Here is a 57,671-nt window from a genome sequence, read left to right on the forward strand (position 1 = left end):
TGGTCGGCGCGGGGCTGGGCGTGGCGGTGCTGCCGGAGCTCGCGGTGGAGTCCGTACGGGCCAAGGGCGTGAGCGCTCTGGCCGTGGAGCCGGCGGTGGAGCGGGAGGTCGTGGCGCTGACGCTGCCCGACCTGGCGCGGGTACCGGCGGTGGCGGCGACCCTGGGGGAGCTGGTGCGGGCCGCCGCCCGCTGACCGGCCACGCGGGGGCCTGAGGGGGCGCGTCGGTGCGACACGCCCGGGGCGGAAGCGGGTCCGGAGGGGTTCTTGGTGGGGTCGGTGGGGTCGAGGGGCGGAGGGGCGGAGGGCGGAAACGTTCCTTCAGGCGCTTCCGTGTGCGCCCCTTCGTGCGCCCCTGGCGCCCCCGGGCACTCCCTCCGCGCGCCGTGCGGCCGGTGGCCGGTCCCGGCGCGGCGGTGTCGGTCCGCCGGGACGGCGGTCAGTCCGGCGCGACCGGGCCGATCCCGCTGGAGGCGGGCAGCAGGCGGTGGCGCGCGCGGCCCATCAGTTCTTCGCGCTCGTCCTCGGTGAGCCCGCCCCACACTCCGTAGGGCTCGCGGACGGCGAGGGCGTGCGCGGCGCATTCCGAACGGACCGGGCAGCGCATGCAGACCTCTTTAGCCGAGGTCTCGCGCGCGCTCCTGGCCGCGCCCCGCTCGCCCTCCGGGTGGAAGAAGAGGGAGCTGTCGACCCCGCGGCAGGCGGCCAGCAGCTGCCAGTCCCAGAGGTCGGCGTTCGGTCCGGGGAGGCGGGAGAAATCTGCCATGGGTAGTCCTCTTGGTGCCGGTACTGAGGCGGATACGGTCCATGTCTCCACACCTACTGTCGTAGTAGATGTAAATATGACTCATTCGGAATCTAGCCTCAGGCACATGCAAAACGGAAGGAAAGCCGCCAAATAGGGCATAGCTCCAGATGGAGGACGCGCGGCGGGTGCCTCCAGCGCCGTGATCGCTTCCTCACGTAGAGTGCCGAAGGTGTCCGTCCGACCCGTAACTCTTTCGAGTGACCATCGTTGAGAGAGCGAGTGCGGTTGAAACGAGAAGTTCCCGGACAGGTGTCCGAGGGCATCGACCGCACAGGTGACGATACGTACCAGCCTGGAGGCTCAAGGTGACGCGCATCAGCAGCTGCGGAGGGCGGTCATGACATCCGTCCTCGTCTGCGACGACTCCCCGCTTGCCCGAGAGGCGCTCCGTCGCGCGGTTGCCACCGTGCCCGGCGTCGAGCGTGTGACGACGGCTGCCAACGGCGAGGAAGTCCTCCGCCGCTGGGGTGCCGACCGGTCCGACCTGATTCTGATGGACGTGCGGATGCCCGGGCTCGGCGGTGTCGAGACCGTCCGCCGGCTCCTGTCCGCCGACCCGGGGGCCCGCATCATCATGCTGACCGTCGCCGAGGACCTGGACGGCGTGGCCCTCGCGGTCGCCGCCGGCGCCCGTGGCTACCTGCACAAGGACGCCTCGCGCGCCGAACTGCGGGCCACGGTCACCCAGGCGCTCGCCGACCCGACCTGGCGGCTGGCCCCGCGCCGGCTGCGCTCGGCGGAGATGGGCGCGGCGCCCACCCTCACCGCGCGCGAGATCCAGGTGCTGGAGGGCATGAGCCACGGCCGGTCCAACGCGGAGATCGGGCGCGAGCTCTTCCTCTCCGAGGACACGGTCAAGACCCACGCCCGCAGGCTCTTCAAGAAGCTGGGCGCCTCCGACCGGGCGCACGCCGTGGCGCTCGGCTTCCGCTGGGGTCTCGTCCGCTGACGGCGCCCGCGGCGCCCGGGTCTCCGGAGCGGTCCCGTCCGCCGTCGGCGGGCGGGGCGGCAGGCGCCCCGGGAGCGGCGCGGTGGGGAAGTCCCGTCCCGACCGGTGTCCCGTCGGGGGTTGGCGGGGCACAATCCGGGGGACGTGTCGCTTCGGGCGCGATGCCGCATCCTTGATGGTGTGCCGCATTCTTGGAGAGGTCGAGTCCTCGGGGACGACGATTCGGGCCGAGCGGAGGGGAGGGCGCAGACGATGGGTTCCGGCGCACCCGCTCATAACGCTTCGATGCACAACACGGGCCGCGATGCCACGAACGCTCCGGCGCCAGGGCACCATGGATTGATGCGCGACGACGAGGCCCTGGGGTCACCCCCGGCCGCAGGCCCCACCGGCGCCGCCAAAGGCGGCAACGCCGGGGCTGTCAGCGCGCTCGTACGCCGTGCGGTCGACGGTGACGAACAGGCCACGCACGACCTGCTGGCCTTCGTGCACCCCCTCGCCCTCCGTTACTGCCGCACCCGGCTGTCGCGGCTGCCGGGTGATGCCCGTCACTTCGTCGAGGACCTGGCGCAGGAGGTCTGCGTCGCCGTCCTGATGGCGCTGCCCCGCTACCGGGACACCGGGCGCCCCTTCGAGGCGTTCGTCTTCGCCATCGCCGCGCACAAGGTCGCCGACCTCCAGCGGGCCGCGATGCGGCATCCGGGGAGCACCGCCGTGCCGTCCGACGAGATGCCGGAGCGGCCGGACGACTCGCTCGGGCCGGAGGAGCGGGCGCTGCTCAGCAGTGACGCCGCCTGGGCCAAGAAGCTGCTGGCCAATCTGCCGGAGAACCAGCGCGAGCTGCTCGTCCTGCGGGTGGCCGTCGGGCTGACGGCCGAGGAGACCGGCCAGATGCTCGGTATGTCCCCCGGCGCGGTGCGGGTCGCCCAGCACCGTGCGCTGAGCCGGCTGCGGGCGCTCGCAGAGCAGTGAGCGGGAGATTCTCCCCGTAGGAAGCTACGAATCTTCTGCTTGACCTTGGTCGTGGAATGAGACGCCTCGGGATCCCGTTAGCATGGACATCCGCGCTGAGCAAGACCATTTGGGAAGGTGTCATGACCGCCGACGGAGTACCCGACAAATTCGCCGCGCTCGGACTGACCTATGACGACGTGCTGCTGCTGCCGGGCGCGTCGGACATGGCCCCCGACGAGATCGACACCTCCTCCCTCATCTCGCGCAACGTCCGCGTGAACGTTCCGCTGCTGTCCGCGGCCATGGACAAGGTCACCGAGTCCCGGATGGCCATCGCCATGGCCCGCCAGGGCGGCGTCGGCGTCCTGCACCGCAACCTCTCCATCGCCGACCAGGCCAACCAGGTGGACCTGGTCAAGCGCTCCGAGTCCGGCATGGTCACGGACCCGATCACGGTGCACCCCGACGCGACGCTCGGCGAGGCCGACCACCTCTGTGCGAAGTTCCGCATCTCCGGCGTCCCGGTCACCGACTCCGCCGGCAAGCTGCTGGGCATCGTCACCAACCGCGACATGGCCTTCGAGTCGGACCGCAGCCGCCAGGTGCGCGAGGTCATGACCCCGATGCCACTGGTCACCGGCAAGGTCGGCATCTCCGGCGTGGACGCCATGGAGCTGCTGCGCCGCCACAAGATCGAGAAGCTTCCGCTGGTCGACGACGCGGGCATCCTCAAGGGCCTCATCACCGTCAAGGACTTCGTCAAGGCCGAGAAGTACCCGAACGCCGCCAAGGACAAGGACGGCCGCCTGCTGGTCGGCGCCGCCGTCGGCGTCGCGGGCGACGCGTACGAGCGCGCCCAGGCCCTGATCGAGGCGGGCGCCGACTTCATCGTGGTCGACACCGCCCACGGCCACTCCCGCCTGGTCGGCGACATGGTCGCCAAGATCAAGTCCAACTCCGGCGTCGACGTCATCGGCGGCAACGTCGCCACCCGCGACGGCGCCCAGGCGCTGATCGACGCCGGCTGCGACGGCATCAAGGTCGGCGTCGGCCCCGGCTCCATCTGCACCACCCGCGTGGTCGCCGGCATCGGCGTCCCGCAGGTCACCGCGATCTACGAGGCCGCGCTGGCCGCGAAGGCCGCGGGCGTCCCCGTCATCGGTGACGGCGGCCTGCAGTACTCCGGCGACATCGCCAAGGCCCTGGTCGCGGGCGCCGACACGGTGATGCTCGGCTCGCTGCTCGCGGGCTGCGAGGAGTCCCCGGGCGAGCTGCTCTTCATCAACGGCAAGCAGTTCAAGTCCTACCGCGGCATGGGCTCGCTCGGCGCGATGCAGTCCCGTGGCGACCGCAAGTCCTTCTCCAAGGACCGCTACTTCCAGGAGGGCGTCGGCGGGGACGACAAGCTGATCCCCGAGGGCATCGAGGGCCAGGTCCCCTACCGCGGCCCGCTCTCCGCGGTGGTCCACCAGCTCGTCGGCGGTCTGCGCCAGTCGATGTTCTACGTCGGCGGCCGTACGGTGCCGGAGCTCCAGGAGCGCGGCCGGTTCGTCCGGATCACCTCGGCGGGTCTCAAGGAGAGCCACCCGCACGACATCCAGATGACGGTGGAAGCGCCGAACTACAGCCGCCAGGGCTGACACGACGACCGCCCGAGGGGGCGGGCCCGCGCCGGGCCCGCCCCCTCGGCATGTCCCGGCCGCGTCCGTACAGCGGTCATCGGAACGCGGGTCCCCGGGGTTCGGGGATACTGGACGGGCAGACCCAGAGGAAAGGCCACCACACGTGACTGAGATCGAGATCGGGCGCGGCAAGCGCGGCCGCCGGGCGTACGCCTTCGACGACATCGCCATCGTCCCCAGCCGGCGTACGCGGGATCCGAAGGAGGTCTCGATCGCCTGGCAGATCGACGCGTACCGCTTCGAGCTCCCCTTCCTGGCCGCCCCCATGGACTCCGTGGTCTCCCCGCAGACCGCGATCCGCATCGGCGAGCTCGGCGGCCTCGGCGTGCTCAACCTCGAGGGCCTGTGGACCCGCTACGAGGACCCGCAGCCGCTGCTCGACGAGATCGCGGAGCTGGACGAGGAGGCCGCCACCCGCCGCCTCCAGGAGATCTACGCCGCGCCGATCCAGGCCGACCTGATCCGGCAGCGGATCAAGGAGGTGCGCGACTCGGGCGTCGTCACCGCCGCCGCGCTCTCCCCGCAGCGCACCGCCGAGTTCTCCAAGGCCGTCGTGGACGCGGGCGTCGACATCTTCGTCATCCGCGGCACCACCGTGTCGGCCGAGCACGTCTCGGGCGCGGCCGAGCCGCTGAACCTCAAGCAGTTCATCTACGAGCTCGACGTCCCGGTCATCGTGGGCGGCTGCGCCACCTACACGGCGGCCCTGCACCTGATGCGCACCGGCGCGGCGGGCGTCCTCGTCGGCTTCGGCGGCGGCGCCGCGCACACCACGCGCAACGTCCTCGGCATCCAGGTCCCGATGGCCACCGCCGTCGCGGACGTGGCCGCGGCCCGCCGCGACTACATGGACGAGTCCGGCGGCCGGTACGTGCACGTCATCGCCGACGGCGGTGTGGGCTGGTCGGGCGACATCCCCAAGGCCGTGGCCTGCGGCGCCGACGCCGTGATGATGGGCTCCCCGCTGGCCCGCGCCACCGACGCGCCCGGCCGGGGCAACCACTGGGGCATGGAGGCCGTCCACGAGGACGTGCCGCGCGGCAAGAAGGTCAACCTGGGCACGGTCGGCACCACCGAGGAGATCCTCACCGGCCCGTCGCACACCCCGGACGGCTCGATGAACCTCTTCGGCGCCCTGCGCCGCTCGATGGCCACGACGGGCTACAGCGAGCTCAAGGAGTTCCAGCGCGTCGAGGTCACGGTCGCGGACGCCCAGCACAGCCGCTGACCGCTTCGCGTCCACACGCCGGAGGGCCGGCACCCCGAGCGGGGTGCCGGCCCTCCGGCGTGTGCGGGTCAGTCGTCGGTCTTCAGGACCGTCCCGACTGCGACGACGACGCTGATGCCGATGAACACCAGGGACATGAGGTCGAGGCTCTCCTTGACGATGTCGTTCAGGCCACCGACACCGATGGCCTCGATCACGTCGGACAAGCTGATCTTCTTGAGGTCAGCCAGGGCGAGCGCGAAGAGGAACATCTTGCCGAGGTAGACGGCGCCGATCGACACCAGCCCGGCGACCGCAGGCATCACCGCGTTCCGGCCGCCGATCTTCTTGGCGGCGAAACCGACGAGGGCGCCGATGAAGATGCTACCGAAGGGCCGCTCCCGGTCCAGGGCGTACATGATCCCGCCGTAGGCGGCCGCTGCGATCAGTCCCGCGACGACAGCCGCGACGATGCCCAGGCCGATGTTGCCCTTGCGGGCCGGTGCCGGGGCGGGCGCCTCGACGGAGGACGGGGGCGCGGGCGGCTGAACGTTGTGGCTCATGGAAATCCCCCCCAGGGATTTGACGCACGTCAGCCCGTGGGGGCATAAGTGCGGGATAAGTGATGCCGCAGGCTAACAGGGGACGCTGACATTCCACGGGGGGATTTCGGTCCGATGATCCAACCGGAACCGGCCCGTGACCTGGGGCGGGGGTGGTCAGAGGCGGTGGGCCGCGCCGACGGGGCTGGCGCCTCGGGTGTCGAGGAGGAGCTGGGCCTTCACCGCCAGGCCCTGGAGGTCGTACGTGCGGTGGTGCTGGAGCAGGATCGTCAGGTCGGCGTTGGCGGCAGCCTCGTAGAGGGAGTCGGCGCGCGGGACGGGCCGGTCGCGGACCCGCCAGCCCTGGATGTAGGGGTCGTGGTAGCTGACCAGGGCGCCCAGATCGAGGAGCCGGCTGGCGATCTCGGGGGCGGGGGAGCCCTCCTGGTCCGGGAGGTCGGGCTTGTAGGTGACGCCCAGGAGGAGGACGCGGGCGCCCCGGGCGGACTTTCCGTGCTCGTTCAGCAGGGTGGCGCAGCGCTGGATGACGTACTGCGGCATCCGGCCGTTGATCTCCTGCGCCAGGCCGACCATGCGCAGGGGGTGGCCGGGGGTGCGGGTGGTGTGGGGGAGGTAGTTCGGGTCGAGGGGGACGCCGTGGCCGCCGACGCCGGGGCCGGGGCGGAACGCCTGGAACCCGTACGGCTTGGTCTCGGCGCACCGGATGACGTCCCAGAGGTCGACGCCGAGGTCGTGGCAGAGGACCGCCATCTCGTTCATGAGGGCGATGTTCACGTGCCGGTAGTTGGTTTCCAGCAGCTGGACGGTCTCGGCCTCGCGCAGCCCCCGGGCCCGGACGACCTTCTCGGTGAGGCGGGCGTAGAAGGCGTGCGCGGATTCGGTGCAGGCCGGGGTGAGGCCGCCGATGACCTTGGGGGTGTTGGCGATGGTGTGCGTCCGGTTGCCGGGGTCGAGGCGGCTGGGGGAGTAGGCCAGGTGGAAGTCGCGTCCGGCGCGCAGGCCGGAGCCCTCTTCGAGGACGGGCCGCAGGTAGTCCTCGGTGACCCCGGGGTGGGCGGCGGATTCCAGGATGACGGTGGTGTGGGGGCGCAGCCGGGCGGCGAGGGTGCGGCCGGCCGCGCCGACGGCGCTGAGGTCGAGGGCCCGGTCGGCGCCGAGCTGGGTGGGGGCGCAGATGACGGCGGTGCGGACCCGGCCGAGTTCGGCGGGGTTGGTGGTGACCCGGAAGCCGGCCGCCGACATGCGGCGGATCTCGGCGGCGGTGAGGGGGCTGTCCGTGGCGGGGCCGCTGTCGTAGCCGACGGTCTCGATTCCGGCGGCGACGGCCGCCTGGGCGAGGGGGAGGCCGAGGTGGCCGAGTCCGATGACGGCGAGATCTGCGGGCATGGGGGGCCGTCCCTTCCCTTCCCTGGCATGCATGAGGAGGCGGTGCGCGCAAGTCCTGTGGACGAATGGAGCTGGCGCAATGTCAGACTAGGCATATATATGACGGATATGTCGCATTCTGGGGTTGTGGCCATCCCTGTGTTGTCCACAGCCGGTGGCTGATGTCGGTGCGGCCGGTCAGAATCGGAAATGGGAGATGTGAGCGGGATCACCCGCAGCGAGCGGGATCGGCCCGTACCAACGGGAGGCAGCCGTGAGGACAGCGACACTGGGGCCCGCGCAGCGCGCGGAAGCCCTCGCCGGGATGGCCGAGCGGGAACTGGACGTGCTGGTCGTCGGCGCGGGCGTGGTCGGCGCGGGTACCGCGCTCGATGCGGTGACCAGAGGTCTGTCGACCGGGCTGGTGGAGGCGCGGGACTGGGCCTCGGGGACCTCCAGCCGCTCCAGCAAGCTCATCCACGGCGGCCTGCGCTATCTGGAGATGCTCGACTTCGCCCTGGTCCGTGAGGCCCTCAAGGAACGCGGGCTGCTGCTGGAGCGGCTCGCCCCGCATCTGGTGAAGCCGGTGCCGTTCCTGTACCCGCTCCAGCACAAGGTGTGGGAGCGGTTCTACGCCGGCTCGGGCGTCGCGTTGTACGACGCGATGTCGGTCTCCAGCGGGCACGGGCGCGGCCTGCCCACCCACCGGCACCTCTCGCGCAGACGGGCTCTGCGGGTCGCGCCGGCGCTGCGCAAGGACGCCCTGGTGGGCGCGCTCCAGTACTACGACGCCCAGATGGACGACGCCCGCTATGTGACCACGCTGGTCCGGACGGCCGCCGCGTACGGGGCGTACTGCGCCAACCGGGCCAGGGTGATCGACTTCCTGCGCGAGGGCGAACGGGTGGTCGGGGCCCGGGTGCGGGACGTGGAGGGCGGCGGGGAGTACGAGATCCGCGCCAAACAGGTGGTGAACGCGACCGGCGTGTGGACGGACGACACCCAGGCGCTGATCGGGGAGCGCGGGCAGTTCCACGTGCGCGCCTCCAAGGGCATCCACCTGGTGGTCCCCAAGGACCGGATCCATTCGAACACCGGGCTCATCCTGCGGACCGAGAAGTCGGTGCTGTTCGTCATCCCGTGGGGCCGGCACTGGATCGTGGGCACCACGGACACCGACTGGGACCTGGACAAGGCGCACCCGGCGGCCTCCAGCGCCGACATCGACTACCTGCTGGAGCACGTGAACTCGGTACTGGCCGTACCGCTGACCCGGGACGACGTCGAGGGGGTCTACGCGGGCCTGCGGCCGCTGCTGGCGGGAGAGTCGGACGCGACGAGCAAGCTCTCGCGCGAGCACACGGTGGCCCATCCGGTGCCGGGGCTGGTGGTGGTGGCGGGCGGCAAGTACACGACGTACCGGGTGATGGCGAAGGACGCCGTCGACGAGGCGGTGCACGGCCTGGACCAGCGGGTGGCCGAGTGCGTCACGGAGGACGTGCCGCTGGTGGGTGCGGAGGGCTACCGGGCGCTGTGGAACGCCCGGAACCGCATCGCCTCGCGGACCGGGCTGCATGTGGTGCGGGTGGAGCACCTGCTGAACCGGTACGGATCCCTGACGGAGGAACTGCTCGACCTGATCGCGGCCGATCCGGCGCTGGGGGAGCCGCTGACCGGGGCGGACGACTACCTCCGGGCAGAAGTCGTCTACGCCGCTTCGCACGAGGGCGCCCGGCATTTGGACGATGTCATGACCCGGCGGACCAGGATCTCGATCGAGACCTTCGACCGGGGGACGCGGTCGGCGCGCGAGTGCGCGGAGCTGATGGCTCCGGTGCTGGGCTGGGACAAGCGGCAGACCGAGAACGAGGTGGAGCACTACGAGAAGAGGGTGCAGGCGGAGCGCGAATCGCAGCGCCAGCCGGACGACCAGACCGCCGACGCGGCCCGGCTGGGGGCGCCCGACATCGTTCCGCTCTGACGCGCCGTGACCGTGCGATCCGGACGGGGGAACCGCTGGACCCGGGGCTCCCGTCCGCTGCGGAGTGAGCAACAATGAGGTTTCTGCCGGGGTGGGTTACCTTGCCCCCGGCGGCTGCCGGGGGCAGCCGGGGCAGGCTGCACGATCGCAGAGGGGACGCATGTCGAAGCCGGAGCACACCGAGTCGCCCGCCGAGGCGCCTGCCGGGCCGCCTGCGGCGAAGCCCGGGGGTGCCGGTGCCGGTGCCTCCGAGGGTGGTGACGCGGTGAAGTCCGCCGCGGGCCCCGATTCTGACGCCGCGCCGGGCGGCTCCGCCGGTGCCGCGGACGAGGGCGCCGCGGCCGAGCCGGCCGCCGCGTCCATACCCCGGCCGAGGACCGGGACGGCCGCGCGCAAGGGGTCCGGGGGATCGGATCCCGCTTCGGGAACGCCTTCTGACGCCCCGACGGGCCAGCCCGCTGCCGCGCGCGACGCCGCCGGGCCGGCCCCCGCGGAGGAGGATCCGGCCGGTACGCCGGGTCCGGCCGCGGAGGCCGGGGGCGGCGGGGCCGCGCCCGCGGACGAGGGCGCGCCGGTGAAGGCCGGTACGGATGCCCCGGATGCGGACGAGCCCCCGGCTGCGAAGCGGAGCCCGGGTACCCGGGCCGGGGCTACGGGCGCGGCGCGCAAGCGCGGTGCGGCCGAGGAGGACGGGGGCGCCCCCGCCGAGGGTCGGGCAGGGAAGGGGTCCGGGGAACCCGGTGCGCGAGCCCAGGAGGCCGGGGCCGCTGCCGAGGCCGAGGAGGCGCAGGAGCGCAAGGGGCGGCTGCTCGCCGGGCGCTACCGGCTCGGGGCCGTGCTCGGCAAGGGCGGTATGGGTACCGTGTGGCGGGCCGAGGACGAGGTGCTCGGCCGGACCGTCGCCGTCAAGGAACTCCGCTTCAGCAGCGGCGTCGACGAGGACGAGAAGCGCCGCCTCATCACCCGTACCCTCCGCGAGGCCAAGGCCATCGCGCGGATCCGCAACGAGGGCGCCGTCACCGTCTACGACGTCGTCGACGAGGACGCGCGCCCCTGGATCGTCATGGAACTCATCGAGGGCCTCTCCCTCGCCGAGTTCGTCCGCGAGAACGGCCCGCTGAGCCCGCGCCGCGCCGCCGAGGTGGGGCTGGCCGTGCTCGACGTCCTGCGCGCCGCGCACCGCCAGGGGATCCTGCACCGCGATGTGAAGCCGTCCAACGTGCTCATCGCCGCCAGCGGCCGCGTCGTCCTCACCGACTTCGGCATCGCCCAGGTCGAGGGCGACCCCTCCATCACCTCCACCGGGATGCTCGTCGGCGCCCCCTCCTACATCTCCCCCGAGCGCGCCCGTGGCTACAAGCCCGGCCCGCCCGCCGACATGTGGTCCCTCGGCGGGCTCCTGTACGCCGCCGTCGAAGGCGTGCCCCCGTACGACAAGGGCTCCGCGCTCGCCACCCTCACCGCGGTGATGACGGAAGCGGTGGACCCGCCCAAGAACGCCGGCCCGGCCCTGACCGAGGTCATTTACGGGCTGCTGGTCAAGGACCCGGCGCTGCGCCTGGACGAGGACCGCGCCCGGTCGATGCTTACCGCCGTGATCAACGCCCCCGAGCCGGCGCCCGCCCCCGTACCGCCCGTCCCGGCGGTCGAGGAGACCCGGCCGATCTCCCTCACCAAGGCCGAGGCGGAGGCGGAGAAGGCCGCCGAGAAGGCGGCGAAGAAGGAGCGCGAGCGCCGCGAGCGCGAGCAGCGCGACCGCGCCCGGGCCGCGCTGAAGGCGGCCCGCAAGGCGGCGGCCGCCGAAGCCGCCTCGGCCGCCGAGGCCCCGCAGCGGCCCTCGACGGTGGCCCCGGCCTCGCTCACCGATGTGATGCCGCGCCGCACCATCGCCCTCGCGATCGCCGGGATCCTGGTGGTCCTGGCGGTCATCGGCTCGCTCATCGCGTACGCGGTCAGCGGCCAGGACGACCAGGGCGGCCGGAAGAACGAGGGCAAGGGCGGCCCCACCCCGGCGGCCTCCGCCGCCCGGTCGCCGGGCAACTCCCCGGGCAACTCCCCGGCCGCCTCGCAGGGTTCCTCCCCCAGCCCCGCCCCGGCCGCGAGCGGCAGCCCGGACCCGGCCGCCTCCGGCGCGGGCGCGGGCGGCGCCGGTAACGACCCCGCCCAGAACCAGGCGCAGAGCCAGGGCCAGGGCGCCAGCCCGGGCGGCTCCGGCGGGGGACTGCCCGCCGGATTCACCAAGGTGACGGACCTCAACTTCCAGTTCGCCATGGTGATGCCCGAGGGCTTCCACCAGACGGGCACCGCCGGCACCAACTCGGGCGCGATATACAGCCGCTCCGGCGGCTTCCCCCGTATCCAGGTCGACCACACCAGCAGCCCGGGCAACGACGCCCGCGCCGCCTGGGCCGAGATGGTCCCGGGCCTGGCCGGCAGCAGCAGGAACTACCACCAGATCCGCCTCGAACCCGTCGAGTACCGGGGCTACCCGACCGTCGCGGACCTGGAGTTCGAGCGCGAGGAGCAGGGCATGAAGGTCCGCGTGCTCGACCGCGGCTTCAGGGCGGACGCCAAGAACGGCTACGCCATCATGATTAGCTGCCCGGCCGACCAGTGGGACGGCCCCGAATGCACGCAGATCCGCAACACCGCCTTCGACACCTTCCAGCAGTTGGGCTGACGGGCCGCGCAAGCCCGGGACGCGGGCGGCCCCGGCCACGTATCGTGTCAGCGGGGGCCATGGGGAAACGGACGCACTCGGGGGAGGCGATGTGGAGGACTACGCCGGCCGGATCCTTGCCGACCGCTACCGCTTGCCGTTACCGCCGTCCGACGAGTACGAGCTGACGGAGACCCGCGCCTTCGACACCCGCACGGGGCAGGAGGTCCTCGTCCGGCACGTGCCGCTGCCCGAAGTGGTGGACGCCGAACTGCTCGACGGGACCCGTGCGACACAGGCCCGGACCGGGGAACTCCCCGCGGTGCGCCGGGCGATCGCCGCCGCCCAGGCCGCCGCTTCCGTGCCGGACCATCCCCGACTCGACCAGGTCTTCGACGTGTTCGCGGAGGACGGCTCGCTGTGGATCGTGAGCGAGCTCGTGCCCGCCAGGCCGCTGGCCGCGCTGATCGCCGAGGAACCGCTGAGCCCGTACCGGGCGGCGGAGGTGGCCTCGGACGTGCTGACGGCGCTGCGGGTGCTGCACGCGCACGGCTGGACCCACCGCAACATCACCGTCCGCACGGTGCTGATATGCGAGGACGGCCGCGTCGTCCTCACCGGGCTCGCCGCCGGGGCCGCCGAGGACGCCCTGTGCGGCTACGACCCGGTGCCGGCGGCCGAGCCCGGGGACGGGGGCACCGGCGCCCCCTGGGACGAGCCGCCGTCCTCCGCTCCCGGTGGACGGGAGCCCGTGTACGCCCCGCTGGTGGCGCCCGGCTACGACACCGGCCCGCGCTACCGCGACCACGTCCTCCCGGAACCGGTGGCCCCGCCGGAGCCCCCGCCCCTGCCCGCGCCGCCCGCTCCGCCCGCTCCGCCCGGGGTTCCCGCCCCGCCCGCCGGGCCCCGTGACGACTCCCTGGCCGCCGCCCGTGCCGCGACCGTCGCCGCCTACCGGGCCGGTTCCCGGGCCGCCGCCGAGAAGGTGGCCCAGGAGCGCGGGGTGCGGGGGCCGGTGGTCGTCCCGCAGCTGCCGCCGACGGGGGCCAGCCTGCCGCAGGAGTACGCGTACCCGTACGGCGGACCGGCCACCGCCGCCACCCCCTGGCACGGCGCCGCCCCCCGCCGCCCGGCCGACCCCGCCGAGGCGCCCCCCGAGCAGACCCCGGACCCGCGGCAGGAGCCCGACCCGCGGCACGAGCCCGACCCGCGGCAGGAGCCCGCCCCGCGGCGGGAGCTCGACCCGCAGCCGGAGCCGAGCCCGCAGCCGCTCCCCGAGCGGCACCCGCACCCCGCCCCGCCCGCGGCCCCCGCGCTCCCGGCCGCCCTCGCCCTCCCGCAGGGCTACCGCCAGGCCGACCCCCCGGCGGCCATCCCGCCCGCCCAGGCCGGCCACTCCGCCGCCCACGCCCCCGAACCCCCCGCCACGCCCCCGCGCCCCCTCCCCGCGCCCCGTACCGCCCCGGGCGCCCCCGCCGGCGGCGGCCCCCGGAGCGGGCTCGACGCCGAGCGGGCCCGGCAGACGCGGATGGCCGTCGTCGGGCCCGTCACCGAACGCTGGGCCCCCGAACAGGCCCGCCCCGTCCCCGGCGGCCCCTGGCAGCTGGCCGCGCCCATCGGCCCCGCCACCGACCTCTGGGCCCTCGGAGCCCTGCTGTACCGGGCCGTGCAGGGCCACGCCCCGTACCCCGAGGACAGCGTCGCCGAGCTCGTGGACATGGTCTGCGCCGAGCCCCCCGCCTTCGCCGAGGAGTGCGGCCCGCTGCGCCCCGTCGTGGAGTCCCTGCTGCGCCAGGACCCCACCGAGCGGCCCGACTTCGAGGAGCTGCGCGGCTGGCTGCGCTCGCTGGTCCGCTCCGCCCCCGAGCCCGACGGCGGCTTCCCCTTCCCCCTGCCCGAACCCGACCCCGCCCGCCTCCCCGAGGTGCGCCGCCGGGGCGACCTGCACGGCCGCCACCGCAACCCCGACGCCCCCCGCAGGCCGCGCTCCCTCGGCCGGACCCTGCTGGTCGGGGTCCTCGCGCTGCTCGCGGCCGGGGTGGCGTACGCGATGCTCTTCCTGCCGGGCTCCGAGGACCAGGACCCCGGCCGCGCCCAGCAGCCCACCGCCGCCCAGAGCCCGGCGCCCCGCACCCCGGTACCGCAGAAACCCCAGCAGCCCCCGCAGCAGTCCCCGGCCCCGCAGAGCTCCGGCGCCCAGCCGCCCGCGCAGCAGGCCCCCGAGGGCTACACCCTCCAGCAGGACCCGGCCCACTTCACCATCGCCGTCCCCAACGGCTGGGAGCGCCAGTCGCTCAACGAGGCCGGCCAGGTCCGCTACACCCAGGGCGCGTTCACCCTGATCGTGGTCCCCGGCCGGGACCGGGTCGAGGGCGGCTCCCCCGATCCGCTGGGCTACCAGAAGGACAAGGAGGCGGAGCTGGCCCCGTACCGCAACTCCACCTGGGCCTCGGGCGGCGACGTGAAGTCGGTGAAGGTGGGCCAGCAGTTGCGGGTGACGGGCCGCTACACCTGGATCGACGCGGCGGGCCGTTCCCTGTTCGCCCGCAACTTCGTCGTCGCGCTCGGCGGCGGCTACCACGTGGTCATGGTCACGGGCCCGGAGGACAACCAGGACAAGGTCACCGACGTCTTCGACAAGGCCACGGCCAGTTACCAGGCCGGGGGCTGACGGTCGATCAGTACGGCGATTGCGTCACAGTGCCGCTATATCGGCCCCGCCCGGTTCCGGCACGGCGCGCAGGCTCCGTAATCTGGCCCGGAGTGCACAGAGCGGCGGGGATTCGTGGAACAGCAGACAGGCGTGGGTGCGGTGCTCGCGGGCCGGTACCGGCTCGTGGAGCCCATCGGCAGCGGCGGGATGGGCAAGGTGTGGCGCGCCCATGACGAGCTGTTGCACCGGACGGTAGCCGTCAAGGAACTGACGGCGGTCCTGTACGTCTCCCAGGCCGACCGGGAGGTCATGCACGCCCGTACGCAGAAGGAGGCCCGGGCGGCGGCCAGGATCCAGCACCCCGCCGTCGTCACCGTGCACGACGTGCTGGACCACGACGACCGGCCGTGGATCGTCATGGAGTACATCGACGGTCCCTCCCTCGCCGAGGCCGCCAAGGCCGCCGGACGGATCGAGCCCCGCGAGGCGGCCCGGATCGGCCTGCACGTGCTGGGCGCGCTGCGCGCCGCGCACGCGGTCGGGGTGATGCACCGGGACGTGAAGCCGGGCAACGTACTGCTGGCCAAGGACGGCCGGGTGCTGCTCACGGACTTCGGGATCGCGGCGATCGAGGGCGACTCCTCGATCACCCGCACGGGTGAGCTCGTCGGTTCCATCGACTACCTGGCCCCGGAGCGGGTCACCGGCGGCGCCCCCGACCCGTCCTCGGACCTGTGGTCCCTGGGCGCGACCCTGTACACGGCCGTCGAGGCCCGCTCGCCGTTCCGCCGGACCTCGCCGATCTCCAGCCTCCAGGCCGTGGTCAACGACGAGCCGCCCGTCCCGCGCCAGTCCGGCGCGCTGGGCCCGGTCATCACCGCGCTGCTGCGCAAGGACCCGGCCGAGCGCCCTTCGGCGGCCGAGGCCGAGCGGATGCTGATCGAGGCGATGGAGGGCCGCGAGCCCAAGGCGGCGCACGCGTACGTGCCCACCCGCGCGGTGAGCGACGAGGAGCGGGCCCCCGCCCGGGAGGCCGTCCCCCCGGCGCCGGAGCCCGCGCCCGCCCGGCCACCGGCCACCGGCCCCACCCAGCGTCAGCCGGCCCCCGCCGGGCGCACGCCGGGCCGGCTGCGGCGGATCGCGGTGGTGGCCCTCGCCGCGGCGCTGCTCGGCGGCGGCACGGTGTTCGGGGTGCTGAAGTTCACCGGCGGGGGCGAGGGCCAGGGCGGCTCCGGCCAGGGCGCGAGCACCGCCGACGGGCAGTCCGGGCAGAAGGCCGCCGCCCCGCCGGCGGGCTGGACCAAGGTCACGGACCCGGTGGGCGGCTTCACGCTGCTGGTCCCGGAGGGCTGGACCCGCCAGGCGGACGGCGACCAGATCGACTACACCGGGGACAACGGCAAGCACTACATCCGGATCGCCGCCGACCCCACCCCGGACTACCCGAACCCGTACGCGCACCTGCTCGACCTGGAGAAGCAGGTGGAGAAGCGGACGGACTACAAGCGGCAGAAGCTCAACCCGAACACCTTCCGGGGCACCACCCAGGCCGTGCTGTGGGACTTCACGTGGACCGAGAAGGGCGTGCACGCCGGACCGCGCCGGGCCATCGAGCAGATGTACGTCGACCAGAACGGCACCGAGTACGCGATCTACATGACGGGCCCCGCCGAGGACTGGCCGATGACCCGCCAGCGGTTCGACACCGTCCTCAGCGGGTGGGAGCCGGCGCCGAAGAAGCGCTGAGCGGCGCCGGTCCGGCCGGGCCGGGCGGGGTGCGCGGACGGGCCCGCGGGGCCCGGACCCGGCCATCGTGCCAGCGATTACTGGCAGACTTGGCAAAATCCGGTTACCCACGGGTACCCAAAGCCCCCGGCGCGCAATACGCTCACCGCCATGACGGACTCGAAGGCTGCCCCCGCCCCTCTGCGCTCCGCCCCCCGGCCCACCAACCCGGTCGCCCCCGCCCCGGCGGGTGCCCGCACCGCCGCCGACGTGGTGACGCCCGCCCTGATCACCCGCCTCACCCGCGGAGTCACCGGCTCCGGCAGCACCGCCAACCACACCCCCTTCACCGGGGCCAAGCTGGCGGACCTCCCCGAGGCCACCCCCGAGGACGTGGCCGACGCCTTCGCCCGGGCCCGCGCCGCCCAGCCCGCCTGGGCCGCGGTCCCCGTACGGCAGCGCGCGGCCGTCCTGCTGCGCTTCCACGACCTGGTGCTGGAGCGCCAGTCCGAGGTGCTCGACCTCATCCAGCTGGAGACCGGCAAGGCCCGCCTGCACGCCCACGAAGAGGTCCAGGCCGTCGCCGTTGCCGCCCGCCACTACGGCCGCAAGGCCCCCGCCTACCTGCGCCCCAAGGGCCACACCGGCGCCATGCCCACCCTGACCAAAGTCACCGAGCTGCGCCAGCCGCGCGGGGTCGTCGGCCAGATCGCCCCCTGGAACTACCCCCTCGAACTCTCCGTCGGCGACGCGCTGCCCGCCTTCGTCTCGGGCAACGCCGTCGTGATGAAGCCCGACACCGAGACCGCGCTGACCGCCCTGTGGGCCCGTGACCTGCTGATCGAGGCCGGGCTGCCCGCCGAGGTCTTCCAGGTCGTCCTCGGCGAGGGCCCCGTCGTCGGCCCCGAGGTGGTCCGCCACGCCGACTACGTCTCCTTCACCGGCTCCACCCGCACCGGCCGCGAGGTCGCCCAGGGCGCCGCCGCCCGCCTCGTCGGGGTCTCCCTCGAACTCGGCGGCAAGAACGCCATGCTGGTCCTGCACGACGCCGATGTGGAGAAGGCCGCCGCCGGAGCCGTCCGCGCCTGCTTCTCCTCCGCCGGACAGCTGTGCATCTCCATCGAGCGGCTCTACGTCCACGCCTCCGTCGCCGACGCCTTCGTCGAGCGCTTCGCCGCCCGCACCAAGGCCATGCGGCTCGGCAGCGCCCTCGCCTACGGGGCCGACATGGGCTCCCTCGTCGGCGAACGCCAGCTGGAGACCGTCCAGCGGCATGTGGACGAGGCCGTCGCCAAGGGCGCCACCCTCGTCGCCGGCGGCGTCGCCCGCCCCGACATCGGCCCCCTCTTCTACGAGCCCACCATCCTCGACGGCGTCGAGGCGCCCATGGCGGTCTGCGCCGAGGAGACCTTCGGCCCGGTCGTCTCCGTCTACCGCTTCACCGACGAGGACGAGGTCATCGCCCAGGCCAACGCCACCGCCTACGGCCTCAACTCCAGCGTCTGGACCAAGGACGCCCGCCGCGGCCACGCCGTCGCCGCCCGCCTGCGCACCGGCACCGTCAACATCAACGACGGCTACGCCCCCGCCTACGGCAGCGCCCAGGCCCCCATGGGCGGCATGAAGGACTCCGGACTCGGCCGCCGCCACGGCTCCGAGGGCATCCTCAAGTACACCGAGGCCCAGACCGTGGCCCACCAGAGGCTCCTGCCGATGGCGCCCTCCCTGGGCATGGACGACGAGAAGTACGCCGCGTTCATGACCCGCAGCCTCAAGATCATGAAGGCCCTCCGCCTCCGTTAGGAGCACGCCCGTGTCGTACGACTACGACGTCATCGTCATCGGATCGGGCTTCGGAGGGTCGGTCTCGGCGCTGCGGCTCACCGAGAAGGGCTACCGGGTCGGCGTCCTGGAGGCAGGACGCCGCTTCACCCGCGAGAGCCTGCCTCGCACCAGCTGGGACCTGCGCAACTACCTGTGGGCGCCCGCCCTCGGGCTGTACGGGATCCAGCGCATCCACCTGCTCGGCAACGTGATGGTCCTCGCGGGCGCCGGTGTGGGCGGCGGCTCCCTCAACTACGCCAACACCCTCTACGTGCCGCCCGCCGCCTTCTTCGAGGACCGCCAGTGGGCCTCCATCACCGACTGGCGCGAGGAACTGGCCCCGTACTACGCGCAGGCCCAGCGGATGCTCGGCGTACGGCTCAACCCGACGATGACCCCCTCCGACGTCCACCTCAAGGCCGCCGCCGAGAAGATGGGCGCCGGCGACACCTTCCACATGGCGCCCGTCGGCGTCTTCTTCGGCGACGGGCAGGACGCCGAGGGGCAGCCGAAGGTCCGCCCCGGCCAGCAGGTCGCCGACCCCTACTTCGGGGGCGCCGGCCCCGCCCGCACGGCCTGCACCGAGTGCGGCGAGTGCATGACCGGCTGCCGGCACGGTGCGAAGAACACCCTCAACGAGAACTACCTGTACCTCGCCGAGCGGGCCGGCGCCGTCATCCACCCCATGACCACCGTCACCGCCCTCGCCGAGCACCCCGACGGCGGCTACCGCGTCCGCACCGTCCCCACCGACCACCGCCGCTCCGGCCTCTCCCAGGTGCTGCGCGCCCGGCACGTGGTCGTCGCGGCGGGTACGTACGGCACGCAGACCCTGCTGCACACCATGAAGGACCGCGGCCAGCTGCCCCGGATCTCCGCCCGGCTCGGCGAGCTGACCCGTACCAACTCCGAGGGCCTGGTCGGCGCCCAGACCGACGACCGCCGCTACCGCAGGCGCCACCCGGGCGCGGGCCGGGCGGACTTCACCCGCGGTGTGGCCATCACCTCCTCGGTGCACCCCAACGCCGACACCCACATCGAGCCCGTGCGCTACGGCAAGGGCTCCAACGCCATGGGGTTCCTGACCGTCCTCCAGGTGCCCCACAGCGCCCACCGGGTACGGGCCTGGTTCGCGCGCACCGCCCGCCACCCCGTGCAGCTGGCACGCTCCCTGTCGAACCGGCGCTGGTCGGAACGGACCATCATCGGACTTGTCATGCAGTCGCTGGACAACTCCCTGACGACGTACCGCAAGCCCGGCGGCCTCGGCAAGGGCCTGCTGACGGCCCGCCAGGGGCACGGCGCCCCCAACCCGGTGCAGATCCCGGAGGCCACCGAGGCCGCGAGCCTGCTGGCCGAGGAGATCAACGGGTTCCCCGGCAGCAACGTCGGCGAGCTGATGGGCACCCCGCTCACCGCGCACTTCCTCGGCGGCTGCCCGATCGGCGCCACCCCCGAGGAGGGCGTGGTGGACCCGTACCACCGGCTGTACGGGCACCCGGGCATCTCGGTGGTCGACGGTTCGGCGGTCTCCGCGAACCTCGGGGTCAATCCGTCCCTGACCATCACCGCCCAGGCCGAGCGGGCGATGGCGTACTGGCCGAACAAGGGCGAGGCAGACCCGCGGCCCGCGCAGGGGGAGGCGTACGTACGTCTCGCGCCGGTGGAGCCGGTGCGTCCGGCCGTCCCGAAGGGGGCCTTCGGCGCGCTGCGGCTGCCGTTCCTGCCCGTCCCGGAAATTCCCCGCAGACAACCGGAAGCCAAGGGCTGAGCCGCGCGACGGGCTCCACGACGACCGCGGCGGGTACCGCGCTCCCCCTCCGAGCGCGGTACCCGCCGCGGTACAGGAGTCGACAGGCGGTCGCCGGAAAAGGTTGTACCGGAATGCTTCGGGCGGGGCTGTGGCGTCGGTCACAGGGCCACCCGTGCAACCGGGGCGTACGTCCGGCGGTCACACGGGGCATGAGACAGCGCATCTCCCTGCTGGCCGCCTGCGGCCTGCTGACCGCGGGGCTCGTCACCGTCCCGGCCGCCGCGGCGAACGCCGCGGAACCCGTCTTCCGTCTGGCCGGCCCGCCCGGGCTCCTCCTTCCGCTCCACCCCGCGACGGGCTCCCCGAAGCCGGTGGCGCTGAACTACCGCCTGGAGGCGCCGGACCAGGCGGCCTCCTTCGACGGGGAGTTCACCCTCACCGTCGACCTCTCCAAGCTGAACGGGGCGGCGACCGTCCAGGAGAACCCGCGCGCGGCCGTCAAGAAGTGCGCCCCCGCCGGCGGCACGCTCGTCTGCAAGCAGCGGGGCGTGCGTCCCGGGGCCCCGGCCGGCGTGGAGCTGGAGGTCACCGCCGCGAAGGACGCCGCGAACGGGCGGACCGGCGTGATCACGGTGACCGGCGCGGCCGCCGGCGCCACCGTCACCCCCGCCGTCACCGATGTCCAGGTCGGCGGACCGGACCTGGTCATGGCGGAGATGAACCTCAAGAAGGAGCTGAAGCCGGGCGAGAGCCAGCCCCTGCCGCTGGTCTTCAGCAACAAGGGCAGCCGGCCGGCCAAGGGCATCGTCCTGGAGCTGGAGGCCAGCCACGGCCTGGAGCTCCCGGAGCGGTACGACAACTGCACCTACCGCACCACCCGCACCGCGACCGCCGTCGTCTGCACCATCGAGGGCGACTTCGACGCCGACGCCTCCTACGAACTGGCCGGCGACAGCCCCCTCCACCTCAAGGCCGGCGCCAACGCCCTCGACGAGCGCTTCGCCTACGGCGTCTACCCGGCGCCCGCCGCACAGCAGGCGGCCGGGACGGGCTCCGGGGCGTCCGGCGCCGACCAGCAGAAGACCGGCGACGCGGCGAGCAGGGCGGCGAAGCGGCTGCTGACCGCCCGCAAGGCCGTTGCGACCGCCCCGGTCGCCGGGCACGGCGCGGACCTCGACCCGGCCGACAACCGGCGCCAGGCCGCCCTCACCGTCCAGAACACCGCGGACTTCGAGGCCGAGCCCCTCACGGTCAAGGGCGCCGCCGGCACCACCGCCAAGGCCGTCGTCGCCGTACGCAACAACGGCCCGGCCTGGGTCGCCGGCCAGGGTGACGGCCGCCCGGCGGCCGTCGTGGACGTCGAGCTCCCCCAGGGCCTCAAGGTGGTCACGGGGCCCGCCGCCTGCCACCCCGAGAGCGCGACCCGCTACCGGTGCCTCACCGCGCCCTCGGTGCTGGAGAGCGAGAACGTCGAGTTCCCCTTCGAGCTGAAGATCGAGAACGAGGTCAAGGACGCCAAGGGCGCCATCCGCGTCGGCGCCGCCGGACCGAAGGGCGAGCCGCAGCGGCACTCCTTCGACCCGGTCCTGGCCAACAACCTCGCCCCCTTCACGGCGAACCCCACGGCCACCGGCCCGAGCCCCAGCCCCTCCGCCGGCACCCCCTCGCCGAGCGCCTCCGCGAGCGCCTCGGCCGCGCCGAGCCCCTCGGCGAGCGGCGGCGCCACCGCGAGCGGCGGCAAGAGCGACGGTCCGCTGGCCTCCACCGGCAGCGAGGCCGGCCTGCTGGGCGTCGGCGCGGCCGGGCTGCTGGCCGTCGGCGCCGCGCTGTACCTGTCCTTCCGCCGCCGGGGCACCGCGCGCGTGTGAGGACGTAAGCCCCTGTAGGTGAGCGAACGGCCGGCCCGGGGCATCCCCCGGACCGGCCGTTCCTGCTGGGTGACCGGGCTGCTGTCCCCTGCCGTCCGGTCACCGCTCCCGCGGGCACCCCCTCAACGAAGGGCCCCGGGCGCGGACACCGCCCGGACGGGTGACGAACAGGCGCCCGCGGGGTCAGACGCGGCCCCGGCACAGCTCCAGCAGGGTCATCGCGAGCCCGGTGCCGGGCTTGCCGAGGGCGTCGCTGAAGTGCGACAGCACCTCCATCTCCCGCGACAGGTGCACCCGCCGGCCGCCCGCGCCGATCCGGGCCTCCTGGATGACGGCGGAGACGGCCATGCGTTCCTGGATCAGACCGATGATCCGGTCGTCGAGGGCGTCGATGCGCTCACGGCAGTCGGCGATCAGCTGCTCAGGGGTCACGGCAGCGGCAGCGGTGGCGGTGGTGGTCATGAGGTTCTCCTGGGTTTCGTGGCCGGCAGGAGCGGAAACGCCAGAGCGCCCCGGTCCTGTCGGACCGGGGCGCTCTGGGAAGTCAGCGGCTCAAGCGAGCATCACACGGACCCATGGCGACCGGACCGGCCGGTGCCATAGGTAAAGAGGAAGCTCAGCTGCTTGCGCATGGTGGGGATTATGGCCCGCCCGCCCACGCCCGGGCCAATCGGGCCCGGATGCTGAGACACCCCCCGGACGTGACGTGGGCCTCGGATGGTGCGACAAAGCCAGGGGTGGCGCCACCGGTAGAATCGACAGAACAACCCCTCTTTCCGCCGGAAGGCCGTTCCCGTGCCAGAAGCACCCTCCGCCGCCCACGACAGCGCCCCGGACACGGTCCTCGTCGTCGACTTCGGCGCGCAGTACGCCCAGCTCATCGCCCGCCGCGTCCGCGAGGCCCGCGTCTACAGCGAGATCGTGCCCAGCACGATGCCCGTGGCCGAGATGCTCGCCAAGGACCCGAAGGCGATCATCCTCTCCGGCGGTCCGTCGTCCGTCTACGAGGAGGGCGCCCCGCGCCTGGACGACGCCCGCGCCCTGTTCGAGTCCGGCGTCCCGGTCTTCGGCATGTGCTACGGCTTCCAGCTGATGGCGACGACCCTCGGCGGCACCGTCGACAACACCGGCGCCCGCGAGTACGGCCGCACCCCCCTGGCGGTCTCCAAGCCCGGCTCGACCCTGTTCGAGGGCACCCCCGAGCACCAGTCGGTGTGGATGTCCCACGGCGACGCCTGCTCCGCCGCCCCCGAGGGCTTCTCCGTCACCGCCTCGACCGACGTCGTCCCCGTCGCGGCCTTCGAGAACGACGAGAAGAAGCTGTACGGCGTGCAGTACCACCCCGAGGTGATGCACTCCACGCACGGCCAGCTGGTCCTGGAGCACTTCCTCTACCGGGGCGCGGGCCTGAAGCCCACCTGGACCACCGGCAACATCGTCGAGGAGCAGATCGCGGCGATCCAGGCGCAGGTCGGCGACAAGCGCGCCATCTGCGGCCTGTCCGGCGGTGTGGACTCCGCGGTCGCCGCGGCCCTCGTGCAGAAGGCCATCGGCTCCCAGCTGACCTGCGTGTACGTCGACCACGGCCTGATGCGCAAGGGCGAGACCGAGCAGGTCGAGAAGGACTTCGTCGCGGCCACGGGTGTCCAGCTGAAGGTCGTCGACGCCCAGGAGCGCTTCCTGACCGCGCTGGCCGGCGTCTCCGACCCGGAGACCAAGCGCAAGATCATCGGCCGCGAGTTCATCCGCGTCTTCGAGCAGGCCCAGCTGGAGATCCTCCAGGAGGACGGCCCCGCGGTCGCCTTCCTGGTCCAGGGCACGCTGTACCCGGACGTCGTGGAGTCCGGCGGCGGCACCGGCACGGCCAACATCAAGTCCCACCACAACGTGGGCGGCCTGCCCGACGACATCGAGTTCGAGCTCGTCGAGCCGCTGCGCCAGCTGTTCAAGGACGAGGTCCGGATGGTCGGCCAGGAGCTCGGCCTGCCCGAGGAGATCGTCCAGCGCCAGCCCTTCCCCGGCCCCGGCCTCGGCATCCGCATCGTCGGCGAGGTCACCAAGGAGCGCCTGGACCTGCTGCGCGAGGCCGACGCCATCGCCCGCGAGGAGCTCACCGCGGCCGGCCTGGACCGGGAGATCTGGCAGTGCCCGGTCGTCCTGCTCGCCGACGTCCGCAGCGTGGGCGTCCAGGGTGACGGCCGCACCTACGGCCACCCCATCGTGCTGCGCCCGGTCTCGTCCGAGGACGCGATGACGGCCGACTGGACCCGGATGCCGTACGAGGTGCTGGCCCGGATCTCGACGCGTATCACCAACGAGGTCAAGGACGTCAACCGCGTGGTCCTGGACTGCACGAGCAAGCCCCCGGGCACCATCGAGTGGGAGTAGGCACCTCCCGCCGCCGCGCCTGACGCGAAGCCGCCGCTCCCCCGGGGAGCGGCGGCTTCGCCGTTCTCCCCCCCACGGCGCCCCGGCTCTGGTCTCCTGGCGGCCGCGCCGGTACCTTGCGCGGCGAGCGAAGGAGGGGGCCGTGCCGGAGCAGCAGCCCGTACCCGTACCCGTACCCGTGCCCGTGCCCGTGGACCGGCTGGCGTTCGAGATGCCGCCCGTGCACGAGGACCCGGCCGAGGAGCGCGCGTACCGCAAGGAGCGGCTCGCGGGGGCGCTGCGGCTGCTGGGCCGGCTCGGGTACGAGGACGGGGTCGGCGGGCACGTCACCGCGAGGGACCCGGAGTTCGCGGACTGCTACTGGGTCAACCCCTTCGGCCGGGCCTTCGCCGGCCTGGGCCCGGAGGACCTGCTGCTGGCCGACGGGGACGGCCGGGTGGTGCGGGGCGGTCGGCGGGTGAACCAGCTGGCCTTCGCGGTGCACGCGGCGGTGCACCGGGCGCGGCCCGAGGTGGTGGCCGTGGTCCGCGCGCAGGGCCCGTACGGCAGGGCGCTGGCCTGCCTGGGGGAGCTGCTGGCCCCCGTCAGCCAGGAGGCGTGCTGCTTCTACGAGGACCACGCCCTCCTGGACGAGTACGCCGGGGCGGAGGACCCGCAGCGGGTCGCGCGGGCGCTGGGCCCGTACAAGGCGCTGATCCTGCGCAACCGGGGGCTGCTGACGGTCGGCGGGTCGGTGGACGCGGCGGTGTGGTGGTTCGTCGCGGCGGAGCGGGCGGCGCAGGTGCAGCTGATCGCGCGGGCCGCCGGGAAGCCGGTCCCGATCGACCACCGGGCGGCGGTCGCCACACGGGAGCGGTTCGGCGGCGATCTGGCCGCGTGGGCGAACTACCAGCCGCTGTGGCAGACGCTCGCGGAGGGCAGCGGAGCGCTGGCGTCAACATCATGAACGGTTAATCACCTGCTCTGACATCGTGCGCAATCCGGAGCACTGCCGCAGTGGTGCACAATTCGCTGGCATCGCACCGTAGTTCAGAGAGGCGGCACGCACGTGGCTGTCCAAGAGATGTCCCGGAGTACCCATACCGCCGTCTGCGCCTGTGACGACTGTGCGCGCGAGGGACACCGGCGCGCGCTCGCCGCGTTCCTGGAGAAGCGCGACGAGTTCGCCGCCGGACAGGGGGTGCCACCCGCCGTGGCCCACTCCCTCGGCGCCTCCCGCCAGTGGGTGTCCGACGAGCTGACCCTGTCCGCCCGCACGGCCGCCGAGCGGGGCCGGGAGGCGGGGAACTCCTGGCTGTACCTGTTCTCCCGGCGGGCCGTCCTCGCCCTGTGGATCGCCGCCGGGGTGCTGCTGGTGGTCCAGGTGGGCACGGCCCTCGGCACCGGCTGGTCCACCGCCCGTACCGCCGCGCTGCTGGCCGCGCTGGTGCTGGCCGGGCTGCTGACCGTCGCCGCCCGCGCCCAGTCGGTGCGGGGCGGGCTGCTGGCGCCGGTGGTGGGCGAGGACAACCGGCTGTCGACCTCGAAGGCGGTGCCGTGCGCCTGGGTGGTGCTGACGGCGTTCGCGGCGCTGCTGCCCGCGCTGCGGCTGGCCGCCTCCTCGCCCGGGCCGGAGCGGGACGCCCTGTACCAGGGGTTCGCGCTGGGGCGGGCGCTGCCGCTGCTGGCGGTGGTCGCGCTGACCTCGGGGGTGGCGGTGCTGGTGCGCCGGGTGGTCTCCGTACGGATCATGGGGCAGCGGCTGCAGAAGCTTCCGGCGGACCGGCCGCGCGGGGCGGACCTGCTGACGGACGACGACGGCCGGGGGAGTTTCCCGGACGCGCAGTACGTCCTGACCTCCACGGTGGTGCTGGGCTACGCGGCCGTGTCGCTGGCCCGGTTCCCCGCCCGGCTGCCGCAGCTGCCGTGGGCGCTGGCCCTGCTGGTGGCGCTGTCGGCGGCGGTGTACCTGGCGGCGAAGTACGCGGAGGGCAGCCGTCCGCTGGTGCTGTCGGTGGTCCGCAGACGCGAGCCCGGGGACATCGACGCGGCGGTCCGCCCCGGGGACGACATCGAGATCCGGGGCGTCGGCTTCGTCCCTGCGGGGGCGCAGACCCCGGAGATGCTCGCCCGGCTGGTGGTGCGGATCGGCGCGGTCCACGTGCACGTGCCGCTGGTCCCGGTGGCCGGCGGGTTCGTGAACCCGTCCGACACGGTGCTGACGGTGCCGGTGCCCGCGGAGGTGGAACCGGGCCGGGTCGAGGTCCAGGTGGTGACCGCCGGCGGGGTGGAATCCAACCGGTGCGTCATCGACGTGGCCGAATGAAGCGGGTAGACATGGCCGGGTGAACCGAACTGACGACCCCTCCGGTGCGCGGTCCGCCCCCTGGAGAGAACGCGCCGCCCGTCATGCCCTCCTCCCGCTGCGGATCTTCCTCGGCGTGACCTTCGTCTACGCGGGCCTCGACAAACTGACCACCACCGGCTTCTTCTCCGCGGCCGGCGCCGGCTCGATCGGCGAGCAGATGCGCGGCGTGCGCGACACCGCCGCGATCCCCGCCCTGGTGGACCTCGCCCTGAAGGCACCCGCCGGTTTCGGCCTCGCCATCGCCCTCGGGGAACTCCTCGTCGGCCTGGGCGTGCTCGCCGGGCTGCTGACCCGGATCGCGGCCGCGGGCGGTGCGCTGATCTCGCTCAGCCTGTGGTTCACCGTCTCCTGGGCCGTGACCCCGTACTACTACGGCAACGACCTCGTGTACCTGATGGCCTGGCTCCCGCTGGTCCTCGCCGGGGCGCCCTACTGGTCCCTCGACTCCCTGATCCGGTCGCGCCGGTCCCGCCGCAGCGCGTAGGTCACCAGCCCGACCAGGGCGGCCAGGACCAGTCCGCCCAGGGACATCGGCACCACCAGGAACCACGGCAGGTCGGTCCGGCCGGCCGCGTCGAGCAGGTACAGCACGCCCGCCGCGGTCAGGACCAGGCCGGCCAGCAGCCTTCCCGGCTGGAACTCATGACGCCGCACGGGCCACCTCCACCTGTCCCACACCCGCGTGCAGGTGCAGCTCGATCGTCCCGCCGGCCTCGGTGCCGGCGGTGGGGGGCAGGGTCGCCTGCCGGTTCTCGCCGCCCTCCTTGATCCGCACGGAGCGGTCGCCGGGGAGCTGGATGTCGCCGAGGCCGACGGAGACGTCGGCCTTCGCGGTGACCTCGCGGGGGACGACCACCTTCAGCCGGCCCGCCTCGACGGAGGCGCGCACCGAGACGGTGGTGCCCTTCGGCACGTCCAGGCGGCTCAGGTCCAGCGTGGCCAGACCCGTCCCGGACGAGTACAGCGGCCGGACGTCGGCCACCGCCGCCGGACGCCACGCGACGTCGTGCCAGTCCGTGCTGACCTCGCGCGGCAGGGCGGTCGCCGCCGCGAGCAGCCCGGCGGTGACCAGGCCCAGCAGGATCGTGCCGAAGCCGGTGCGGCCCTTGACCGAGCTGACGGCCAGGCCGAGCCCGAAGACGGCCAGGGCGCAGGCCAGTCCGACCTGGAGGGCGTGGCCGAGCGGGCTGCCGTGCCACACCGACGCGGTGCCGATACCGCCGGCCAGCAGCGCCAGGACGAAGACCCGCCCGCCGATCCCGCCCCGGCCCTCCCGGTACACCCCGGCGGTCCGCGGCTTCGCCGGGGCCCGGCCGGGGACCGCGCCCGGGGCGGCGTCGGCGCCGGCTTCGTCGTCCGGGCCCCACAGGTAGCCGGAGGAGCCGACGGGGCCGGTGGTGCCGTCCTTCACGAGGGGATCCCGCCACCAGGACGGACTGCTCGGCGCGGGCGGCGCCTGCGTCTCCGGCGGCGCCGGACGGTGCGCGCCCGGGGCTTCCGCCTCGGGGTCGGCGGCCGTCCGGCGGTGGCGCTGGGACCAGTACGCGGCCCCGCCGAGCGCGAGGACGACCAGCACGGAGAAGCCGCCCAGCACCCCGTTGTCGAGCATCGACAGGAACAGGGCGCAGCCCACCAGGGCGCTGAACACCGCGGCCAGGGTGGTCCCTTCGACCCGGCCGGTCAGCAGCTTGCGGATCTCGCTCTCCTCCTCGCCGTCCAGCGGGAGCAGCAGCCAGGCGAACCCGTAGAAGACCAGGCCGACGCCGCCGGTCACGGCGAGCACCCCGAGAACGACCCGGAACACGACCGGATCGAGGTCGAAATACCGGCCGAGGCCGCCGCAGACGCCCGCGAGGACCTTGTCGCGCCTGCTGCGCCGCAGGGGTGGCCGCTCGGCGGCCGGCGGTGCCCCGGGATCGGCGGCCGGAGCGTCGTGTACGTCGGTCATGACTCCATGGTGACCGGCCGTCCGGCCGCCCGGCACCGGGCCCGACCCTGGCGCAACCCTGATATCCCCCCGGACGAACTGGGGGGATGCCCTGATGCCGCCGCCCTGCCCGGCGTGTGACCCTAGGTGACATGCCCGCAGCACCAGCAGCCGCAGCCCGTACCCCGCACGCCCCCGACCCCGACGACATCCCCCCGCGCAGGCTCTACCGCAGCGCCGACGGACGGATGCTCGGCGGTGTCGCGCGCGGACTCGCCGGGCACCTCGGGCTGCCCGTGCTGTGGATCCGGCTCGCCTTCCTCGCCATGTTCCTGTGGGGGGACGGGCTGGGGGTGCTGCTCTACGCCGCCTTCTGGGTGTTCGTTCCGCTCGGCGTGGGCGGCAGCAGCGGACACCACTCCTTCTTCGAGACCCTCACCGACGGCACCCGGCGCCTGCGCAAGCCCGACAAGGGGGCGGTCTCCGGCCTGATCGCGCTGGTCGTCGGCGCGGGCATCTTCTTCTCCCAGCTCCGCGTCGGCGGCGCGAACGGCCGCTACATCTGGCCGACCCTGCTCGTCGGCGCCGGCGTCGTCCTCGTCTGGAGGCAGGCCGACAACGCCCGCCGCGAGCACTGGAACCCCGCCGCCGGGGACCGCCAGAAGCGGCTGATCCAGCTGGCCCGGGCGCTCGCCGGGGTGCTGCTCGTCGGGGTCGGCCTGACCGTGTTCATCGTCGTGCGGGGCTCCGCCGCCCAGCTCGGCAACCTCCTCACCGCCGTCCTCGCCGTCCTCGTCGGCATCGCGCTGCTCGCCGGGCCCTGGCTGATCCGGATGACCCAGGACCTCTCCGAGGAGCGGCTGATGCGCATCCGCGCCCAGGAGCGCGCCGAGGTCGCCGCCCACGTCCACGACTCCGTGCTGCACACCCTCACCCTCATCCAGCGCAACGCCGAGGACGCCGGCGAGGTCCGGCGCCTGGCCCGCGCCCAGGAGCGGGAGCTGCGCAACTGGCTGTACAAGCCCGAGGGGACCGGCAAGGACGAGGCCGAGGAGCCGGCCACCCTCGCTGAGGCCGTGAAGAAGACCGCCGCCGAGGTCGAGGACCACCACGGGGTCCCCATCGAGGTGGTCGTCGTCGGTGACTGCCCGCTCGACGAGAAGCTGGCGGCGCAGATGCAGGCTGCGCGCGAGGCCATGGTCAACGCCGCCAAGTACGGTGGCGAGGGCGGCCCCGTCCAGGTGTACGCCGAGGTGGAGGGGCGCACGGTGTTCGTGTCCGTACGGGACCGGGGACCGGGCTTCGACATCGACGCGGTACCCGGCGACCGCATGGGCGTACGAGAATCGATCATCGGCCGGATGCAGCGCAACGGCGGAACCGCCCGGCTGCGCTCCGCGCCCGACGGCGGCACGGAAGTGGAACTGGAGATGGAGAGGGTGGCGAACGCGGCATGACCGAGGGCAGCGCTGTGAACGACGGGGCCAGGAGGGTCCGGGTGGTCCTCGTCGACGACCACCGCATGTTCCGCACGGGCGTGCAGGCGGAGATCGGGGAGACGGCCCGGACCGGTGTCGAGGTCGTCGGCGAGGCCGCCGACGTGGACCAGGCCGTCACCGTCATCACCGCCACCCGGCCCGAGGTCGTCCTGCTGGACGTCCACCTGCCCGGCGGCGGCGGGGTCGAGGTGCTGCGGCGCTGCGCCCCGCTGATGGCGGCGGCCGAGAACCCGGTGCGCTTCCTCGCCCTGTCGGTGTCGGACGCCGCCGAGGACGTCATCGGGGTCATCCGGGGCGGCGCGCGCGGCTACGTCACCAAGACCATCACCGGCACCGACCTGGTGGACTCCGTCTTCCGGGTCCAGGACGGGGACGCGGTGTTCTCCCCGCGGCTGGCCGGGTTCGTCCTCGACGCCTTCGCCTCCACGGACGCCCCGCCGGTCGACGAGGACCTCGACCGGCTCACCCAGCGCGAGCGCGAGGTGCTGCGGCTGATCGCGCGCGGCTACGCGTACAAGGAGATCGCCAAGCAGCTGTTCATCTCGGTGAAGACGGTCGAGTCCCACGTCTCGGCCGTCCTGCGCAAGCTCCAGCTCTCCAACCGCCACGAGCTGACCCGCTGGGCCACCGCCCGCCGCCTGGTCTGACCTGCGGGTGGACCAGGGGTGACACCCCGGGGCCGGGCCCCGGGGTGTGATCCACGACGCAGCCCCGGAGGGCAACCGGACGGCGCCGCCGCGGCCTCTTGGGTGGCGTGATGAGCCTGACGGGGACCCCTGTGTTCGCGGCGGTGACCGGCCTGGCCGTGATCGCCGTCGTCCTGCCGCTGAGCGTGTGGGGCAAGGTGCGCGGCCCGGCCGCGGTACGGGTGGCGACCCGCGCCCTGATGGTGGTGTTCGCCCAGGTCACCGCCGTGGCCCTGGTGTTCGTCGCGGTCAACCGGGACATGAACTTCTACGCCTCCTGGGGCGACCTGATGGGCACCGGCAGCTACGTCCAGTCCGCCCCCGACCTCGGGCCCGACGGCATGGGCGGCAAGAAGGCGGAGCAGATCCGGCAGGAGCCGAAGGTCCGCCAGGACTTCCAGCCCGTCGAGGGACTCGGCGGGCGGGTGAAGAAGACCGAGCTCGACGGGAAGGTCTCCGGGGTCAAGGGCGACGTCATGGTGTGGCTGCCCCCGCAGTACGACGACCCCGCCTACAAGGACCGCAAGTTCCCCGTCGTCGAGCTGATCCCGGGCATACCGGGCACGGGCAAGTCCTGGTTCCAGGGGCTCAAGGCGCACGAGGTGCTGGAGCCGCTGATGAAGGAGGGCAAGGTCCAGCCCTTCATCCTGGTCTCCCCGCGCGCCATGCTGCTGGGCAACGCCGACACCGGCTGCGCCAACATCCCCGGCAAGGTCAACGCCGACAGCTGGTTCAGCGTCGACGTCCGCAAGATGGTCACCGACAACTTCCGCGTCTCCGACCAGCCCCGCACCTGGGGCGTCGCCGGCTACTCGGCGGGCGCCTACTGCGCCGCCAAGCTGGCCATCCTGCACCCCGACCGCTACGGCGCGGCCGTCTCGCTGTCCGGCTACAACGACCCCGGCCAGGAGCCGACGTCGCTGGTCGCCAAGGACCCCGAGCTGCGCCGCACCCACAACCTGAAGAACCTCCTCCAGACGCAGCCCGCGCCGCCGGCGGTCGCGCTGTGGATGTCGGGGGCCGAGCAGGACGGCTACCTGTCCGGTACGGACCTCAAGGCGCTCGCCAAGGAGCCGACCACGGTCCACGCGGAGAAGGTCACCGGCGGGCACAACCTGGAGTCCTGGTCCCGGCAGCTGCCGCAGACCTTCGGCTGGCTGAGCCAGACGGTCAAGGCCCCGTAGCCGCCGCCTGCAAGGGGTGCGTACGCGCCTACGCGGGGCGGGAGGCGCCCGCCCAGGGCATCGAGTCCACCGGCGCCAGGCGGACCGTGGAGCCGGGGCGCGGGGCGTGGATCATCTGGCCGCCCCCGACGTACAGGCCCACGTGCGAGACCCCGGAGTAGAAGAACACCAGGTCGCCCGGGGCGAGCTGGTCGCGGGAGACCCGCCGCCCGGCGTTGATCTGGGTGTAGGTGGTGCGCGGCAGGGAGACCCCGGCCGCACGCCAGGCCGCCTGGGTCAGCCCCGAGCAGTCGTAGGAACCCGGGCCGGTCGCGCCCCAGACGTAGGGGCTGCCGATCGCCCCGTACGCGAACGCCACCGCGCGGGCGGCGCGCGAACCGTCGGCGGGCGCCGGTGCGTGGCCGGCCGCCGCCCCGGGCCGGGCGCCCGCGGCGTCGGGGCCGCCGCCGTGCTGGGCCTCGTACGCGGCCCGCTCCTCGGCGCTGAGCCGGGCCAGCAGCCGCTGCGCGGTGGCGAGCTTGTCCTCGACGGCGGCCTTCTGCCGGGCGAGCTCGTCCCGCCGGGCGCTGACCTCCTTCAGCCGCCCGCCGGCCTGCGCGCGCAGCCGGCCGACCTCGTCGAGCCCGCGCCGTACGGAGGCCACCTCGGCGGCGGTCCGGTCGCCGGCCCGGGTGAGGAGGGAGGCCCGCTCCAGGTAGTCCTGCGGGTCGGAGGCGAGCGCCAGCTGGAGGGCGGGGCCCATGCCGCCGGTGCGGTACTGGCCCGCCGCGACGGCGGCGAGCGCGCTGCGGGCGGCGCCGAGCCGGTCCTCCTTGCGGGCGGCCTCGTCCTGCAGACCGGTCAGCGCCCGCTCGGCCTCGTCGGCCTTGGTCTTCGCCCCGTTGTAGCGTTCCGTCGCCGCCTCGGCCTCCCCGTAGAGCCGGTCTACCTCCGCCTTGACCTGGGCGGGGGTCTGCTGGGGCTCGGCGTGCGAGGTGCCTTCGAAGGCGGTGGCGGTGGCAGCGCCCGCGAGGGCGAGGGTGGCGGCCGTCCGCACGGTGCCGCCGGAGAACGGGCGCTGCCTGGGCTTTCGATGGCTGGCCACGGGGGCCTCACGTCCTTCCGTCGGTCCCGCTGGTCTCGGGGGAGGACGCTAAGCCGGAAGGTCACGGTCGGATGACGGGATGACCGCTACTGGCTGAGGCTGATCGCCGACGGTCGGGATCCGACCGGTCAGGTCCAGAGGACGGCGATAAAGATATTGGCGACGGTCAGTCCACCGACCGCGCCGAACACGCCCTTCTCTATCCGCTCCTCGTCGCGCTTGACGTAGACGAGGGCCAGGATCACGAACAGGACGGCCAGCTTCACCCCGATCTTGATGTTGTTCAGGGGCGCTCCGTCGCCCATCTCGTGGAAGCCGACCAGCAGCACACCGGTGACGAGCATGGTCAGCGCGCCGTGCAGCATCGCGGGCACGAAGCGGGCGGTGCCGGCGCCCATCGCCTTCATCTGGGTCAGGAACCCGCCCAGGAGCGAGGCGATGCCGATGATGTGCAGGCCGACGAAGGCATGGGTGAGAACGGTCATGCCGCCGAGCGTACGGGGCGCCCGTTCCCGCCGATTTTCCGGGGGCGGGACCGGCTGTCGGTCCCGCCCCCTAGACTCGGATGGCGATGAGCAGCCTCTTTGACGACAGCTTCCTGGCCGACCTCACCCCCTCCGACGAGGTCCCGCCGCCGCCCGAGGAGCACCACGCCCCCGAAGAGGGGACGGACGATCTGTTCGGCGGCCGCTTCGACGTGCCCATGAGCGGGGACGCGTACTACCGCAACGGCGCCCCCCGGCCCGTCATCGATCCGGCGACGCTCCTGGACGGGCTGAACGAGCAGCAGGCCGCCGCCGTGGTGCACGCGGGCTCCCCGCTGCTCATCGTCGCCGGCGCCGGCTCCGGCAAGACCCGGGTGCTGACCCACCGCATCGGCCACCTGCTGTCCGCGCGGCACGTCCACCCCGGCCAGATCCTGGCGATCACCTTCACCAACAAGGCGGCCGCCGAGATGAAGGAGCGCGTCGAGGCCCTGGTCGGCCCGCGCGCGAACGCCATGTGGGTCTCCACCTTCCACAGCGCCTGCGTGCGCATCCTGCGCCGCGAGTCCAAGCGGCTCGGCTTCACCTCCTCGTTCTCGATCTACGACGCCGCCGACTCCAAGCGCCTGATGGCGCTCGTCTGCCGCGACCTGGACCTGGACCCGAAGAAGTTCCCGCCGAAGTCCTTCAACGCCAAGGTCTCCAACCTCAAGAACGAGCTCATCGACGAGGACGCCTTCGCCGCGCAGGCGACCGACGGCTTCGAGAAGACCCTCGCCCAGGCGTACGCGATGTACCAGGGCCGGCTGCGCGAGGCCAACGCCCTCGACTTCGACGACATCATCATGACCACCGTCCACCTCCTCCAGGCGTTCCCGGACGTGGCCGAGCACTACCGGCGCCGCTTCCGCCACGTCCTGGTGGACGAGTACCAGGACACCAACCACGCCCAGTACACCCTCGTGCGCGAGCTGGTCGGCCCCGGCTACCCGGACCTGCCCCCCGCCGAACTCTGCGTGGTGGGCGACGCCGACCAGTCGATCTACGCCTTCCGCGGGGCGACCATCCGCAACATCCTCCAGTTCGAGGAGGACTACAAGGACGCCACGACGATCCTGCTGGAGCAGAACTACCGCTCCACGCAGACGATCCTCTCCGCCGCCAACGCCGTCATCGAGCGCAACGAGAACCGCCGCGCGAAGAACCTGTGGACCCAGGCCGGCAGCGGCGCCTCCATCACCGGCTACGTCGCCGACACCGAGCACGACGAGGCCCAGTTCGTCGCCGACGAGATCGACCGGCTGACGGACGCCGGCGAGGCCAAGGCCGGCGACGTGGCGATCTTCTACCGGACCAACGCCCAGTCCCGCGTGTTCGAGGAGATCTTCATCCGCGTCGGCCTGCCCTACAAGGTCGTCGGCGGCGTCCGCTTCTACGAGCGCAAGGAGGTCCGGGACGTCCTGGCCTACCTGCGCGTCCTGGCCAACCCCGAGGACAACGTCCCGCTGCGCCGCATCCTGAACGTGCCCAAGCGCGGCATCGGCGAGCGGGCCGAGGCGATGATCGACGCCCTCGCCCACCGCGAGAAGATCACCTTCCCGCAGGCCCTGCGCCGGGTGGACGAGGCGTTCGGCATGGCCGCCCGCTCCACCAACGCCGTCAAGCGGTTCAACACGCTGATGGAGGAGCTGCGCACGATCGTCGACTCCGGCGCCGGCCCGGCGGTGGTGCTGGAGGCGGTGTTGGAGCGTACGGGCTACCTCGCCGAGCTCCAGGCGTCGACCGACCCGCAGGACGAGACGCGGATCGAGAACCTCCAGGAGCTGGCGGCCGTCGCCCTCGAGTTCGAGCAGGCCCGGGACGAGGACAACCCGGGCACGCTGGCCGAGTTCCTGGAGCAGGTCGCGCTCGTCGCGGACTCCGACCAGATCCCCGACGAGGACACCGAGGGCACGGGCGTCATCACCCTGATGACCCTGCACACCGCCAAGGGCCTAGAGTTCCCGGTGGTCTTCCTGACCGGCATGGAGGACGGGGTCTTCCCGCACATGCGCGCGCTGGGCCAGACCAAGGAACTGGAGGAGGAGCGCCGCCTCGCCTACGTGGGCATCACCCGCGCCCGCGAGCGGCTGTACCTGACCCGCTCCAGCATGCGCAGCGCCTGGGGCACCCCCTCGTACAACCCGCCCTCGCGGTTCCTGGAGGAGATCCCGGCCGAGTACCTCCAGTGGAAGCGGACGGGCGCCGCCCAGAAGCCGGCCGGCCCGATGCGCGGCTCCGGCTACGGCTCGTCGTCCTCGGGTGCGGGGAAGTCCTCGTTCGGGACCTCGCCCGAGGCGTTCCTGTCGTCCTCGCGCTCCCGCTCCTCCGGGCCGTCCGGGTTCGCGACGCGACGCGCCGCCGACAAGCCGGTCATCGCGCTGGCCGTCGGGGACCGGGTCACGCACGACCAGTTCGGGCTGGGCACCGTCATGGAGGTCCGGGGAGCCGGCGCGGACGCGCAGGCCACCATCGACTTCGGCGACGACAAGCCGAAGCGGCTGCTCCTGCGCTACGCGCCGGTGCAGAAGCTGTAGCCGCAGGGGGCCTGGGCTCTACGTCGGGTCCAGGCCGTGGTTGCGCAGCCACGCCAGGGGGTCGATGGCGGAGCCGCCGCCGGGCCGTACCTCGAAGTGGAGGTGCGGGCCGGTGGAGTTGCCCGAGTTGCCGGAGTACGCGATGACGTCACCGGCCTTGACCTGCCCGGACCGGATCTTGGTGCTGCTGAGGTGGCAGTACCAGGTCTCGGTTCCGTCGGGGGAGGTCAGGATGGCCATGTTGCCGTAGGCGCTGTTCCACTGGGTGCGCATGGTGCCGTCGGTGGCGGCCATGACCGGGGTCCCGTAGGAGACCGGGAAGTCGATGCCGGTGTGGACGGACATCCACATGCCGCCGGCCTGGCCGAACATGGCGCTCAGACCGTGCTGGGCCACCGGGATCGCGAACTTCGGACGGGCCGCCTCCTTGGCCGCCGCCTCCTCGGCCCGCTTCTTCTTCTCTTCTTCCTGGCGCTGCTTGAGGTCGATCCGCTCCTGGGTGCGGCTCGCGCGGTCGGCGAAGTCGCCGGCGTCGGCGCTGAGGGCGGCCAGCTGGGTGTCGAGCTTGTCGTTCGCCGCGACCGGCTTCACCGAGGACGGGTCGGGGGCCGCCATCGTCGTCGTGTCCTCGGACGGCTTGTCACCGCCGGTCAGCCCGCCGACGGAGGCGGCGGCGATGCCCGCGACGCCCATCACGCAGGCGGAGGGCACGGCCACGGTCAGCAGGGCGGACCGCTTGGCCGGCGTACGGCGCCGGGAGCTGCCCGACTTGGCGCTGCTCGTCTTGGCACTGCCCGACTTGGGGCTGCCTGACTTGGCGCTGCCCGACTTGGCGCTCCCCGCCCGGCGCGAGGCGCGCGGTTCGGAGGGGGCGGAGGTGAGGGGCATCGCCTGGGTGGGCAGGTCGTGGACGGCGTCGATGAACTGCGGCTCGTCGTCCTCGGTGGTGAAGGAGAGGTCGAGGGGTTCGAAGACGGAGGTCTCGTCGTCGGCTTCGGTGAACACCGGCACGACGGTCGTGGCTTCGTACCCGCCGTTGTCCTGCCCCTGCTCGTACCCGTACTGCTGCTCGTACCCGTTGCCGTATCCGTCGCCGTATCCGGAGAAGTCCCACTGCCCGGTCTGCTGCTCGGGGGTGGCCTGGGCCGGGACGGTGGAGAGGTAGGGCTGCTGCTGCCCGGTCCACGCGGTGGTGTCGTAGGCGCCGGTATCGGCGGGGGACGACGGGTGGGCCCCGTAGGCGTCGTAGGTCCCGTAACTGCCGGAAGCGGCGTAGTCCGTGACGTACTGATAGCCCTGACCCTGCGTTTCGTAGGAAACATAGGGTTGGTCACCAGCGAAAGTGGTGGTGGAAAGGCCGTCGTACTCCGTTTCGGGGTACTGGCCCGACGTCGGGCGGTCGTTCACCAACTTCTCTTTCGCCTCGGCAGTGGGGGGCCTGGGTGGCCGGGGAACTCAAGGTTCACCGGAGGAGAGCAGTGGCGTGACTGTACCCGGCGGTTACTCGCCTCGACAATCTTCCGCGGGTTTCGTCCTCGGGGGAACCGGGCATTCGGCCGTCTTTCGGTCCCTGAAACACCGACCCTTGGCCTTGAGTTCGAAATTCGTTCGACCCCGGGTCATCCGGTGTTGTAGGCGAACGCGAGGAGCAGCGCGAACGGGACCGGCACCAGCGCGGCCGACCGCAGCCACGTCCCGCGGCGCGCCCGCGGCGGCAGGACGGCGTCCACGACGAACACCGCGCCGACCAGCAGCACACCGGTGACGACCAGCAGGAACAGCACCGCCGTGGAGTGGTCGAGGGTGTGGAAGTCGCAGTGGCCCAGGTCGGGTCTGGCCAGGTCGGCCGTGCTGTGGCAGTCCATGGGCAGGTACTCCGTCAGCGTCCACCAGCCCAGGTGGAACGGCACGATGGCGGGCACGCCGAGGGCCAGGTTCGCCAGCACCGGCGCCAGCACCCCGCGCCGTGCCGCGGGGCCCGCCTCCCCGCCCATGTGTGCTCCTCCCGCCCCTCCCGCCCCGGAATCCTCCGCGGGCTCAGACGGCCATCCCCTCCTCCCCGGTTCCATCGGACCGGGGATCGCGCCTGCCCTCCCGTGCGGTGTCGCGGTCGGCGGCGCCATCGGCTCCGCTGTCGGCGGCGCGCAGGGGGCCGTCGAGGACGCGTCGCACCGCGGCGATGACGGCGGGGTGCACGGGGAGGGCCAGATGTCCGATTCCGGTGACCTCGACGTTCGTCGCGTCCAGGTCCGGGTGCTCGATCCTGGCCGTGCCGGTGGGGGCCATCAGCGCGTCGAACCTGCTCCAGAAGGCCACGCACCGGGTCCGGCAGCCGGGCGCGGGCGCGCGCAGCTCGGCCATCACCGGGGAGTCCGGCCGCATCTGGCGGACCAGGGGGTGGGCGTCCATGAAGGGCGCGACGCGGGTCCCGCCGTGCGGGGTGCCGAGGGTGACCAGGGTCCGCACGCGGGCGTCACCGCCGAGCCGCTGGACGTAGTACCGCCCGACCAGCCCGCCCAGGCTGTGCCCGACGAGGTCCACCCGGTCCTGCCCGCTGCGCTCGCACAGCTCCTCGACCCGCCGGGCGAGGTGCTGGGCGGTGACGCGCAGGTCGAGGGTGAGGGGGGAGTAGTTGTACGTCTCCACGCGCCGCCGGCCCCCCGCACCGAGGGCGCGCCGCAGCAGCACGAACACCGACCGGTTGTCGGTGAACCCGTGCAGCAGGAGCACGGGCGGCAGCTGCTCGGGGCCGGCCCGGACCGGCCGCTCGTCCCGCCGCTCCTCCCGGACTCCACCCGCGTAGAGGAGCATGTGCCCGGCGAGGACCACCGCCTCGACGACCGCGGCGCGCAGGGCGGCTCCCGAGCGCGGGACGGGCAGCGGTGCGATCGTCAGCCCCATCGACGGCCTCCCCTGGACCTCTTGGGTAGGGGGCCGTGCCGGCTGCCGACGTGGCCCCGCCACCGTGCCGTGCGGCTGTCGGCGCGGTGGCGGGGCGACTGGGCGAGGTGAATCAACGGCGTCCCACGTGTGATTTCCCCCTCCCCGTTGACCGTGAAACGGTGCGGTGCGCAATGCTGTACTTAACGTTCGTTCACTCGGGAGGCAGTGCGATGGGTGTGACCGGTCCGATCCGTGTGGTGGTGGCCAAGCCGGGTCTCGACGGCCACGACCGCGGGGCCAAGGTGATCGCGCGGGCGCTGCGGGACGCGGGCATGGAGGTCATCTACACGGGCCTGCACCAGACCCCCGAGCAGATCGTGGACACCGCGATCCAGGAGGACGCCGACGCGATCGGCCTGTCGATCCTCTCGGGCGCCCACAACACGCTGTTCGCCCGCGTGCTGGAGCTCCTGAAGGAGCGCGACGCGGAGGACATCAAGGTCTTCGGCGGCGGCATCATCCCGGAGGACGACATCGCCCCCCTCAAGGACAAGGGCGTAGCCGAGATCTTCACCCCGGGCGCCACCACGACGGCCATCGTCGACTGGGTCAACACCCACGTCCGCCAGCCCTGACGAACGCGCCGGCGGGGCTACTTGTAGCCCCGCCGGCGTTTGAGGCGCGGGGGTCTGGGGGCGGAGCCCCCGGGACACGGTGAAAGGGCGGGGCGGGGGCCGGCACCGCGCAGCGGCCCCCCCACCACCCGCGGACGGCGGTCGGCGGCCGGACCACGGCAGCCCCGGTCAAGCCCCCGGGGCCAGTTCCGACAGCATGGCGGCCCGCACCCGCAACGTAGCCCCCAGCCGCTGAAACGCCTCCCCCCAGTACGCCCCGGCCCCGGCCCCGGCCTCACCCGGCCGCTCCGCACCCACGAGCCCCTCCACCCGCCCCGCCTCCGCGGGATCGAGGCAACGCTCCGCCAGCCCCATCACCCCGCTGAAACTCCACGGATAGCCCCCGGCGACCCGCGCCGCGTCCAGCGCGTCGACCACGGCCCGGCCCAGCGCCCCCGCCCACGGCACCCGGCAGACCCCGAGCAGCTGGAACGCCTCCGACAGCCCGTGCGCCCGGACGAACTGAGCGACCCACTCGGCCCGTTCCCCCTCCGGCAGGGTCTCCAGCAGCTTGGCCCGCTCCGCGAGCGACGCCGTGCCCGGCCCCGCCGCCGGCGGTGCGGACGCCGCGCCCAGCAGCGCCTTCGACCACTGCGCGTCCCGCTGCCGCACCGCGGCCCGGCACCAGGCGGCGTGTATCTCCTCCGCCCAGCCCCCGGCCACCGGCAGCGCCACGATCTCCTCGGGGTCCAGGCCCCCGAACCGCTCGCGCCAGCAGGACAGCGGAGCCGCCTCCACCACCTGGCCCAGCCACCACGCCCGCTCCCCGCGCCCCGCGGGCGGCCGCTTGACCACCCCGTCGCGCAGCATCCCCGCGTCGCACTCCGCCGGCGGCTCCACCGCCTCCGGGCCCACGCAGGCCAGCGCCCGCTCCGCCATGCGTCCGGCCAGGGCCGACTCCGGCAGCGCGGACAGCAGTTCCGCGGCGGTCGCCCGTACGGTGCGGCTGCGGTCGCCCAGCGCCGCCTCCAGGAAGGGCTCGTCGGCCATCGACAGCCCCGCCCGCAGCGAGTCGAGGAACATCAGCCGGTCCTCGGCGCGCTCGGTGGCCCAGGTGGTGGCCAGAAGCCGGGTCGCGGCCGCCGCGTCATCGGCCCGTACGGCGCCCAGCAGGGCGACCCGCTCGGCGAACAGGCCCTCCTCCCAGAGCCGGGCCACGGCCTCCCGGTCGGCGGGGTCGGGCAGTTCCCCGCCGCCGCCCGCCGCGCCGCGCAGCGCGAACCGCCACTCCGGATTCAGCCGGGCCAGCCAGCGCCCCCGCGCCCCGGCCAGGGCCAGCGCGTGGGGGCGCAGGTCGGTGCGGGCCCGGGCCGCGTCCAGCAGCGCCGGGACCAGCGCGGACGGCGCCCGGTAGCCGTGCCGCCCGGCGGCGGCCAGCCACTGCGGGAGCAGCTCCGTCAGATCCGGTGCGGCCCCCCGCCGCCCGGCGCCGCCCGCGTTCGCGCGGCCCGCCAGCAGGTGCGCGAGCCGGCGCCGGGCGGCCTCCGGCGGCTCGGGGCGCGGATCTCGCGGTGCGGGCTCCGGAAGCCGGGCCGCCGGTGCGGGCCGCAGCCCGGCGCGGCGGCGCAGCGTCCGCACGGCCGCCGCGTCGAGCAGCGCCTCCGGCGTCCCGCCCCGCCGCTCGGTGCCCAGCAGCGCGGCGGTGACCAGCTCCTCCCAGTCCGCTTCCGCGTATCCCTCGTCGGCGTTGCCCATCCGACCCCTCCCTCGTCAGTGCCCACCGGTCGTCTGCCGTTCGTGGTCGTCGTGCCGGCCCGGGCTCCGGTCCCGTCCCCTCCACGGGACCGGAGCCTCGGATGTGCCGGCACGGCCGTGCTCAGCTGGCGTGGTTGTCGTTCATGAAAGCCCCCCGGCTTCTCGTCCGCGCGCCGGCGCCCCCGCGCCCGCGCGTCCTCCATGTCGGTCGTGTCGTTCTGCGAGACGGCATGGATCCCCCCAGGCCCCCTGCGTTTTCGGTTGGCCGCCCCCGCCCTCAGAGCAGCGGCACCGGCTCGGACGAGCCGGGTTGCCAGGCGGTCAGGGCGGTGAAGCCACGGTGGCCGCACTCGCCGAACACCGTGACCGGACCGCCTCCCGAGAGGGCGGCCAGCTGCCACGGCGCGGACCGCGAGCGGCCCCCGCCGGACACCAGCGGCAGCGCGCCCGTGCCCTGCGCGTCGGCGAGCTGCCAGGCCGCGCCGGCCCCGTCCCCCGGTATCGGGATCACGGGCCCCAGGACCACCGGCCAGGAGTCCAGCCAGGGGTCCTCCCGCAGCGCGGCCCCATAGGCGTCCAGGGCCTCACCGGTGCTGACCCCGGCCGGAGCCGGAGCCCGGGTGTCCGCCGCCGCGGCCGCGGTACGGTCCCCCAGGTCCGCCCGGATCCCCGCCGTCCCGGGCCGGAAGCGGGCTTCCGCCTCCAGCACCAGTCCGACGGGCAGCGCCAGCCCCGGCGCCCTCCCGGGCGGTCCGAAGTCCAGCACCAGCGCCGGCCGTCCGCTCTCCAGCCCGCGCAGCCATATCCGGCGGGTGGTGAGGCGGCCGTCCGGGGACACCGAGTCGTACTGGGCGAGTACGAGCCAGCGGTCCCGGACGGTCTCCCCCTGCGCCGAGGACGGCAGCCCCACCCGGTTGCGGACGGTCGCGGCCAGCGGCTCCGGCAGCCCGGACACCCCCAGCCAGGCCCGGTCGAGCAGGTGCAGCAGCGCGAACTCCTCAAGCATCCTGGCGGGCCAGCCGGGGCCGCAACCGGGTATTGTCCCCAACTCCCGCAGCCGCGCGGCCAGTCCGGGCGCCTGGGCGTCGACCATCCGGGCCGCGGTCTCCTCCCAGGGCGCGTACCCCGCCTGCTCCTGCCCGGCGAGCCCGCCGCGCAGCAGGTCCGCGAGGCGGCGCTCCAGCTCGGTGACGCCCGCGCCGATCCGCTCGGCGCGCCGTTCGGCCCGCTTGCGGGCGGCCTCCGCGTCCGCCGGTCCGGACGCCGTCCGGGCCGGTCTCGCCGCGCGCCGCGCCAGCCAGTCCGCCGCCCAGTCCGGCGCCCCGGCCGGTTCGCCCAGCCCGTGCGCCGACCAGAGCAGCAGCAGCCCCAGGGCGTGCTTGCACGGGAACTTCCGGCTCGGGCAGGAGCACTGGTACGCGGGCCCCGCCAGGTCGACGACCGTCCGGTACGGCGTCGCGCCGCTGCCCTTGCACAGACCCCACACCGCACCGGAAGCGGAACCTCCGGTCTGCGACCACGGCCCCGCCCCGCCCAGCTTGGCCCCCGCCTTGCGTGACGCGTCGTCAGGAGCCAGAGCCAGTACCTGTTCCGCCGTCCAGCGGACCCCCTGCTCAGTCATGTCACCCACCGTAGAGACCCCCACTGACAATCACTCTGACCTGCAACGACGCTCCGTCCAGGGGGTGTTGTCAGTGGCATGGTGCACGGTGGACGCAGCAGTCGGGAGCGGCTGCGCAGCATTGGAGGGGGACCATGAGCACGCACGGGAACGGCACCGCCGGCGAGGCACTGCGACCGCATGCCGAAGACGCCTTCGCGCAGGAACTGAAAGCCCTGGAAGCCGCCGACGACCGGCCCCGCCCGGCCCGCTGGCGGCTCTCCCCCTGGGCCGTGGCCACCTACCTCCAGGGCGGCACGCTCCCCGACGGCACGGTCGTCACACCCAAGTACGTCGGGCCGCGCCGGATCGTCGAGGTCGCCGTCACCACCCTCGCGACCGACCGCGCCCTCCTCCTGCTCGGCGTCCCCGGCACCGCCAAGACCTGGGTCTCCGAGCACCTGGCCGCCGCCGTCAGCGGCGACTCCACCCTGCTGGTCCAGGGGACCGCCGGCACCCCCGAGGAGGCCATCCGCTACGGCTGGAACTACGCCCGCCTCCTCGCCCACGGCCCGAGCCGCGAGGCCCTCGTCCCCAGCCCCGTCATGCGGGCCATGGCCCAGGGCATGACCGCCCGCGTCGAGGAGCTCACCCGCATCCCCGCCGACGTCCAGGACACCCTCATCACCGTCCTGTCCGAGAAGACCCTGCCGATACCGGAGCTCGGCGAGGAGGTCCAGGCCGTGCGCGGCTTCAACCTCATCGCCACCGCCAACGACCGCGACCGCGGGGTCAACGAGCTGTCCAGCGCCCTGCGCCGCCGCTTCAACACCGTCGTCCTGCCGCTGCCCGCCACCACCGAGGCCGAGGTGGACATCGTCGCCCGAAGGGTCGACCAGATGGGCCGCGCCCTGGACCTGCCGGCCGTCCCCGAGGGGCTGGAGGAGATCCGCCGCGTCGTCACCGTCTTCCGCGAGCTGCGCGACGGGGTCACCGACGACGGCCGCACCAAGGTGAAGTCGCCCAGCGGCACCCTGTCCACCGCCGAGGCCATCTCCGTGGTCACCGGCGGCCTCGCCCTCGCCGCGCACTTCGGGGACGGCGTCCTGCGCCCCTCCGACGTGGCCGCGGGGATCCTCGGGGCCGTCGTCCGCGACCCGGCCGCCGACCGGGTCGTCTGGCAGGAGTACCTGGAGGCGGTCGTCCGCGAGCGCGAGGGGTGGAAGGACTTCTACCGCGCCTGCCGGGAGGTGACGGCATGAGCCCGGGAGCCGCCGGGCCGCTGCTGCTCGGCGTCCGCCACCACGGCCCGGGCTCGGCGCGGGCGGTGCGGACCGCCCTCGACCATGCGCAGCCCCGGGCCGTGCTGATCGAGGGGCCGCCCGAGGGGGACGCGCTGCTGGGCCTGGCCGCCGAGCCGGGGATGCGCCCGCCCGTCGCCCTGCTCGCGCACGCGGCGGACGATCCGGCCCGGGCCGCGTTCTGGCCGCTGGCCGCGTTCTCCCCCGAGTGGGTCGCCCTCCGCTGGGCCCAGGCCCGGCAGGTCCCCGTCCGCTTCATCGACCTCCCCGCCGCCCACACGCTGGCCGCGCCCGCCGAGGAGGAGGAGCCGGGTCCGCTGCCGGTGGATCCGCTCGCCGTCCTCGCGGAGAGCGCCGGCTACGAGGACGCGGAGCAGTGGTGGGAGGACGTGGTCGAGCACCGGACCACCGCCGGGACACGGGATCCGCTGGCCCCCTTCGAGGCCCTCGCGGAGGCCATGGGCGCCCTGCGCGAGACCTACGGGGACGGCGGCCGGCCCCGCGACCTGGTCCGCGAGGCCCACATGCGGCAGCGGACGCGGGCCGCCCGCCGGGAGTTCGGCGAGGACTACGCCGTGGTGTGCGGCGCCTGGCACGTCCCGGCGCTGCGCGCCAAGGCCACCGTCGCCGGGGACCGGGCGCTGCTCGCCGGACTGCCCCGGACCAAGGTCGAGACCACCTGGGTGCCCTGGACCCACCGCAGGCTCGCCCGGGCCGGCGGGTACGGCGCGGGGATCTCCTCGCCCGGCTGGTACGCGCACCTCTTCGCCTCCCCGGACCGGCCGGTGGAGCGGTGGCTGACCAAGGTGGCGGGGCTGCTGCGGGAGGAGGACCGGCAGGTCTCCCCGGCCCACGTCATCGAGGCCGTCCGGCTGGCCGAGACCCTGGCCGCCGTCCGGGGCCGGCCGGTGCCCGGGCTCTCCGAGACCCTGGAGGCGGTACGGGCCGTGATGTGCGACGGCTCCGGGATGCCGCTCGCCCTGGTCGAGGACCGCCTGGTCGTGGGCGATCTGCTGGGGGAGGTGCCGGAGGCGGCGCCCGCCGTACCGCTCCAGCGGGACCTCAGCCGCCGGCAGCGTTCGCTGCGGCTCAAGGCGGAGGCCCGGGAACGGGAGCTGGAGCTGGACCTGCGCAAGGAGACGGACGCGGCGAAGTCCCTGCTGCTGCACCGGCTGCGGATGCTCGGGGTCGACTGGGGCGTGCCGACGGCCTCCCGGAGCGGGACGGGCACCTTCCGCGAGACCTGGCGGCTGCGCTGGGAGCCGGAGCTGTCGGTACGGGTCGCCGAGGCCGGCGTCTGGGGCACCACCGTGCCGGGGGCGGCCACCGCCAAGGCCGAGGCGGAGGCGGCGCGTGCGGGGGAGCTGGGGGAGGTCACGGCGCTGGCCGAGCGGTGCCTGCTGGCCGGGCTCTCGCAGGCGCTGCCCGCCGTGCTGCGGGCGCTGGCCGACCTGGCGGCGCTGGACACCGATGTGGCCCGGCTCGCCAAGGCGCTGCCCGCCCTGGCCCGTTCCCTGCGGTACGGGGACGTACGGGGTACCGACTCGGCCGCACTGGCCTCGGTCGCCGCCGGGCTGGCCGAGCGGATCTGCGTGGCCCTGCCGGCCGCCTGCGCGGCCGGGCTGGACGCGGACGCGGCGGCGGAGCTGCGCGGCCACCTGGACGGGGTGCACGGGGCGGTGGCCCTGCTGGCCGACGCGGAGGGCGGGCTGCGGGAGCGCTGGTCGGCCGTGCTGCGGAAGCTGGCCGGGCGGGAGACCGTCCCGGGGCTGATACGCGGCCGGGCCGTGCGGCTGCTGCTGGACGACGGGCGCCTCGGCCCCGAGGAGACGGCCCGGCTGATGGGTCTCGCCCTGTCCCCGGCGGCCTCCCCGGCGGACGCGGCGGGCTGGATCGAGGGCTTCGCCGGCGGCGGCTCCGGCGGAGGCATCCTCCTGGTCCACGACGAGCGGCTGCTGGGACTCGTGGACACCTGGCTGGTGTCGGTCCCGGAGACGGCCTTCATCGACGTACTCCCGCTGCTGCGCCGGACCTTCGGCGCGTACGAGGCGGGCGTGAAGCGGACTCTGGGCGAACTGGCCCGCCGCCCCCCGGGCCACCGCCGCCCGGCGGCCGGGGCCGGCGCCGCCCCCGAGGGCTTCGGCCCGGCCCTGGACCCGGCCCGCGCGTCGGCGGCGGAGGAGGTGGCGCGGCTGCTCCTTGGAGCGGCGTGACCTCGGCCTGGCCGCCCGGCACGGGGCACGGCTCCCGTGCCCGCCCCCCTCCACCCGTTCCCCGCCCGGCTGCCGCCGGGCGCTGCCGAGGGGGCAACGCCCGCGAGCCCCCGTGCGCCGGACGCCGGCGGGGCGGCCGGTGGCGCGCGGGTGGACGGGGGCCGGGGCGGAGCTCTGGAGAACGGGTGAAGGGCGGCCGGAAAGAGGGCCCCGCGCAGCGGCACACCGAGGGTGCGGCCCCTTGCGCACGGCAACGAGTCCAACGAGTCCAGCGAGTCCACGAGTCAAGGGGGATCGGCAGATGACGGAGACCGACAGGGAAGCCGCCGGAGGCGACCGGCTGCGACGCTGGCGCATGGTGCTCGGCGGAGGCGAGGCCGACGGCACCGGCCGGGTGCTGAGCGGCCGGGACGCGGCGATGGACGGCGCCCTGGCCGCGCTCTACGGAGGCGGCGGCGCGGGCGCCAGAGGACAGGAGCGGTCGGGCGGTCTCGGCGGCTCCGCCCCCAGGGTGGCCCGCTGGCTCGGCGACATCCGTTCGTACTTCCCCGCCCCGGTCGTCCAGGTCATGCAGCGGGACGCCATCGAGCGCCTCGGCCTGGCCACGCTGTTGCTGGAGCCGGAGATGCTGGAGGCCGTCGAGCCGGACGTCCACCTGGTCGGGACCCTCCTCTCGCTGAACAAGGCCCTCCCCGACACCACGCGGGAGACGGCCCGGGCCGTGGTCCGCGCGGTGGTCGGACAGCTGGAGAAGCGCCTCGCCGCCCGCACCCGTGCCACCGTCACCGGCGCCCTCGACCGCGCGTCCCGGACCAGCCGCCCGCGTCACCGGGACATCGACTGGGACCGCACGATCCGCGCGAACCTCAAGAACTACCTCCCCGAGTACCGCACCGTCGTGCCCGAGCGGCTCGTCGGCCACACCCGGGCCGCGCGGTCGGTCAGGAAGGAGGTGGTGCTGTGCATCGACCAGTCGGGTTCGATGGCCGCCTCCGTCGTCTTCGCCTCCGTCTTCGGGGCGGTCCTGGCCTCCATGCGGTCGCTCGCCACCCGTCTGGTCGTCTTCGACACGGCCGTCGTCGACCTGACCGACCAGCTCGACGATCCGGTGGACGTCCTCTTCGGCACCCAGCTCGGCGGCGGCACCGACATCAACCGCGCCCTCGCCTACTGCCAGTCGAGGATCACCCGTCCTGCCGACACGGTTGTCGTCCTGATCAGTGATCTCTACGAGGGCGGCATCCGTGACGAGATGCTCAAGCGGGTGGCCGCCATGAAGGCGGCCGGGGTCGAGTTCGTCGCCCTCCTCGCCCTGTCGGACGAGGGCGCCCCCGCCTACGACCGCGAACACGCCGCGGCCCTCGCCGCGCTCGGCGCCCCGGCCTTCGCCTGTACGCCCGACCTCTTCCCGGAGGTGATGGCGGCCGCACTGGAGAAGCGGCCCCTGCCCGTGCCCTAGACGCCGCGCCACAGAGGCGATCGCCTAGGCGGATCACACGAACCCGCAGCTCCGCGGTGAGGCGATCTGTGACAGGTATCACCGCTCCGGTGTGATCTGTGATTTAGGGTCCTACGGCCCACGGGGATAACCTGCGAGACGGACATGCCGCGTCCACGGTCACCGTGTGCGCCTCCCCAGTGACAGCGCCGTCACGTTGCCCTCCGCGGCACGCCCACGCAGATAGCAGACAAACCGCGAATCACTGCGAATCTTTGAAGACAAGGGACGGACGCGCGTGGACCTGTTCGAGTACCAGGCGAGGGACCTCTTCGCCAAGCACGGTGTACCGGTGCTGGCCGGTGAAGTGATCGACACGCCTGAGGCGGCTCGCGAGGCCACCGAGAAGCTGGGCGGCAAGTCGGTCGTCAAGGCCCAGGTGAAGGTCGGCGGCCGCGGCAAGGCCGGCGGCGTCAAGCTCGCCTCCACCCCGGACGAGGCCGTCGCCCGCGCGACGGACATCCTGGGCATGGACATCAAGGGCCACACGGTCCACAAGGTGATGATCGCGGAGACCGCTCCCGAGATCGTCGAGGAGTACTACGTCTCCTACCTCCTGGACCGCACCAACCGCACCTTCCTGGCCATGGCCTCGGTCGCCGGCGGCATGGACATCGAGCAGGTCGCCGAGGAGACCCCGGAGAAGCTCGCGAAGGTCCCGGTCAACGCCAACGAGGGCGTCACGATCGAGAAGGCCCGCGAGATCGTCGCGCTGGCGAAGTTCCCGGCCGAGGTCGCCGAGAAGGTCGCCGAGGTCCTCGTGACCCTGTGGGCGACCTTCATCGCCGAGGACGCGCTCCTCGTCGAGGTCAACCCGCTCGCGAAGGTCGCCTCCGGCGAGGTCATCGCCCTCGACGGCAAGGTGTCCCTGGACGAGAACGCCGAGTTCCGCCAGCCGGGCCACGAGGAGTTCGTGGACCACGCGGCCGCGAACCCGCTGGAAGCCGCCGCCAAGGCGAAGGGCCTCAACTACGTCAAGCTCGACGGCGAGGTCGGCATCATCGGCAACGGCGCGGGTCTCGTCATGAGCACCCTCGACGTCGTCGCGTACGCCGGTGAGAACCACGGCGGCGTCAAGCCCGCCAACTTCCTCGACATCGGCGGTGGCGCCTCCGCCGCCGTCATGGCCAACGGCCTCGAGATCATCCTCGGCGACCCGGACGTCAAGTCCGTGTTCGTCAACGTCTTCGGTGGCATCACCGCGTGTGACGAGGTCGCCAACGGCATCGTCCAGGCGCTGCAGCTGCTCGCGGACCGGGGCGAGGCGGTCACCAAGCCGCTGGTCGTGCGCCTCGACGGCAACAACGCCGAGCTGGGTCGCAAGATTCTCTCGGACGCCAACCACCCGCTGGTGCAGCGCGTGGACACCATGGACGGTGCGGCCGACAAGGCCGCCGAGCTCGCGGCTGCGAAGTAAGGGCAGAGGTCAAAGACTCACATGGCTATCTTCCTCAACAAGGACAGCAAGGTCATCGTCCAGGGCATGACCGGTGCCACGGGCATGAAGCACACCAAGCTGATGCTGGCTGACGGCACCAACATCGTCGGCGGCGTGAACCCCCGCAAGGCCGGCACGACCGTCGACTTCGACGGCACCGAGGTCCCGGTCTTCGGTTCCGTCGCCGAGGCGATGGAGAAGACGGGCGCCAACGTCTCCGTCCTCTTCGTCCCGCCGGCCTTCGCCAAGGCCGCCGTCGTCGAGGCCATCGACGCCGAGATCCCGCTGGCCGTCGTCATCACCGAGGGCATCGCGGTGCACGACTCCGCCGCCTTCTGGGCGTACGCGACCGCCAAGGGCAACAAGACCCGCATCATCGGCCCGAACTGCCCGGGTCTGATCACCCCCGGCCAGTCCAACGCCGGCATCATCCCGGGTGACATCACCAAGCCCGGCAAGATCGGTCTCGTGTCCAAGTCCGGCACGCTGACCTACCAGATGATGTACGAGCTGCGCGACATCGGCTTCACCTCCGCCGTCGGCATCGGTGGCGACCCGGTCATCGGCACCACGCACATCGACGCCCTGGAGGCGTTCGAGGCGGACCCGGAGACCGAGCTCATCGTCATGATCGGCGAGATCGGCGGCGACGCCGAGGAGCGTGCGGCGGACTTCATCGCGAAGAACGTCACCAAGCCGGTCGTCGGCTACGTCGCGGGCTTCACCGCCCCCGAGGGCAAGACCATGGGCCACGCCGGCGCCATCGTCTCCGGCTCTTCTGGCACCGCACAGGCCAAGAAGGAGGCCCTCGAGGCCGCCGGCGTCAAGGTCGGCAAGACGCCGACCGAGACGGCCAAGCTGGCGCGCGAGATCCTCGAAGGCGCCAAGTAGGCGTCAGCGGTACGGATGTACGGGCGTGGCCCGCACCCCTCGGGGTGCGGGCCACGCCCCTTTTCATTCCGGCGTCGGGTGGATCCGGTGGGGGCCGGCGGCCGGGTGCTCGCGGAGGCTGTCCTGGAGGGCCCGGCTCGTCTCCGTCAGCCGGGGCGGGCCGCTGAGCGGCGGAACCCCGGAGACGCTGACACCGGGGGCGATGGGCGGCTCGTAGTGGTCGGGTGCGGTCACGGTGGTGTACCCGGTGGAGATGGCGATCACCGCGGTCAGCATGAGCGCCGCCCGCGCCCAGCGGCGGGTGCGCACCTCGCCGAGGGTGCGGACGGTGGCCGCCGGGGGCGGCTCCAGCGGCACGGCGGGCCGCACCGCGCCGAGCCACTCGCGCAGCACGGCCGACTGCTGCTGCGGGGGTACGCCGGCCAGTCCGGGGAGCCGGACGGCGAGCTCGGCGTGGGCGCGGAGCAGGCGGTGGCCGGTGGTGGGGGTGCTGGCCTCGGTCTCGGCGGCGGTGTCGGGCAGGTCGAGGCCGACGCCGTCGTAGAGGAGCACGGTCCGGCGGTGCGCGGGCGGCAGGGAGAGCAGGGCTCCGAGCAGGATGCGGTCGTTGGGGTCGGCGGGGGCCTTGTCGGGCCGGCCCAGGGTGCGGTGGGCCCGGCGCAGCCGCCGCCAGGGGGAGAGCGCGTACTCGTACGCGGCCGCGCGGATCCAGCCGACGGGGTCGGGGTCGGTGGCCACTTCGGGCCACTGCGCCCACGCCTGCCGGAACGCCCGCTCCACGGCCTCCTGCGCGAGGGCGCGACGCCCCGTCAGGAGGTAGACCTGCCGTACGAGGGCGGGGGCGGAGTAGGCGTAGAGCGAGTCGAACGCCTCATCGGGCCGTCCGGGCCGGGGAGCGGGGATCCGCCCGGCGCGGGCGGCGGCCGGGGGAGCGGGAGCGGGAGCGGGGTCGGCGGGCCGCACCGGCGCGGCGGGCGCCACGGAGGCAGGCGGCACGGCGTCACCGGTGGTGGGCGCCTCGGTGTCACCGGCGGCGGGCGTCTCGGTGTCACCGTCGGTGGGCGCCATGGCGTCACCGGCGGCGGGCGGCGCGGGCTCCGCCGGAGGCGGTGGGGCGGCGTGGAGCGGCCCGGGTTCCGCCGTGGCGGGGGCCGGGCGGCGGGGCTCCGGCGCGGGGGCGTCCACGGCGGGCCGGGCCGGGGGCCGGGGCTCCGGACGGGTGGCCGGGGTCGCCGTACCGCCCGGCCGGGTCGCCGTACCGCCCAGCCAGGCGGGCAGCGGCCGCGGGGCGGCGGGGCGGGGAGAGGCGCTCGACGGGGTGTCGGCACGGGCGGGGACCGGGACCGGGGCGGGAGGGGGCTTCGGAGTGCGTTTCGTGGTGCGGCCCGGGCGGGTGTTCGGGCCGGGGCCGTGCCCGCCCGCGCGCGCGAGGCGGTCCAGGAACTCCGCGTACGCCCGGCGAGCGCGCGCACCCGGTTCCGTACGGCCCGTCTCCCACGCGCGGACGGTGCCGGCGGTGACCCCCAGCATCTTCCCGACCTGTCCGTGCGTCAGTTCGCCCGATTCGCGCAGCCGACGGCGCTCCTTCGGGGGCGGCAGGCCCCGCTCCGAGCCGGAGCCCGAGCCCGTATCGACGTCTGGTGTCATGTCACACTCCCCGCGACCTGGCAGCACAGCACTGGGCGATAAAGTACATAAACGTATATTGGGCGACACAACGGACAATCGCCTGTTACCCACCCATAGCGCGTGTCGTTGGCACCATGGCCGTGTGACCCAAGTGATCGAACGCGGAGCTCCGTTGCCGGCCGCCCCGCAGGCCCGGGCGCCACGCCGTTCACCGGCGGCGGCCGCCTGCGTGCTGGGCGGCGCCGTGGCCGCCGGACTGGGGCTCGGCTTCCTCGCCGTGCTCGTGATCGTGCTGTGGATCAGCTCCCCCTACCCGGACAGCGGCCCCGGCGGGGCGCTGCACCTGGCCGCCGGGCTGTGGCTGCTGGCCCACGGGACCGAACTCGTCCGCTACGACACCCTGTCCGGGGTGCCCGCACCCGTCGGGGTGACCCCGCTGCTGCTGGTGGCGCTGCCGGTGCTGCTGATGCGGCGGGCGGCCCGGCTGGGCAGCGCCTCCGGGGTCGTGGCGGGGCCGGAAGCGGAGGCCGAGGAGGTGCTGCCGGCGAGCGCGGTGTTCTCCGCCGTGCTCTGCGGCTACCTGGCCGTGGGCGCGCTCGCCACCGTCTACGCGGCCGGCGGGCCGCTGCCGGCGGACCCGGTCAGCGCCGCCTGGCACCTGCCGCTCGTGGCGGTGTTCGCCGCCGGCGGAGGGGTGTGGGCGGTGAAGGGGCGTCAGACGGCGCCGCTGCCGGGGTGGGTGCCGGCGGCCGTACGCAGGGCGGTGGGCCGGCCGCGGTACGGGCTGGCGCTGCGCTCCGGGGCGGCGGGGCTACTCGTCCTGCTGGGCGGCGGGACGGTGCTGGTCGGGGCGTCGTTGGTGTGGCACGCGGGGGAGGCGCAGTCCTCGTTCCTGACCCTGACCGGGGTGTGGTCGGGGCGGTTCGCGGTGCTGCTGCTGGCCGTGACGCTGGTTCCGAACGCGGTGGTGTGGGGCGCGGCCTACGGGCTGGGGCCCGGGTTCGCGGTGGGGACGGGGGCGACGGCGACACCGCTGGGGTTCTCGGGGGCGGCGGCGCTGCCCCGGTTCCCGCTGCTGGCGGCGCTGCCGCCGGAGGGGCCGGGGACCCCGCTGACGTGGGCGGCGGCCGGGGTGCCGGTGGCGGCGGGGCTGGTGACGGGGTGGTTCGCGGTGCGGCGGGCGCGGGAGGTCTCGTACGGGGAGACCGCGCTGACGGCGGCGCTGGGGGCGGTGGTGTGCGGGCTGGCGATGGCCGGGCTGGCGGCGGCGTCGGCGGGGCCGCTGGGGACGCGGGCGCTGGCGGCGTTCGGACCGGTGTGGTGGCAGACGGGCGCGGCCGCGGCGGGGTGGGTGGCGGCGCTGGCGGTACCGGTCGCGGTGGGCGTCCACGGGCTGCGCAACCGCACCCCCGAGGCCGGGGACACCTGGCACGACCCGGCCGCCCAGGAGCGCAGGTGGGCCACCCTGAGGGCGGCAGCCCTCCCCCTGACCACCCCCTCCGCCCCACCCCTCCCGCCGCCCCCGCCGCACGCTCCGGCCGAGGCGGACGGCGACGCCGCGAGCCAGACCCCGGCAGAACCGGATCCCCCGGCCCCGCCGGTGCCCGAGCCGACGCCGGCCACCGCGGCCGGTACCTCCCCGGCCCCGCCGGTGCCCGAGGCGACGCCGCCCACCGCGGCCGGTCCCCCCCAGGGCCCGGCCGGCGCGGAGTCTCCCGAGGACGGGAACGGGATCCACGAGCGTGTCCCGGCGGCTCAGGACGAGGCCGTCGCCGGGCCGTTGGTGCCGACGGTCAGCGGAGCGCGGGTCCTGACGCGACGGCGGCCACAGGGCTGACGCACCGGCAGCCCGGGCGCCCCCGGCCCGCGCACGCCTCAGCGGGACGTCAGCGCTGGACCTTGAGGATGTCGCCCAGCATGTTGTCCGGGAGGAGCGTGTTGCACTGGAGTTCCGCGCTCTGCGTCAGGGCGTCCTCGCGGCAGACGTAGAAGTCCTTGTACGCCAGCTGCAGCCCGTACGAGGTGCCCGCCAGCAGCAGGGCGAGCGTCGCCGAGACCAGTCCGCTGACCGCCGCCGCGCGCTGCGGCCGGGCCGCCGGTCCCAGGGCGGAGAGGCCGCCCGGGCGGGCCGGGGTGCCCTTCACGGGGTCGGCCGGGACCTCCGGGCGGCCGCGCAGCGCGCTGATCCCCCAGTACATCGCCAGCGCCCCGAGCAGCAGCCCCGCCGACGGGATCCCGAAGATGCAGAAGAAGAACCCCCACATGCCCCCGAGCATCGCGTAGCGGGCGCGCCGCTGGAGCGGGTCCATCGGGTCCCAGCGCGCCGGCCCGCCCGGCTCCGGGCCGGGGCCGGAGCCCTGGCCGTCCTGGCCGGAGGGGTGCGAGGGGCCGCCGCCGTCGCCCTCGCGCGGGAGCTGCGGCTGCCGGGGCTGCCACGGCTGGTCGGGCCGGCCCTCCGGGGGCGCCGCGAAGGGGTTGTCGTCGGTGGAGGGGTCGGGCTGACGGCGGTCCGGCATCGAGTGGCTTACTTCCCCTGTGTCATGGACTGGTCGTGGAGGTCGTGGACCCGGTGTGCGCCGGGTTGTACGGCTTGTACGCCAGACGCTACCGCCCGCCCGTGCCCCCGTCCCCCGGGGGCGGTCCCGTGTGCCGGTATCGTTGCAGGCGGTCGGTGGCTTCGTATGGTTCCCCGTATATCGGTACCCCGAAGTTTCGTATGACCACACAAGACCGACGTCGCAAATCCTGTGAGAAAGGGCCTCCCATGGCCGCCGCCTCCCGCCTGGTCGTGCTGGTTTCCGGCTCCGGCACCAACCTCCAGGCCCTGCTCGACGCCATCGACGCCCACCCCGGCGGAGCCGGGGGCTTCGGTGCCGAGGTCGTCGCCGTCGGGGCCGACCGCGAGAACATCGCCGGTCTGGAACGCGCCGAGAAGGCCGGCATCCCGACCTTCGTCTGCCCGGTCAAGGCATACGGGAGCCGTGAGGAGTGGGACGCCGCCCTCACCGAGGCCACCGACGCGTACGCGCCGGACCTCGTCGTCTCCGCAGGGTTCATGAAGATCGTCGGCAAGCACTTCATCGACCGCTTCGGCGGCCGGTTCATCAACACCCACCCCGCCCTCCTCCCGGCGTTCCCCGGCGCGCACGGGGTGCGCGACGCCCTGGCGTACGGGGCGAAGGTCACCGGCTGCACGGTCCACTTCGTGGACAGCGGCGTGGACACCGGTCCGATCATCGCCCAGGGTGTCGTCGAGATCGCGGACGGGGAGGACGAAGCCGCGCTCCATGAGCGCATCAAGGAAGTCGAGCGCAAGCTGCTCGTCGACGTCGTGGGGCGCCTGGCCCGGCACGGCTACCGCATTGAGGGACGAAAGGTAACAATCCAGTGACCGCCAACGAAACGACGACGACTCAGCGGCCCATCCGGCGTGCGCTCGTCAGTGTCTACGACAAGACGGGACTGGAAGACCTGGCCCGCGGCCTGCACGCGGCGGGTGTCGCGCTCGTCTCGACCGGCTCCACCGCGTCGAAGATCGCCGCGGCCGGTGTGCCCGTCACCAAGGTCGAGGAGCTGACCGGCTTCCCCGAGTGCCTCGACGGCCGGGTCAAGACCCTCCATCCCCGCGTGCACGCCGGCATCCTCGCCGACCTGCGCCTGGAGGACCACCGCAACCAGCTCGCCGAGCTGGGCGTCGAGCCCTTCGACCTGGTGATCGTCAACCTCTACCCCTTCCGCGAGACCGTCGCCTCCGGCGCGAGCCCCGACGAGTGCGTCGAGCAGATCGACATCGGCGGCCCCTCGATGGTCCGCGCCGCCGCCAAGAACCACCCCTCGGTCGCGGTCGTCACCAGCCCCGCCCGCTACGCCGACGTCCTCGCGGCCGCCCAGGGCGGCGGCTTCGACCTCGCGGCCCGCAAGCGGCTCGCGGCCGAGGCGTTCCAGCACACCGCCGCGTACGACGTGGCCGTGGCGTCCTGGTTCGCCGACGACTACGCCGCCGCGGACGACTCCGGCTTCCCCGACTTCCTGGGCGCCACGTACGGGCGGAAGAACGTGCTGCGCTACGGCGAGAACCCGCACCAGGGCGCCGCGCTCTACGTCGACGGCACCGGCGGCCTGGCCGAGGCGGAGCAGCTCCACGGCAAGGAGATGTCGTACAACAACTACACGGACACCGACGCCGCGCGCCGGGCCGCGTACGACCACGCCGACCCCTGCGTCGCGATCATCAAGCACGCCAACCCGTGCGGCATCGCGACCGGTGCCGACGTCGCCGAGGCGCACCGCAAGGCGCACGCCTGCGACCCGCTCTCCGCGTTCGGCGGCGTCATCGCCGTCAACCGCCCGGTGACGGTGGAGCTGGCCGAGCAGGTCGCCGAGATCTTCACCGAGGTCATCGTGGCCCCGGCGTACGAGGACGGCGCCGTCGAGGTGCTCGCCCGCAAGAAGAACATCCGCGTGCTGCGGGCCGAGGGCGCCCCGTCCAACGCCGTCGAGGTCAAGCCGATCGACGGCGGCGCGCTGCTCCAGGTCACCGACCGGCTCCAGGCCGAGGGCGACGACCCGGCCAACTGGACCCTGGCCACCGGTGACGCCCTGTCGGCCGAGGAGCTCGCCGAGCTCGCCTTCGCGTGGCGGGCCTGCCGGGCCGTCAAGTCCAACGCGATCCTGCTGGCCAAGGACGGTGCCTCGGTGGGCGTCGGCATGGGCCAGGTCAACCGCGTCGACTCCGCGAAGCTGGCGGTCGAGCGGGCGGGCGCCGAGCGCGCGCGGGGCTCGTACGCGGCCTCGGACGCCTTCTTCCCCTTCCCGGACGGGCTGGAGATCCTCACCGCCGCCGGCGTCAAGGCCGTCGTCCAGCCGGGCGGGTCGGTCCGTGACGAGCAGGTCGTCGAGGCGGCGAAGAAGGCGGGCGTGACCATGTACTTCACCGGTACGCGCCACTTCTTCCACTGATCCCGAGCCGGCAGTACGACGAAGGCCGCGCCCCGCACTGCGGGACGCGGCCTTCGCCGTGAGCGGTTTTTGCTGCCTGGTACTTACTTCTTGACGACGATCGTGCCCGCGGCACGGTCGTGCCAGCCCTGGAGCTTGCCCGAGTTGTCGAAGAAGGGGGAGAGGAAGACCAGGAGCTGGCCGATGCCGCAGAGGACGGAGCCGACCATCGGGATGATCCAGCGGATGAAGCCGCCGCCGATGCCGGGGACCTGCCCCGTGTTCTCCTTGACGACCTTCAGGCCGAGGGCCATCTTGCCGACGGTGGCGCCTACGAACGCGATCATCAGCCATTCGTAGAGAAGGGTGGCGAGACCGAGGATGAGCAGACCGCCGAAGAAGGCCGCGAAGATGCCGCCAGCAGCCTGGCCGGCCTGGGTCGACGCCTCGCTGAGGCAGGCGCTGTGCTCGGGGGACAGCGGGTCGATGCCCGTGCAGTCCTTGATGTCGCTGGCCGCACCGAAGGCGCCCGCGAACACGACGGTGCTCAGGATGAAGTACAGGACACCGATGATCAGACCGTCGATCACGCGGGCGCCGAAGCGGCGGCCCATCGTGGCGACCTGGACCGTGCCGAGGCCGGCGACGTTGATGTAGCCGTTGTTGGCCTGCAGGGTGCCGGGAGCCTGCGGCGGGACGCCGTACGGCGGCTGGCCCTGCTGGGGGTAGCCGTAGCCGGCCTGCG

General features: G+C 73.8%; 44 protein-coding genes and 1 pseudogene (2 of these 45 cut by a window edge). 29 read left to right on the top strand and 16 right to left on the bottom strand.

Annotated elements, in window-relative coordinates; translation table 11 throughout:
* Positions 1-194 carry the 3' portion of a LysR family transcriptional regulator gene (locus tag ABZ716_RS10490; protein WP_358812807.1) on the top strand. The gene continues 703 nt to the left of window position 1, outside the view, so the window shows 194 of its 897 coding nt (coding positions 704-897); the start codon falls outside the window, past its left edge; its stop codon occupies positions 192-194.
* A gap of 244 nt (positions 195-438) precedes the next feature.
* Here the strand turns inward: ABZ716_RS10490 and ABZ716_RS10495 are convergent, their stop codons facing one another.
* Positions 439-765 carry a WhiB family transcriptional regulator gene (locus tag ABZ716_RS10495; protein WP_351878217.1) on the bottom strand — a complete coding sequence of 109 codons (327 nt, stop codon included), beginning with the start codon at positions 763-765 and terminating at the stop codon, positions 439-441.
* Positions 766-1,144: 379 nt separating this feature from the next.
* Here ABZ716_RS10495 and ABZ716_RS10500 point away from each other — a divergent pair, with 379 nt between their 5' ends.
* The 4 genes from ABZ716_RS10500 (at position 1,145) to ABZ716_RS10515 (ending at position 5,620) form a co-directional block, all read left to right on the top strand.
* Complete coding sequence (locus ABZ716_RS10500; RefSeq protein ID WP_003948568.1) at positions 1,145-1,756, top strand: response regulator transcription factor; 612 nt, start codon at positions 1,145-1,147, stop codon at positions 1,754-1,756.
* Between the two features lie 342 nt (positions 1,757-2,098).
* Positions 2,099-2,728: a sigma-70 family RNA polymerase sigma factor gene (locus ABZ716_RS10505; RefSeq protein ID WP_045949017.1), complete on the top strand. Its 630-nt coding sequence runs from the start codon at positions 2,099-2,101 to the stop codon at positions 2,726-2,728.
* Positions 2,729-2,850: 122 nt separating this feature from the next.
* Positions 2,851-4,350 (top strand): IMP dehydrogenase, encoded by a 1,500-nt coding sequence (guaB, locus tag ABZ716_RS10510; RefSeq protein ID WP_358812808.1) that lies wholly within the window; start codon positions 2,851-2,853, stop codon positions 4,348-4,350.
* A 145-nt stretch (positions 4,351-4,495) separates the two neighbouring features.
* Positions 4,496-5,620 carry a GuaB3 family IMP dehydrogenase-related protein gene (locus ABZ716_RS10515; protein ID WP_351878211.1) on the top strand — a complete coding sequence of 375 codons (1,125 nt, stop codon included), beginning with the start codon at positions 4,496-4,498 and terminating at the stop codon, positions 5,618-5,620.
* 68 nt (positions 5,621-5,688) lie between these two features.
* Here ABZ716_RS10515 and ABZ716_RS10520 read toward each other — a convergent pair whose 3' ends face one another.
* Positions 5,689-6,162 carry a hypothetical protein gene (locus tag ABZ716_RS10520; protein WP_358958047.1) on the bottom strand — a complete coding sequence of 158 codons (474 nt, stop codon included), beginning with the start codon at positions 6,160-6,162 and terminating at the stop codon, positions 5,689-5,691.
* A gap of 156 nt (positions 6,163-6,318) precedes the next feature.
* Positions 6,319-7,548: a nucleotide sugar dehydrogenase gene (locus tag ABZ716_RS10525; protein ID WP_358812810.1), complete on the bottom strand. Its 1,230-nt coding sequence runs from the start codon at positions 7,546-7,548 to the stop codon at positions 6,319-6,321.
* Between the two features lie 253 nt (positions 7,549-7,801).
* On the opposite strand from ABZ716_RS10525, the gene ABZ716_RS10530 reads away from it, so the two are divergent.
* The 7 genes from ABZ716_RS10530 (at position 7,802) to ABZ716_RS10560 (ending at position 21,990) form a co-directional block, all read left to right on the top strand.
* Positions 7,802-9,508, top strand: a complete 1,707-nt coding sequence (locus tag ABZ716_RS10530; protein WP_358812811.1) for a glycerol-3-phosphate dehydrogenase/oxidase — start codon at positions 7,802-7,804, stop codon at positions 9,506-9,508.
* Between the two features lie 574 nt (positions 9,509-10,082).
* Positions 10,083-12,188 carry a serine/threonine-protein kinase gene (locus ABZ716_RS10535; protein ID WP_358958049.1) on the top strand — a complete coding sequence of 702 codons (2,106 nt, stop codon included), beginning with the start codon at positions 10,083-10,085 and terminating at the stop codon, positions 12,186-12,188.
* Between the two features lie 91 nt (positions 12,189-12,279).
* Positions 12,280-14,838 (top strand): protein kinase, encoded by a 2,559-nt coding sequence (locus ABZ716_RS10540; protein ID WP_358958051.1) that lies wholly within the window; start codon positions 12,280-12,282, stop codon positions 14,836-14,838.
* Positions 14,839-14,952: 114 nt separating this feature from the next.
* A complete protein-coding gene (locus tag ABZ716_RS10545) occupies positions 14,953-16,566 on the top strand; it encodes a serine/threonine-protein kinase (RefSeq protein WP_358958054.1) in 1,614 nt (537 codons plus the stop codon).
* Between the two features lie 150 nt (positions 16,567-16,716).
* A complete protein-coding gene (locus ABZ716_RS10550) occupies positions 16,717-18,348 on the top strand; it encodes a succinic semialdehyde dehydrogenase (RefSeq protein WP_358812815.1) in 1,632 nt (543 codons plus the stop codon).
* A gap of 10 nt (positions 18,349-18,358) precedes the next feature.
* Positions 18,359-20,140 (top strand): GMC family oxidoreductase, encoded by a 1,782-nt coding sequence (locus ABZ716_RS10555; RefSeq protein ID WP_358958056.1) that lies wholly within the window; start codon positions 18,359-18,361, stop codon positions 20,138-20,140.
* Between the two features lie 191 nt (positions 20,141-20,331).
* The gene (locus tag ABZ716_RS10560) at positions 20,332-21,990 is read left to right on the top strand and encodes a hypothetical protein (RefSeq protein ID WP_358958058.1); all 1,659 of its coding nucleotides are present in this window, start codon (positions 20,332-20,334) and stop codon (positions 21,988-21,990) included.
* Between the two features lie 183 nt (positions 21,991-22,173).
* Here ABZ716_RS10560 and ABZ716_RS10565 read toward each other — a convergent pair.
* Positions 22,174-22,467, bottom strand: a pseudogene (locus tag ABZ716_RS10565) (chorismate mutase); the annotation flags it as partial.
* A 318-nt stretch (positions 22,468-22,785) separates the two neighbouring features.
* Here ABZ716_RS10565 and guaA point away from each other — a divergent pair.
* The 4 genes from guaA to ABZ716_RS10585 all read left to right on the top strand — a co-directional run bounded on the left by guaA (position 22,786) and on the right by ABZ716_RS10585 (position 27,209).
* Positions 22,786-24,378 (top strand): glutamine-hydrolyzing GMP synthase, encoded by a 1,593-nt coding sequence (gene guaA, locus ABZ716_RS10570; RefSeq protein ID WP_358812818.1) that lies wholly within the window; start codon positions 22,786-22,788, stop codon positions 24,376-24,378.
* A gap of 142 nt (positions 24,379-24,520) precedes the next feature.
* Positions 24,521-25,324 carry a class II aldolase/adducin family protein gene (locus tag ABZ716_RS10575; RefSeq protein ID WP_358958061.1) on the top strand — a complete coding sequence of 268 codons (804 nt, stop codon included), beginning with the start codon at positions 24,521-24,523 and terminating at the stop codon, positions 25,322-25,324.
* A 102-nt stretch (positions 25,325-25,426) separates the two neighbouring features.
* A complete protein-coding gene (locus ABZ716_RS10580; RefSeq protein WP_358958063.1) occupies positions 25,427-26,683 on the top strand; it encodes a hypothetical protein in 1,257 nt (418 codons plus the stop codon).
* Between the two features lie 19 nt (positions 26,684-26,702).
* The gene (locus ABZ716_RS10585; protein WP_358958066.1) at positions 26,703-27,209 is read left to right on the top strand and encodes a DoxX family protein; all 507 of its coding nucleotides are present in this window, start codon (positions 26,703-26,705) and stop codon (positions 27,207-27,209) included.
* Here the strand turns inward: ABZ716_RS10585 and ABZ716_RS10590 are convergent.
* Positions 27,155-27,379, bottom strand: coding sequence for a hypothetical protein (locus ABZ716_RS10590; protein ID WP_351878167.1), 225 nt, complete (start codon positions 27,377-27,379; stop codon positions 27,155-27,157). The genes ABZ716_RS10585 and ABZ716_RS10590 overlap by 55 nt on opposite strands.
* Positions 27,366-28,673 (bottom strand): PspC domain-containing protein, encoded by a 1,308-nt coding sequence (locus tag ABZ716_RS10595; protein WP_358958067.1) that lies wholly within the window; start codon positions 28,671-28,673, stop codon positions 27,366-27,368. Before ABZ716_RS10595 ends, ABZ716_RS10590 begins: the two co-directional genes overlap by 14 nt.
* 131 nt (positions 28,674-28,804) lie before the next feature.
* On the opposite strand from ABZ716_RS10595, the gene ABZ716_RS10600 reads away from it, so the two are divergent.
* The 3 genes from ABZ716_RS10600 to ABZ716_RS10610 all read left to right on the top strand — a co-directional run bounded on the left by ABZ716_RS10600 (position 28,805) and on the right by ABZ716_RS10610 (position 32,021).
* On the top strand, positions 28,805-30,109 hold the full coding sequence (locus ABZ716_RS10600; RefSeq protein WP_351878162.1) for a PspC domain-containing protein: 1,305 nt from the start codon (positions 28,805-28,807) through the stop codon (positions 30,107-30,109).
* Positions 30,106-30,798, top strand: coding sequence for a response regulator transcription factor (locus ABZ716_RS10605; protein WP_042817248.1), 693 nt, complete (start codon positions 30,106-30,108; stop codon positions 30,796-30,798). Before ABZ716_RS10600 ends, ABZ716_RS10605 begins: the two co-directional genes overlap by 4 nt.
* Positions 30,799-30,908: 110 nt before the next feature.
* Positions 30,909-32,021 carry an alpha/beta hydrolase-fold protein gene (locus ABZ716_RS10610; RefSeq protein ID WP_358812824.1) on the top strand — a complete coding sequence of 371 codons (1,113 nt, stop codon included), beginning with the start codon at positions 30,909-30,911 and terminating at the stop codon, positions 32,019-32,021.
* A gap of 28 nt (positions 32,022-32,049) precedes the next feature.
* Here the strand turns inward: ABZ716_RS10610 and ABZ716_RS10615 are convergent, their stop codons facing one another.
* Together ABZ716_RS10615 and ABZ716_RS10620 are read right to left on the bottom strand one after the other, a co-directional pair.
* Entirely contained in the window at positions 32,050-33,105 is a 1,056-nt protein-coding gene (locus ABZ716_RS10615; RefSeq protein WP_358958070.1) for a C40 family peptidase, read from the bottom strand.
* 128 nt (positions 33,106-33,233) lie between these two features.
* The gene (locus ABZ716_RS10620) at positions 33,234-33,590 is read right to left on the bottom strand and encodes a hypothetical protein (RefSeq protein ID WP_351878150.1); all 357 of its coding nucleotides are present in this window, start codon (positions 33,588-33,590) and stop codon (positions 33,234-33,236) included.
* 86 nt (positions 33,591-33,676) lie between these two features.
* Between ABZ716_RS10620 and pcrA the strand changes: the two genes are divergently transcribed.
* Complete coding sequence (pcrA, locus tag ABZ716_RS10625; RefSeq protein WP_358812826.1) at positions 33,677-36,166, top strand: DNA helicase PcrA; 2,490 nt, start codon at positions 33,677-33,679, stop codon at positions 36,164-36,166.
* An 18-nt stretch (positions 36,167-36,184) separates the two neighbouring features.
* Here pcrA and ABZ716_RS10630 read toward each other — a convergent pair whose 3' ends face one another.
* From ABZ716_RS10630 to ABZ716_RS10640, 3 genes are all read right to left on the bottom strand, one after another.
* Positions 36,185-37,573, bottom strand: a complete 1,389-nt coding sequence (locus ABZ716_RS10630) for a M23 family metallopeptidase (protein WP_358958072.1) — start codon at positions 37,571-37,573, stop codon at positions 36,185-36,187.
* Between the two features lie 212 nt (positions 37,574-37,785).
* Positions 37,786-38,160 (bottom strand): hypothetical protein, encoded by a 375-nt coding sequence (locus ABZ716_RS10635; protein ID WP_358958074.1) that lies wholly within the window; start codon positions 38,158-38,160, stop codon positions 37,786-37,788.
* A 43-nt stretch (positions 38,161-38,203) separates the two neighbouring features.
* Entirely contained in the window at positions 38,204-39,067 is an 864-nt protein-coding gene (locus ABZ716_RS10640) for an alpha/beta fold hydrolase (protein WP_358958076.1), read from the bottom strand.
* 212 nt (positions 39,068-39,279) lie between these two features.
* Here ABZ716_RS10640 and ABZ716_RS10645 point away from each other — a divergent pair, with 212 nt between their 5' ends.
* Positions 39,280-39,684 carry a cobalamin B12-binding domain-containing protein gene (locus ABZ716_RS10645; RefSeq protein ID WP_358812830.1) on the top strand — a complete coding sequence of 135 codons (405 nt, stop codon included), beginning with the start codon at positions 39,280-39,282 and terminating at the stop codon, positions 39,682-39,684.
* Positions 39,685-39,852: 168 nt separating this feature from the next.
* On the opposite strand, the gene ABZ716_RS10650 is transcribed toward ABZ716_RS10645, so the two are convergent.
* Positions 39,853-41,418 carry a DUF5691 domain-containing protein gene (locus ABZ716_RS10650; protein WP_358958079.1) on the bottom strand — a complete coding sequence of 522 codons (1,566 nt, stop codon included), beginning with the start codon at positions 41,416-41,418 and terminating at the stop codon, positions 39,853-39,855.
* Positions 41,419-41,695: 277 nt separating this feature from the next.
* Positions 41,696-43,039, bottom strand: a complete 1,344-nt coding sequence (locus tag ABZ716_RS10655; protein WP_358958081.1) for an SWIM zinc finger family protein — start codon at positions 43,037-43,039, stop codon at positions 41,696-41,698.
* 134 nt (positions 43,040-43,173) lie between these two features.
* Here ABZ716_RS10655 and ABZ716_RS10660 point away from each other — a divergent pair, with 134 nt between their 5' ends.
* From ABZ716_RS10660 to sucD, 5 genes are all read left to right on the top strand, one after another.
* A complete protein-coding gene (locus ABZ716_RS10660; RefSeq protein WP_358812833.1) occupies positions 43,174-44,280 on the top strand; it encodes an AAA family ATPase in 1,107 nt (368 codons plus the stop codon).
* Positions 44,277-46,532 carry a DUF5682 family protein gene (locus ABZ716_RS10665; RefSeq protein ID WP_358958083.1) on the top strand — a complete coding sequence of 752 codons (2,256 nt, stop codon included), beginning with the start codon at positions 44,277-44,279 and terminating at the stop codon, positions 46,530-46,532. Before ABZ716_RS10660 ends, ABZ716_RS10665 begins: the two co-directional genes overlap by 4 nt.
* Positions 46,533-46,833: 301 nt before the next feature.
* On the top strand, positions 46,834-47,991 hold the full coding sequence (locus tag ABZ716_RS10670; protein ID WP_358958085.1) for a VWA domain-containing protein: 1,158 nt from the start codon (positions 46,834-46,836) through the stop codon (positions 47,989-47,991).
* Positions 47,992-48,268: 277 nt separating this feature from the next.
* Positions 48,269-49,447: an ADP-forming succinate--CoA ligase subunit beta gene (gene sucC, locus ABZ716_RS10675; protein ID WP_358812836.1), complete on the top strand. Its 1,179-nt coding sequence runs from the start codon at positions 48,269-48,271 to the stop codon at positions 49,445-49,447.
* A gap of 21 nt (positions 49,448-49,468) precedes the next feature.
* Entirely contained in the window at positions 49,469-50,359 is an 891-nt protein-coding gene (gene sucD / locus ABZ716_RS10680) for a succinate--CoA ligase subunit alpha (protein ID WP_045952187.1), read from the top strand.
* Between the two features lie 63 nt (positions 50,360-50,422).
* Here the strand turns inward: sucD and ABZ716_RS10685 are convergent, their stop codons facing one another.
* Positions 50,423-52,006 carry a helix-turn-helix domain-containing protein gene (locus tag ABZ716_RS10685; protein ID WP_358958087.1) on the bottom strand — a complete coding sequence of 528 codons (1,584 nt, stop codon included), beginning with the start codon at positions 52,004-52,006 and terminating at the stop codon, positions 50,423-50,425.
* A 124-nt stretch (positions 52,007-52,130) separates the two neighbouring features.
* Between ABZ716_RS10685 and ABZ716_RS10690 the strand changes: the two genes are divergently transcribed.
* Complete coding sequence (locus ABZ716_RS10690) at positions 52,131-53,825, top strand: DUF6350 family protein (RefSeq protein WP_358958089.1); 1,695 nt, start codon at positions 52,131-52,133, stop codon at positions 53,823-53,825.
* Between the two features lie 49 nt (positions 53,826-53,874).
* Here the strand turns inward: ABZ716_RS10690 and ABZ716_RS10695 are convergent, their stop codons facing one another.
* Complete coding sequence (locus ABZ716_RS10695; RefSeq protein ID WP_358958091.1) at positions 53,875-54,504, bottom strand: hypothetical protein; 630 nt, start codon at positions 54,502-54,504, stop codon at positions 53,875-53,877.
* Positions 54,505-54,752: 248 nt separating this feature from the next.
* On the opposite strand from ABZ716_RS10695, the gene purN reads away from it, so the two are divergent.
* Complete coding sequence (purN, locus tag ABZ716_RS10700) at positions 54,753-55,379, top strand: phosphoribosylglycinamide formyltransferase (protein ID WP_351878107.1); 627 nt, start codon at positions 54,753-54,755, stop codon at positions 55,377-55,379.
* The gene (gene purH / locus ABZ716_RS10705; protein WP_358812840.1) at positions 55,376-56,947 is read left to right on the top strand and encodes a bifunctional phosphoribosylaminoimidazolecarboxamide formyltransferase/IMP cyclohydrolase; all 1,572 of its coding nucleotides are present in this window, start codon (positions 55,376-55,378) and stop codon (positions 56,945-56,947) included. The genes purN and purH overlap by 4 nt, the downstream gene beginning before the upstream one ends.
* An 83-nt stretch (positions 56,948-57,030) precedes the next feature.
* Here purH and ABZ716_RS10710 read toward each other — a convergent pair whose 3' ends face one another.
* Positions 57,031-57,671: the 3' portion of an RDD family protein gene (locus ABZ716_RS10710; protein ID WP_351878101.1), read on the bottom strand. 100 nt of this gene lie beyond the right edge of the window; the window shows 641 of its 741 coding nt (coding positions 101-741); its start codon lies beyond the right edge, outside the window; the stop codon is at positions 57,031-57,033.

This window comes from Streptomyces sp. NPDC006687 (assembly GCF_040636215.1).
Lineage (GTDB): Bacteria > Actinomycetota > Actinomycetes > Streptomycetales > Streptomycetaceae > Streptomyces.

What these genes read in the sequence shown, in the direction of transcription:
- ABZ716_RS10495 (WP_351878217.1), bottom strand. Translation starts at nt 765, where the DNA reads ATGGCAGATTTCTCCCGCCTCCCCGGACCGAACGCCGACCTCTGGGAC.
- ABZ716_RS10500 (WP_003948568.1), top strand. Translation starts at nt 1,145, where the DNA reads ATGACATCCGTCCTCGTCTGCGACGACTCCCCGCTTGCCCGAGAGGCG.
- ABZ716_RS10505 (WP_045949017.1), top strand. Translation starts at nt 2,099, where the DNA reads ATGCGCGACGACGAGGCCCTGGGGTCACCCCCGGCCGCAGGCCCCACC.
- guaB (WP_358812808.1), top strand. Translation starts at nt 2,851, where the DNA reads ATGACCGCCGACGGAGTACCCGACAAATTCGCCGCGCTCGGACTGACC.
- ABZ716_RS10520 (WP_358958047.1), bottom strand. Translation starts at nt 6,162, where the DNA reads ATGAGCCACAACGTTCAGCCGCCCGCGCCCCCGTCCTCCGTCGAGGCG.
- ABZ716_RS10525 (WP_358812810.1), bottom strand. Translation starts at nt 7,548, where the DNA reads ATGCCCGCAGATCTCGCCGTCATCGGACTCGGCCACCTCGGCCTCCCC.
- ABZ716_RS10550 (WP_358812815.1), top strand. Translation starts at nt 16,717, where the DNA reads ATGACGGACTCGAAGGCTGCCCCCGCCCCTCTGCGCTCCGCCCCCCGG.
- ABZ716_RS10560 (WP_358958058.1), top strand. Translation starts at nt 20,332, where the DNA reads ATGAGACAGCGCATCTCCCTGCTGGCCGCCTGCGGCCTGCTGACCGCG.
- ABZ716_RS10595 (WP_358958067.1), bottom strand. Translation starts at nt 28,673, where the DNA reads ATGACCGACGTACACGACGCTCCGGCCGCCGATCCCGGGGCACCGCCG.
- ABZ716_RS10600 (WP_351878162.1), top strand. Translation starts at nt 28,805, where the DNA reads ATGCCCGCAGCACCAGCAGCCGCAGCCCGTACCCCGCACGCCCCCGAC.
- ABZ716_RS10605 (WP_042817248.1), top strand. Translation starts at nt 30,106, where the DNA reads ATGACCGAGGGCAGCGCTGTGAACGACGGGGCCAGGAGGGTCCGGGTG.
- ABZ716_RS10610 (WP_358812824.1), top strand. Translation starts at nt 30,909, where the DNA reads ATGAGCCTGACGGGGACCCCTGTGTTCGCGGCGGTGACCGGCCTGGCC.
- ABZ716_RS10620 (WP_351878150.1), bottom strand. Translation starts at nt 33,590, where the DNA reads ATGACCGTTCTCACCCATGCCTTCGTCGGCCTGCACATCATCGGCATC.
- pcrA (WP_358812826.1), top strand. Translation starts at nt 33,677, where the DNA reads ATGAGCAGCCTCTTTGACGACAGCTTCCTGGCCGACCTCACCCCCTCC.
- ABZ716_RS10635 (WP_358958074.1), bottom strand. Translation starts at nt 38,160, where the DNA reads ATGGGCGGGGAGGCGGGCCCCGCGGCACGGCGCGGGGTGCTGGCGCCG.
- ABZ716_RS10640 (WP_358958076.1), bottom strand. Translation starts at nt 39,067, where the DNA reads ATGGGGCTGACGATCGCACCGCTGCCCGTCCCGCGCTCGGGAGCCGCC.
- ABZ716_RS10645 (WP_358812830.1), top strand. Translation starts at nt 39,280, where the DNA reads ATGGGTGTGACCGGTCCGATCCGTGTGGTGGTGGCCAAGCCGGGTCTC.
- ABZ716_RS10650 (WP_358958079.1), bottom strand. Translation starts at nt 41,418, where the DNA reads ATGGGCAACGCCGACGAGGGATACGCGGAAGCGGACTGGGAGGAGCTG.
- ABZ716_RS10655 (WP_358958081.1), bottom strand. Translation starts at nt 43,039, where the DNA reads ATGACTGAGCAGGGGGTCCGCTGGACGGCGGAACAGGTACTGGCTCTG.
- ABZ716_RS10660 (WP_358812833.1), top strand. Translation starts at nt 43,174, where the DNA reads ATGAGCACGCACGGGAACGGCACCGCCGGCGAGGCACTGCGACCGCAT.
- ABZ716_RS10665 (WP_358958083.1), top strand. Translation starts at nt 44,277, where the DNA reads ATGAGCCCGGGAGCCGCCGGGCCGCTGCTGCTCGGCGTCCGCCACCAC.
- ABZ716_RS10670 (WP_358958085.1), top strand. Translation starts at nt 46,834, where the DNA reads ATGACGGAGACCGACAGGGAAGCCGCCGGAGGCGACCGGCTGCGACGC.
- sucD (WP_045952187.1), top strand. Translation starts at nt 49,469, where the DNA reads ATGGCTATCTTCCTCAACAAGGACAGCAAGGTCATCGTCCAGGGCATG.
- ABZ716_RS10685 (WP_358958087.1), bottom strand. Translation starts at nt 52,006, where the DNA reads ATGACACCAGACGTCGATACGGGCTCGGGCTCCGGCTCGGAGCGGGGC.
- ABZ716_RS10695 (WP_358958091.1), bottom strand. Translation starts at nt 54,504, where the DNA reads ATGCCGGACCGCCGTCAGCCCGACCCCTCCACCGACGACAACCCCTTC.
- purN (WP_351878107.1), top strand. Translation starts at nt 54,753, where the DNA reads ATGGCCGCCGCCTCCCGCCTGGTCGTGCTGGTTTCCGGCTCCGGCACC.